This is a genomic window from Geobacter sp. DSM 9736, assembly GCF_900187405.1.
In the GTDB taxonomy this organism is placed as follows: Bacteria; Desulfobacterota; Desulfuromonadia; order Geobacterales; family Geobacteraceae; genus DSM-9736.
Map to the genome: position 1 here is coordinate 230,687 of NZ_LT896716.1, position 57,671 is coordinate 288,357.

General features: G+C 56.5%; 55 protein-coding genes, 1 tRNA gene and 2 riboswitches (2 of these 58 running past the window's edge). Of the genes, 33 read left to right on the top strand and 23 right to left on the bottom strand.

The window, feature by feature from the left end; all coding sequences use genetic code 11:
• On the bottom strand, window positions 1-1,184 hold the 5' portion of the coding sequence (locus CFB04_RS01050; RefSeq protein WP_088533538.1) for a nuclease-related domain-containing protein. 355 nt of this gene lie to the left of the window's left edge; the window shows 1,184 of its 1,539 coding nt (coding positions 1-1,184); its start codon is at window positions 1,182-1,184; its stop codon lies off the left edge, out of view.
• A gap of 214 nt (window positions 1,185-1,398) precedes the next feature.
• A riboswitch (cyclic di-GMP riboswitch) is annotated at window positions 1,399-1,474 on the top strand.
• Between the two features lie 117 nt (window positions 1,475-1,591).
• Window positions 1,592-1,667, top strand: a riboswitch (cyclic di-GMP riboswitch).
• Window positions 1,668-1,797: 130 nt separating this feature from the next.
• Between CFB04_RS01050 and CFB04_RS01055 the strand changes: the two genes are divergently transcribed.
• Window positions 1,798-2,955, top strand: a complete 1,158-nt coding sequence (locus CFB04_RS01055) for a hypothetical protein (protein ID WP_088533539.1) — start codon at window positions 1,798-1,800, stop codon at window positions 2,953-2,955.
• A 53-nt stretch (window positions 2,956-3,008) separates the two neighbouring features.
• On the opposite strand, the gene CFB04_RS01060 is transcribed toward CFB04_RS01055, so the two are convergent.
• From CFB04_RS01060 to CFB04_RS01105, 10 genes are all read right to left on the bottom strand, one after another.
• Window positions 3,009-4,184, bottom strand: a complete 1,176-nt coding sequence (locus CFB04_RS01060; RefSeq protein WP_088533540.1) for an ATP-binding protein — start codon at window positions 4,182-4,184, stop codon at window positions 3,009-3,011.
• A gap of 46 nt (window positions 4,185-4,230) precedes the next feature.
• Window positions 4,231-5,130 carry a cation diffusion facilitator family transporter gene (locus tag CFB04_RS01065; protein WP_088533541.1) on the bottom strand — a complete coding sequence of 300 codons (900 nt, stop codon included), beginning with the start codon at window positions 5,128-5,130 and terminating at the stop codon, window positions 4,231-4,233.
• A gap of 48 nt (window positions 5,131-5,178) precedes the next feature.
• The gene (gene recJ / locus CFB04_RS01070) at window positions 5,179-6,906 is read right to left on the bottom strand and encodes a single-stranded-DNA-specific exonuclease RecJ (protein WP_088533542.1); all 1,728 of its coding nucleotides are present in this window, start codon (window positions 6,904-6,906) and stop codon (window positions 5,179-5,181) included.
• Window positions 6,907-6,973: 67 nt separating this feature from the next.
• Complete coding sequence (locus CFB04_RS01075) at window positions 6,974-7,543, bottom strand: tetratricopeptide repeat protein (protein WP_088533543.1); 570 nt, start codon at window positions 7,541-7,543, stop codon at window positions 6,974-6,976.
• Window positions 7,544-7,555: 12 nt separating this feature from the next.
• Window positions 7,556-8,464, bottom strand: a complete 909-nt coding sequence (gene secF / locus CFB04_RS01080) for a protein translocase subunit SecF (RefSeq protein ID WP_088533544.1) — start codon at window positions 8,462-8,464, stop codon at window positions 7,556-7,558.
• Window positions 8,465-8,474: 10 nt separating this feature from the next.
• Window positions 8,475-10,073: a protein translocase subunit SecD gene (secD, locus tag CFB04_RS01085; protein ID WP_088533545.1), complete on the bottom strand. Its 1,599-nt coding sequence runs from the start codon at window positions 10,071-10,073 to the stop codon at window positions 8,475-8,477.
• 100 nt (window positions 10,074-10,173) lie between these two features.
• Window positions 10,174-10,494, bottom strand: a complete 321-nt coding sequence (gene yajC / locus CFB04_RS01090; protein WP_088533546.1) for a preprotein translocase subunit YajC — start codon at window positions 10,492-10,494, stop codon at window positions 10,174-10,176.
• A 134-nt stretch (window positions 10,495-10,628) separates the two neighbouring features.
• Window positions 10,629-11,756 (bottom strand): tRNA guanosine(34) transglycosylase Tgt, encoded by a 1,128-nt coding sequence (tgt, locus tag CFB04_RS01095; RefSeq protein WP_088533547.1) that lies wholly within the window; start codon window positions 11,754-11,756, stop codon window positions 10,629-10,631.
• A gap of 49 nt (window positions 11,757-11,805) precedes the next feature.
• Window positions 11,806-12,834 (bottom strand): tRNA preQ1(34) S-adenosylmethionine ribosyltransferase-isomerase QueA, encoded by a 1,029-nt coding sequence (gene queA, locus CFB04_RS01100; protein ID WP_088533548.1) that lies wholly within the window; start codon window positions 12,832-12,834, stop codon window positions 11,806-11,808.
• Between the two features lie 4 nt (window positions 12,835-12,838).
• Window positions 12,839-13,948 (bottom strand): SpoIID/LytB domain-containing protein, encoded by a 1,110-nt coding sequence (locus CFB04_RS01105; RefSeq protein WP_231934306.1) that lies wholly within the window; start codon window positions 13,946-13,948, stop codon window positions 12,839-12,841.
• Window positions 13,949-14,340: 392 nt separating this feature from the next.
• On the opposite strand from CFB04_RS01105, the gene CFB04_RS01110 reads away from it, so the two are divergent.
• The 4 genes from CFB04_RS01110 (at window position 14,341) to CFB04_RS01125 (ending at window position 18,826) form a co-directional block, all read left to right on the top strand.
• On the top strand, window positions 14,341-16,419 hold the full coding sequence (locus tag CFB04_RS01110) for an HD domain-containing phosphohydrolase (RefSeq protein WP_088533550.1): 2,079 nt from the start codon (window positions 14,341-14,343) through the stop codon (window positions 16,417-16,419).
• Window positions 16,420-16,542: 123 nt separating this feature from the next.
• Window positions 16,543-17,505 (top strand): ABC transporter ATP-binding protein, encoded by a 963-nt coding sequence (locus CFB04_RS01115; RefSeq protein ID WP_088533551.1) that lies wholly within the window; start codon window positions 16,543-16,545, stop codon window positions 17,503-17,505.
• Complete coding sequence (locus tag CFB04_RS01120) at window positions 17,502-18,473, top strand: ABC transporter ATP-binding protein (protein WP_088533552.1); 972 nt, start codon at window positions 17,502-17,504, stop codon at window positions 18,471-18,473. The genes CFB04_RS01115 and CFB04_RS01120 overlap by 4 nt, the downstream gene beginning before the upstream one ends.
• A 77-nt stretch (window positions 18,474-18,550) precedes the next feature.
• Window positions 18,551-18,826 carry a helix-turn-helix transcriptional regulator gene (locus CFB04_RS01125; protein ID WP_088533553.1) on the top strand — a complete coding sequence of 92 codons (276 nt, stop codon included), beginning with the start codon at window positions 18,551-18,553 and terminating at the stop codon, window positions 18,824-18,826.
• A 152-nt stretch (window positions 18,827-18,978) separates the two neighbouring features.
• Here the strand turns inward: CFB04_RS01125 and CFB04_RS01130 are convergent, their stop codons facing one another.
• A complete protein-coding gene (locus tag CFB04_RS01130) occupies window positions 18,979-19,968 on the bottom strand; it encodes a DUF3187 family protein (RefSeq protein ID WP_157698682.1) in 990 nt (329 codons plus the stop codon).
• A 114-nt stretch (window positions 19,969-20,082) separates the two neighbouring features.
• Here CFB04_RS01130 and CFB04_RS01135 point away from each other — a divergent pair, with 114 nt between their 5' ends.
• The 15 genes from CFB04_RS01135 (at window position 20,083) to CFB04_RS01205 (ending at window position 33,437) form a co-directional block, all read left to right on the top strand.
• A complete protein-coding gene (locus tag CFB04_RS01135) occupies window positions 20,083-20,364 on the top strand; it encodes a DUF503 domain-containing protein (RefSeq protein ID WP_088533555.1) in 282 nt (93 codons plus the stop codon).
• Window positions 20,365-20,448: 84 nt separating this feature from the next.
• Complete coding sequence (locus CFB04_RS01140; RefSeq protein WP_088536660.1) at window positions 20,449-21,027, top strand: superoxide dismutase; 579 nt, start codon at window positions 20,449-20,451, stop codon at window positions 21,025-21,027.
• Between the two features lie 50 nt (window positions 21,028-21,077).
• The gene (locus tag CFB04_RS01145; protein WP_088533556.1) at window positions 21,078-21,581 is read left to right on the top strand and encodes a type 1 glutamine amidotransferase domain-containing protein; all 504 of its coding nucleotides are present in this window, start codon (window positions 21,078-21,080) and stop codon (window positions 21,579-21,581) included.
• Between the two features lie 201 nt (window positions 21,582-21,782).
• The gene (locus tag CFB04_RS01150; RefSeq protein ID WP_088533557.1) at window positions 21,783-22,991 is read left to right on the top strand and encodes an efflux RND transporter periplasmic adaptor subunit; all 1,209 of its coding nucleotides are present in this window, start codon (window positions 21,783-21,785) and stop codon (window positions 22,989-22,991) included.
• Window positions 22,992-23,013: 22 nt separating this feature from the next.
• Window positions 23,014-23,700: an ABC transporter ATP-binding protein gene (locus tag CFB04_RS01155; RefSeq protein ID WP_088533558.1), complete on the top strand. Its 687-nt coding sequence runs from the start codon at window positions 23,014-23,016 to the stop codon at window positions 23,698-23,700.
• Window positions 23,701-23,727: 27 nt separating this feature from the next.
• Window positions 23,728-24,885, top strand: coding sequence for an ABC transporter permease (locus tag CFB04_RS01160; RefSeq protein WP_088533559.1), 1,158 nt, complete (start codon window positions 23,728-23,730; stop codon window positions 24,883-24,885).
• Entirely contained in the window at window positions 24,882-26,051 is a 1,170-nt protein-coding gene (locus tag CFB04_RS01165) for an ABC transporter permease (RefSeq protein ID WP_231934307.1), read from the top strand. The genes CFB04_RS01160 and CFB04_RS01165 overlap by 4 nt, the downstream gene beginning before the upstream one ends.
• A gap of 129 nt (window positions 26,052-26,180) precedes the next feature.
• Window positions 26,181-27,257, top strand: coding sequence for a prephenate dehydratase (pheA, locus tag CFB04_RS01170; protein WP_088533560.1), 1,077 nt, complete (start codon window positions 26,181-26,183; stop codon window positions 27,255-27,257).
• A 68-nt stretch (window positions 27,258-27,325) separates the two neighbouring features.
• Window positions 27,326-28,186: a prephenate dehydrogenase/arogenate dehydrogenase family protein gene (locus CFB04_RS01175; protein WP_088533561.1), complete on the top strand. Its 861-nt coding sequence runs from the start codon at window positions 27,326-27,328 to the stop codon at window positions 28,184-28,186.
• 43 nt (window positions 28,187-28,229) lie between these two features.
• A complete protein-coding gene (gene aroA, locus CFB04_RS01180) occupies window positions 28,230-29,516 on the top strand; it encodes a 3-phosphoshikimate 1-carboxyvinyltransferase (protein ID WP_255396956.1) in 1,287 nt (428 codons plus the stop codon).
• Window positions 29,517-29,518: 2 nt separating this feature from the next.
• Entirely contained in the window at window positions 29,519-30,211 is a 693-nt protein-coding gene (gene cmk, locus CFB04_RS01185) for a (d)CMP kinase (protein ID WP_088536662.1), read from the top strand.
• 6 nt (window positions 30,212-30,217) lie between these two features.
• Window positions 30,218-31,066, top strand: coding sequence for a 4-hydroxy-3-methylbut-2-enyl diphosphate reductase (locus CFB04_RS01190; protein ID WP_088533563.1), 849 nt, complete (start codon window positions 30,218-30,220; stop codon window positions 31,064-31,066).
• Window positions 31,067-31,135: 69 nt separating this feature from the next.
• Complete coding sequence (locus CFB04_RS01195; protein WP_088533564.1) at window positions 31,136-32,887, top strand: 30S ribosomal protein S1; 1,752 nt, start codon at window positions 31,136-31,138, stop codon at window positions 32,885-32,887.
• 66 nt (window positions 32,888-32,953) lie between these two features.
• A complete protein-coding gene (locus CFB04_RS01200) occupies window positions 32,954-33,232 on the top strand; it encodes an integration host factor subunit beta (protein WP_088533565.1) in 279 nt (92 codons plus the stop codon).
• Window positions 33,233-33,349: 117 nt separating this feature from the next.
• Window positions 33,350-33,437 (top strand) — tRNA-Leu (locus tag CFB04_RS01205).
• 34 nt (window positions 33,438-33,471) lie between these two features.
• Here CFB04_RS01205 and CFB04_RS01210 read toward each other — a convergent pair.
• A complete protein-coding gene (locus CFB04_RS01210; RefSeq protein ID WP_157698683.1) occupies window positions 33,472-33,834 on the bottom strand; it encodes a hypothetical protein in 363 nt (120 codons plus the stop codon).
• Between the two features lie 248 nt (window positions 33,835-34,082).
• On the opposite strand from CFB04_RS01210, the gene cysE reads away from it, so the two are divergent.
• Genes cysE through mtaB form a run of 5 tightly spaced genes read left to right on the top strand, consistent with a single transcriptional unit; the run spans window position 34,083 to window position 38,781 of the window.
• Window positions 34,083-34,760: a serine O-acetyltransferase gene (gene cysE / locus CFB04_RS01215; RefSeq protein WP_088533567.1), complete on the top strand. Its 678-nt coding sequence runs from the start codon at window positions 34,083-34,085 to the stop codon at window positions 34,758-34,760.
• Window positions 34,761-35,195 carry an Rrf2 family transcriptional regulator gene (locus tag CFB04_RS01220; RefSeq protein WP_088533568.1) on the top strand — a complete coding sequence of 145 codons (435 nt, stop codon included), beginning with the start codon at window positions 34,761-34,763 and terminating at the stop codon, window positions 35,193-35,195. It abuts the gene before it with no gap.
• 6 nt (window positions 35,196-35,201) lie between these two features.
• On the top strand, window positions 35,202-36,335 hold the full coding sequence (gene nifS / locus CFB04_RS01225) for a cysteine desulfurase NifS (protein WP_088533569.1): 1,134 nt from the start codon (window positions 35,202-35,204) through the stop codon (window positions 36,333-36,335).
• A 49-nt stretch (window positions 36,336-36,384) separates the two neighbouring features.
• Window positions 36,385-37,476: a tRNA 2-thiouridine(34) synthase MnmA gene (gene mnmA / locus CFB04_RS01230; protein ID WP_088533570.1), complete on the top strand. Its 1,092-nt coding sequence runs from the start codon at window positions 36,385-36,387 to the stop codon at window positions 37,474-37,476.
• Window positions 37,477-37,479: 3 nt separating this feature from the next.
• Window positions 37,480-38,781 (top strand): tRNA (N(6)-L-threonylcarbamoyladenosine(37)-C(2))-methylthiotransferase MtaB, encoded by a 1,302-nt coding sequence (gene mtaB, locus CFB04_RS01235; protein WP_088533571.1) that lies wholly within the window; start codon window positions 37,480-37,482, stop codon window positions 38,779-38,781.
• Window positions 38,782-38,810: 29 nt separating this feature from the next.
• On the opposite strand, the gene phoU is transcribed toward mtaB, so the two are convergent.
• The 7 genes from phoU to CFB04_RS01270 all read right to left on the bottom strand — a co-directional run bounded on the left by phoU (window position 38,811) and on the right by CFB04_RS01270 (window position 44,552).
• Complete coding sequence (gene phoU, locus CFB04_RS01240) at window positions 38,811-39,482, bottom strand: phosphate signaling complex protein PhoU (protein WP_088533572.1); 672 nt, start codon at window positions 39,480-39,482, stop codon at window positions 38,811-38,813.
• A gap of 81 nt (window positions 39,483-39,563) precedes the next feature.
• Window positions 39,564-40,322, bottom strand: coding sequence for a phosphate ABC transporter ATP-binding protein PstB (pstB, locus tag CFB04_RS01245; protein ID WP_088533573.1), 759 nt, complete (start codon window positions 40,320-40,322; stop codon window positions 39,564-39,566).
• Window positions 40,323-40,330: 8 nt separating this feature from the next.
• Window positions 40,331-41,167: a phosphate ABC transporter permease PstA gene (gene pstA, locus CFB04_RS01250; RefSeq protein ID WP_088533574.1), complete on the bottom strand. Its 837-nt coding sequence runs from the start codon at window positions 41,165-41,167 to the stop codon at window positions 40,331-40,333.
• Complete coding sequence (pstC, locus tag CFB04_RS01255) at window positions 41,164-42,117, bottom strand: phosphate ABC transporter permease subunit PstC (RefSeq protein ID WP_088533575.1); 954 nt, start codon at window positions 42,115-42,117, stop codon at window positions 41,164-41,166. The genes pstA and pstC overlap by 4 nt, the downstream gene beginning before the upstream one ends.
• A 73-nt stretch (window positions 42,118-42,190) precedes the next feature.
• Window positions 42,191-43,219, bottom strand: coding sequence for a phosphate ABC transporter substrate-binding protein PstS (pstS, locus tag CFB04_RS01260; protein ID WP_088533576.1), 1,029 nt, complete (start codon window positions 43,217-43,219; stop codon window positions 42,191-42,193).
• A 244-nt stretch (window positions 43,220-43,463) separates the two neighbouring features.
• Window positions 43,464-43,646: a hypothetical protein gene (locus tag CFB04_RS01265; protein WP_088533577.1), complete on the bottom strand. Its 183-nt coding sequence runs from the start codon at window positions 43,644-43,646 to the stop codon at window positions 43,464-43,466.
• 144 nt (window positions 43,647-43,790) lie between these two features.
• Window positions 43,791-44,552, bottom strand: coding sequence for a DUF4350 domain-containing protein (locus CFB04_RS01270; protein WP_088533578.1), 762 nt, complete (start codon window positions 44,550-44,552; stop codon window positions 43,791-43,793).
• Between the two features lie 269 nt (window positions 44,553-44,821).
• Between CFB04_RS01270 and CFB04_RS01275 the strand changes: the two genes are divergently transcribed.
• The 4 genes from CFB04_RS01275 (at window position 44,822) to CFB04_RS01290 (ending at window position 48,588) form a co-directional block, all read left to right on the top strand.
• Window positions 44,822-45,832 carry a hypothetical protein gene (locus CFB04_RS01275; protein WP_088533579.1) on the top strand — a complete coding sequence of 337 codons (1,011 nt, stop codon included), beginning with the start codon at window positions 44,822-44,824 and terminating at the stop codon, window positions 45,830-45,832.
• Between the two features lie 88 nt (window positions 45,833-45,920).
• On the top strand, window positions 45,921-46,781 hold the full coding sequence (locus tag CFB04_RS01280) for a cytochrome C (RefSeq protein ID WP_231934309.1): 861 nt from the start codon (window positions 45,921-45,923) through the stop codon (window positions 46,779-46,781).
• Window positions 46,782-46,907: 126 nt separating this feature from the next.
• Entirely contained in the window at window positions 46,908-47,786 is an 879-nt protein-coding gene (locus CFB04_RS01285; RefSeq protein WP_088533581.1) for an EamA family transporter, read from the top strand.
• Window positions 47,787-47,805: 19 nt separating this feature from the next.
• Entirely contained in the window at window positions 47,806-48,588 is a 783-nt protein-coding gene (locus CFB04_RS01290; protein WP_088533582.1) for a YdcF family protein, read from the top strand.
• Here the strand turns inward: CFB04_RS01290 and pnpS are convergent.
• Both pnpS and CFB04_RS01300 read right to left on the bottom strand, forming a co-directional pair.
• Window positions 48,580-50,364: a two-component system histidine kinase PnpS gene (gene pnpS / locus CFB04_RS01295; protein WP_088533583.1), complete on the bottom strand. Its 1,785-nt coding sequence runs from the start codon at window positions 50,362-50,364 to the stop codon at window positions 48,580-48,582. The two genes, CFB04_RS01290 and pnpS, sit on opposite strands and share 9 nt — an antisense overlap.
• Complete coding sequence (locus CFB04_RS01300) at window positions 50,361-51,050, bottom strand: response regulator (RefSeq protein ID WP_088533584.1); 690 nt, start codon at window positions 51,048-51,050, stop codon at window positions 50,361-50,363. Before CFB04_RS01300 ends, pnpS begins: the two co-directional genes overlap by 4 nt.
• A 428-nt stretch (window positions 51,051-51,478) precedes the next feature.
• On the opposite strand from CFB04_RS01300, the gene CFB04_RS01305 reads away from it, so the two are divergent.
• From CFB04_RS01305 to CFB04_RS01315, 3 genes are all read left to right on the top strand, one after another.
• Window positions 51,479-52,675 carry a Xaa-Pro peptidase family protein gene (locus tag CFB04_RS01305; RefSeq protein ID WP_088533585.1) on the top strand — a complete coding sequence of 399 codons (1,197 nt, stop codon included), beginning with the start codon at window positions 51,479-51,481 and terminating at the stop codon, window positions 52,673-52,675.
• Window positions 52,676-52,958: 283 nt separating this feature from the next.
• Window positions 52,959-54,311 (top strand): citrate (Si)-synthase, encoded by a 1,353-nt coding sequence (locus tag CFB04_RS01310; protein WP_088533586.1) that lies wholly within the window; start codon window positions 52,959-52,961, stop codon window positions 54,309-54,311.
• Window positions 54,312-54,409: 98 nt separating this feature from the next.
• A complete protein-coding gene (locus CFB04_RS01315; protein ID WP_088533587.1) occupies window positions 54,410-55,849 on the top strand; it encodes an IS1182 family transposase in 1,440 nt (479 codons plus the stop codon).
• A 378-nt stretch (window positions 55,850-56,227) separates the two neighbouring features.
• On the opposite strand, the gene amrA is transcribed toward CFB04_RS01315, so the two are convergent.
• The gene (amrA, locus tag CFB04_RS01320) at window positions 56,228-56,767 is read right to left on the bottom strand and encodes an AmmeMemoRadiSam system protein A (RefSeq protein WP_088533588.1); all 540 of its coding nucleotides are present in this window, start codon (window positions 56,765-56,767) and stop codon (window positions 56,228-56,230) included.
• A 180-nt stretch (window positions 56,768-56,947) separates the two neighbouring features.
• Here amrA and CFB04_RS01325 point away from each other — a divergent pair, with 180 nt between their 5' ends.
• On the top strand, window positions 56,948-57,671 hold the 5' portion of the coding sequence (locus tag CFB04_RS01325; RefSeq protein WP_088533589.1) for an aldehyde dehydrogenase family protein. 704 nt of this gene lie beyond the right edge of the window; 724 of the gene's 1,428 nt are visible here — the first part of the coding sequence; its start codon is at window positions 56,948-56,950; its stop codon lies off the right edge, out of view.

The window sequence follows — 57,671 nt, forward strand, 5'->3', positions numbered from 1 at the left end:
GCAAAATCCCCGTCAGACTCGATCACGCCGCTGTAATTCTTGGCCTCGATTACGATGAGGCACTCCTTGCTGATGACGATGCAGTCGGTGAACTGGCTGTGGCTTTTACCCGCCGAGACATTGAAGCTGTTGATGATGCGCCAGTCTCCGCGGGTGTGTTTCGGGCTGCGGAAGACATGTTCGAACAGCTTCTGCTCCAGCACGTTGACATGCGCCGTAGACGCCGGCTGCGAGGAAGGGGTGCGGCTGACGGTCTCAAGAGCTGCGATCTTGTTCCGCAGCAGGTCCATTTCCAGTTTTGTCTGGTCGAGTTCCGCGGTCAGCTTCTCCTGCTGCTCCCGCTTCGCCTCTTCAAGCTCCTTTACCATCGATGCCGTGAGCTGCTGGTATTCGATGTCGTTCTTGACCCGCTGCTCCAGCTCCTTTATGCGATCGAGGTACAACTCGAACTGCTTTGTGGTGAAGCGGTCCTGTTCCTCCAGTTGCGCGTTTTTTTCCTCAAGAAGCTTGAGGTTCGTTTCGGCATTGCTGATGAGTTCGTGTTCCCGCTGCCGGGCATTGTGCATCTGGATACGCCGCACGCGGAGCAGCAGTTCAACGATCATCCAGACAAGTATTCCACCCAAGAGACAGAAGGCCATTATTTTCCGGTACTGTTTCCAGGGCCCGATGTTCTTGAACGGAGACCTCAGCCATTCTCCGTAGTCCTCGTCGAAATTCATGGGAAGGTTCTTGAGCACGTAAAGGCGCGCGATGATCTGCACCGGGGAGGAAGCCGTTGCCGATACCGGTGTGGCTCCTTCCAGCAGGATGTACTGCGCTTTCTTCAGGTCTTTTTCCGTTGGAAATTTACGCCACTCAAGGTTCGGGCTGGAGGAGTAGAGGATCTTCTGGTCAGGGCATTCACGGCCGGTCGAAGTGCAGTCTGTTATGACGAAACCGAACATGCCGAAGTTGCTGTCGAGCACGTTCTGAAGCGCTACTATGTCGTTCATCAGCAGATAATATGAAAGACGGGTGCGCAACTGGTCGGAAAGAAAATTGAGGTCGGCGGTGTGGACCTTGAAGAGCGCTTTATTGTAGTTCTGGTCGTAATACTCCTTGGCGAGCGGCTTTGCGAGAAGGACCGCAGGGAGCAGAAAGACGATGCTGCGCAGCAATGCTGTGAGGAGGAATTTTACCACGACCTGTTCCTGGAGGAGTGAGTGCGACTGTTCGTTAATAGCGGATGCGAGGGCTCATGTCAAGGCAATGCCTGCCGTGGCATACTCCTCATCGCATCAGCCGTTTCCTGATAACGTTTGCTGCTGCTCATAGGGAACAAATAATATTTTTCCCCTTGAACAACATTCTTCACCATGATAAAGTCCAATCATTCATTAGTAAAAAGTTTCCGATACACGACAATACTAAACCATCCGCGAGGGTGGGACGGAAAGCCTAAGGGTCTCACGAAGACAGCCGGGTCGCCGAAATATCGCGAGGATATTCGGCCCCGGCTTTTTTGTACCCCGAACGTGGAGAATTCATAGATAAACAAGGTTGCGCAGGAGCGTCAATCGCCGGCAAGAGCGGCGACAGCAAGGGTGGTACACGATAATACTCAACCATTCGCGAGAATGGGGCGGAAAGCCTAAGGGTCTCACCGAGACAGCCGGGTTGCCGAAATATCACGAGGATATTCGGCCCCGGTTTTTTTTGTGCCGGGGAGGGTAAACATGTCGCTGCCGGAGACGGCAGGGACGGAAACCATGGATCCTCAGGTTCCATCGGAAAAAGAGTAAGACGGAGGTAAGAATGAAAACGAAGAATGTGGTACTCTCAATCGCGGTTCTGGGCCTTGCGGTCGCCATAAGCGGGTGCGGCAGCAGTGGAGGAGGAGTTTCCCTTTCCGGCGGAGCCGCGACTTCCGGCCAGCAGACCCCTGCTGCTGATTCCACCGCAGGTACTGCCACAGCGGCCGTCCAGGCGGGTAAAACCATCTATGATGGCAGGTGTGCGGGGTGCCACAAGCTGGGGAGCTACGATACGACCGGTTCCTACATGGATCTGATGGGTACGGGGAACAACATTGAAGCCAAATTTTCCGGCTCCCACAACGGCATCACTCTGGCCGCTACCGAATCGCGGGATGTCAGGGCTTTCATAGATGTAAATTCCGGCATTGCTCCAGCTCCCGCGGCTGATCCGACGCCCGATGCCCCAACCTCGCCGGCACCGGCTGCCGGCACCCCCCAGCCCGCAACGAGCACCAACGGAAAAAACCTCTACGACGGCAGGTGTGCCGGTTGCCACAAACTCGGGAGCTATGATGCCGCCGGGTCTCCTGAGCTTGCGGGCAAAGGAAGCGCGGTGACAACCAAGCTCGCCGCTTCCCACATGGGTATCACCCTTGCCGCCACAGATGTGGCCGACATCAGGACATTCATCGAAGCGAACTCTGCGAGCCCAGCTCCGGCCCCCGTTGTTACTACGCCGCCCGTACCGGTCCCGGTTTCTCCCCAGGAGCCGGCATCCACGCCAACACCTGCTCCGGCTGCGCCTGCCGGGAAGGCTTCGTTCGACAGCAAATGTGCAGGATGCCATTCCTTCGCGACCCTTTCCGGCAGGGGTAACCTCGTCGCATCCAAATTCCCGGTAGCGGGGGCAGCTGGGCATAACGGCATCACACTCTCGGCAACAGAGATAACCGATATCAGGTCCTACCTCGATGCCCCGGCTGCCGGCCAGCCCGCTTCTCCGTCGGCACCGGCGCCGGTTGTCCTTGATGGTCAGACGCTCTACGCAAACTACTGCGCCCTGTGCCACGGATCACTCACCAGATCGGACATCAGGGGAGAATCCGCAAGCGATACCCAGTCCGCCATCAACAGAAACAAGGGAGGGATGGGGACAGCCACGCTGAAGAGCCTTACCATCACCCAGTTGGAAGCCATCGCAAACGCGCTGAGGTAGTAGCGCTTCGCTGATGCGGGACAACAAGAAGGGGCTGCTGAGCAGCCCCTTCGTTATTTCTTCGATGTGTCACGGCTGTCCGGCATTTCGGCCAGCGCGTCGAGGAGAGCTCCCACGATGGGTTTGATCCGATCATCGCTCAGGCCGTAACCCGACAGCAGCACTTTTTCCATTACCTGCTCCCCGTAGATCTTCCGCGCTTCCGGCAGGGCCGCCAGCCTTTCTGCTATCTCCTTCTTTAGGCGTGACCGGGCAAGCCCGAGGTCGTGGCGGAAAGATTTGAGAGCCTCCCTTCGGAGGTGCTCCGCCGCCCATTGCTCCACAACCCGATATCCCTTGCTGTTTTCCACGAAAGCTCCCCAGTCGGCTGTCGTATCGTCGGCGAGTCCGTCGGCTTCCACTTCGCCGTAGATCTGCCGCAGCAGCCCCAAGGGTAGTTCTTCGTCCTGCTCAAGTCCGAAAAAGCCCGGGCGGCCTACGATTTTCCCTCCCACCCGTACTGCTACTCCGAAGCTCTTGAGTTTCTGTCTACGGTCCACGATCTTGAACCGCAAACGGACAGGGCCTGCGTCGGGAAGTTCGGCATCGAGCTGAAAGCCCGTGCCGGGAATGTCTTCCATATCGACAAGAGTGCCGTTTACATGGATATGGAAGTCGCGCTGCCTTCCGTACTCGATGGTGAGCAGTTCCTTGAGTTTCTCCGGGCTCGGGAAGGAGAGGTTCTGATTCAGGTCCGAGAGGGTGATCGTCGTGCCATGGTCGGAGGGATCGCAGGGGACGGTGTTGATGAGCAGGTCGAACTGCTCCAGGTCCATGTCTGCTGCGAGGAGGTCATGGCGTGGAATCGTGAGGTAGGTTGCGGTACCTGCCGCCCGGGTTTCCAGCTGCATGATGTCCGCTGCCATGAGACCTGCGAACTTGCCGATCCCCTTGCGCCCCTTCACCCGGCGGTTCTTCCAGGAGGTGAGGTCCCCCAGGGAGGAGCGCCGGTCACGCGCCACCGTAAGGTACTCCCGGCGCACTTCACGCTCGTCCATCCCGATGCCGTCATCCCTGATGATGATCGGGTCGCTGGTAAGCGGTTCAGGAAGCTGGATCCAGACGTTCTCCGCGTCGGCGTCCCACGCATTGTCCACCAGTTCCTTCAGCGCGTGCTCCGTCGAGCGGTACGTTTCGCCCAGCAGCATTGCCAGCCGCGGATCGATCTTGAAGTGTGCGGTCTGGATCATGGGCAGCCTCTTTCTGCACGTTCCACCGTTCTCTTCATTCTACCCCCTAAAGGCGTATCAGATCTTCATGCTGCTCTTCGTGCGGATTGATATGGATCATGACGTCACCCACGTTCGGAAATTTCTCGAATATCAGCCGCTTGACGTGGGTAGCAATGGCATGGGAGTTTTTTACCGTCATCTCAGGGTCCATGTCCAGCTTCAGGTCCACGATTACATATTGGCCGGATCTGCGTGCCTTGATCTCGTGGACATGCTCCACTCCCTCCACCCCTTCCGCGAGGAGGGTTATCGCACTGACCAGTTCCTGCGAGGGGAGGGCGTCCATAAGGTCGTGTGCCGCGGAGCGAAAGGTTACCCAGCCTATATGAAAGATGAATAACGATGTGATGCCGGCAGCTATCGGGTCCATTGCGCCGAAGCCGAAAAAGGCGGCAGTGACGCCGATCAGGGTGGCGATGGAGGTGAGCGCGTCTTTGCGGTGGTCTCTGGCGATAGCTATGATCGCCGGACTTTCGAGGCGAGCCCCCTTTCGGATCGAATAGCGGAAAAGCCACTCCTTCGTGATGATTGTCAGAAGTGCGGCGGCTACCGCAACGAATCCCGGTGTTTCATGTCCACCCAGAATGATCGACCGGGCGGAGCGGTACAGGATTCCGGCGCCGGTGCCGAAGATGATGATCGACACGATCACGGCCGAGATGCTCTCGGCTTTTCCGTGGCCGTAGGGGTGCTCCTCATCGAAGGGCTTGCGGCCTATGCGCAGCGCGACCATCGTCGAAAATATGGCGATAAAGTCGCATGCACTCTCTACGCCGTCGGCAAGGACGGCTTCCGATCTTCCAAAATAGCCGGCAAGAATCTTCCCGGTCATGAGGAGCGCGTTGACCAGGAAGCCGATACGGATGACCTGCTCGGCTTCTCCGAAGCGTTCATTGCGCTGCATCGAAACCTCCGGAAGAGAGAAGAGGGTGCCGTCCCCGAATCAACTTCATCAGAGGGCATCTCCTTCCTCGGCTGGCCGGATGTCCTTGAGGCGAAGCTGAAGGCCCTGGCGGCCGTTCCAGACGTTCTTCTGCAGGGTGAAGGCGATATCGGCGCATCCCTGCGTTCCCCATTCCCCCGCCATGTTGAATCCTATAGCCTCGAACGTGCGTCCCCCGGCCGCAACCCGCAGTTTAAGGTGCGATTCCTTGAGAATACGCCGTTCGGCGATCTTCACCCTTCGCAGTGCGAAGACCGGCTCAGGATTTCCTGCTCCGAAAGGTGCGAGATGCTCCATCTGATCCGCCAGATCAAGGGTAATGTCAGTCGGATCGAGTTCCGCATCGATGTTTATTTCCGGTGTGAGATCCTCCTCGGACAGGGAACCGGCCGCCACCTGATCGAACATCTCGACGAACGCTTCCAGGGTCGCTTCGTCGATGGTCAGCCCGGCGGCATATTTGTGCCCTCCGAACTTGACCAGGTGCTCGGAGCAAGCGTTGAGGGCGTCATGGAGGTGGAAATTCGGGATGCTTCGTCCGGAGCCGCGGCCGCTTCCTTCCTGGAGAGCGATGAGAACGGTGGGCCGGTAGAAGATGTCAACGATACGGGAGGCTACGATGCCGATAACCCCCGGATGCCATGCCTCGGAGGAGAGTACGATGCTTTTTCTTCCCGAGGCGGCTCCGTCTTGCACCATGGCAAGAGCCTGGCGAAGGATTTCCTGCTCGATGGCCTGACGTTCCGCATTGCTTCTGTCGAGATCCAGCGCTATCTGGGCAGAGCGGGCCGCATCCCGGCTAAGCAGCAGTTCCACCCCCAGGGCGGCGTCTTCCAGTCTGCCTGCGGCGTTGAGGCGAGGGGCGAGACGGAACCCGACGCCGCCGCAACTCACTGCGCCGGAAATCCCGGCTACCCTTTTCAGCGCTTCTACGCCTGGCCTCGTCGTCCGGGACAGCTGTATAAGACCATGACGGGCGAAAATACGGTTTTCATCTATGAGTGGAACTATGTCGGCAATGGTTCCGAGAGCGACGAGGTCGAGGAATTCGCGCAGGTTCGGTTCAGTAACGGAGCCGAAGAAGCCGAGCTCCCGCAGGCGGCTGCGCAGCGCGATGAGCAGGTTGAAGGCGACTCCGACCCCTGCGAGTTGCTTGAAGGGGAAACGGCAGTCCGGGTGGAGCGGGTTGACGAGAGCCAGCGCCTCGGGGAGCTTCGCCGGGGGAGTATGATGATCGGTGATGATGAGGTCGAGGCCGAGATCCTTGCAGAGAGCGGCTTCGGACACTGCGGTTATTCCGCAGTCAACGGTCACTATTATCCGGGCGCCCCGGGCGGCTACGGCCTCTATTCCATCGGCGGCAAGCCCGTATCCTTCTTCGAGGCGGTGGGGAATGTAATAGAAGCAATCGAGGCCGACGGCACGAAAGAAGCCTATGAGCAGGGCAACGGAGGTAATACCGTCCACGTCGTAATCGCCGTAGACGCACACCCTCTCTCCGCGGGCAATCGCCGTCGTCAGCCGCTCCACTGCCGCTTCCATGCCGTGAAGCAGGAAAGGGTCGTGGAGTTCCCCCAGCGCTGCGGAGAGAAAGAGGTTGGCTCTGTCGGGGTCCGAAATTCCCCTGTTCAGGAGAATTCGTCCTAGCAGGGGGGGGATTCCCGTACTGGTCAACCGGTCGATATCGGCCCGGTCGGGGTTGCGTATGTTCCAGCGTCTTGCGATCACCGGTTTCATGCCATGCCCCGTGGTATCATTGCCGGGCCGGGAACGAAAAATCCCCGGCCGGAGCCGGGGATTCTCTTCACTTCAGGCCTCCGCCGCTTTTCAGCTGCTCTATCATTCCCCTGATCTGTTGTGCCTGAGGGCTGGAGGAGTCGACGGCAAGAAACCGGTTCCAGGCGGCTATGGCCTTGTCCGGCTGGTTCAGGTCGGTCGCGTAGACGATGCCGATGTTGAAGAGGCTCTGCACATGCTTCGGATCTATCTGCGCCGCCTTCTCGAAGTTGGCGATAGCTTTGTCGTACCAGCCTACGTTCTTGTACATCACTCCCTGGTCGGTGAGTACGTTGGGGTTGTTCGGCTGAAGTTCGAGGGCTTTGCCGTAGGCGGAAATCGCCTTCTGGGGCTGGTTTGTGTCGAAATAATCGTTGCCGAGCTGGACCCATGCCTGAACGTTCTTCGGATCCTGCGCGACGATCTTTTCCGCTTCGGTTATCCGTTGCTGGACTTCGGCCGGTGAAGTGGCCGGCATGGCATTGCCCACCGGCGCGGCCGGTTCTTTGCTCTTGTTGGCGACGCCGAGCACGAGGACCGTACCGAGTATACCTACAAGCAGTGCGATGACGACGTAAAGCATATTTTCCTTGTTCACGAAATCTCCTCCTTAAGCTTTTGCTTTTGCGCCACGGTTCTCGAGTATTACCACTACCGGGCTCGCAACGAAAATTGACGAGTAGGTTGCCACGACGACTCCGACGACGAGGGCGAAGGCGAAGTCATGGATGACTTCACCGCCGAAGAGGAAAAGGGAGAAAGCCGCCAGAAATGTGGTGATGGAGGTGATGACGGTCCGTGATAGTACCTCGTTGATGCTCTTGTTGAAGATTGACGGCAGCGATTCCTTCAGGTTCTTATGGAGGTTTTCCCGGATCCTGTCGAAGACCACGACCGTGTCGGTAAGCGAGTAGCCGGCGATTGTGAGGACCGCGGTGATCAGCAGGAGATTGACCTCCTTGTCGAGGACGAAGAAGACCGCAATCATGGCCAGGACGTCATGGGTGGTAGATACAACGGCGCCTACACCGAACTTGAAGTCGAAACGCCAGGCGATGTAGATGATGATGCCGATGAGCGAGATAACGACTGCAACAAGCGTGTCCTTCCTGAGTTTATCCCCGATGGAGGGGCCGATTTCGGTGGAGCTCTCTACTACGAAGCTGTTGCCGGGCATTTCCTGCTTGAACACACCCTCTATGGTTTCCGCTACCTTCCCCGTTGCGAGGGTGGTCTTGCCGACCTTGATGAGGAGTTTGTTACCCTCCTTTATCTCCTGGAGGTTAGCTTCCTTCAGGTTGTGCTTTGCAAGGGCTTGCCGGGCCTGCTCGATGCTTACCGGCTGGGCGAATTTCAGCTGGACCGACGTGCCGCCGGAGAAGTCGATCCCCATGTTGGCGGTACCGAGTGCAATCTGGATTATCCCGATGATGCCGATGATGCTGATGATACCGGAGATGATGAAGGAGATATTCTTCATTCCTATGAAATCGATGTTGGTCTTCTTGAGCAGTTCCATTCAACCCTCCCTATATGCTCAGTCTCTTTACACCACGCGACAGGAACCAGTCGTAGATGACTCTGGTGGCGACCAGCGCGGTGAAGAGATTGATGATGATACCAAGGCTCAGCGACACCGCGAAACCCTTCACGGGCCCGGTGCCGAACTGGAAGAGGACGGCCGCGGTTATGAGTGTGGTGACATGGGAATCCATGATGGTGAGAAACGCTTTGTCATATCCGGCATCCACTCCTGCCGCCGGGGTCTTGCCGAGCCGTAGCTCCTCCCGGATACGCTCGAAGATGAGGACGTTGGAGTCGACCGACATCCCCACGAGCAGGACGATTGCCGCGATGCCCGGAAGAGTCAGCGTTGCACCCAGTGCGGCAAGGGCCCCCATCAGGTAGACGATGTTGAGGACCATGCCCGCATTGGCGATCAGGCCCGACAGCTTGTAGTAGATGGCCATGAAGACTACGACGAGAGCCACACCAACAAGTCCGGCGATGAGCCCCTTGTTGATCGAGTCCTGGCCCAGCGATGGCCCTACGGTCACATTCTGGATAATGTTGACCGGTGCCGGGAGGGAGCCTGCACGAAGCACTATGGCGAGGTCTGCGGCTTCCTTTTCGGTGAAGGAGCCGGAGATCTGGGCGCTGCCGCCGGAAATGCGCTCCCGGATGACCGGGGCGGAGTAGATGTTGTTGTCGAGAACGATGGCGAAACGTTTGCCCACGTTGGCAGCCGTGATCTGGTCGAAGAGGCGGGCGCCGGTCGAATTGAATTCTATGGCAACGTAAGGCTGGTTGAACTGGGAGTCGATCCGTACCTGTGCGTCTGTGAGAAGGTCGCCGGTAATTATCGCCTTGCGCTTGACGACCAGAGGGTTTTCGGAAACCGCGCCGGTGGTGGGATCCACCCTCTTTTCCATGAGGAGTTCATCATCCTCGGGGATCGTGCCGGGGGTGGCGCCGATGGGATTGATGCTTTCATCCACCAGCTTGAACTCCAGCCGCGCCGTCTTTCCAATCAGCTCGATGGCGCGCTTCGGGTCCTTTATGCCCGGAAGTTGAACCACGATGTGATTGATTCCTTCCCGTTGGATGACAGGTTCGGAAACTCCGAACTGGTCTATCCTGTTACGGATAGTTTCGAGCGCCTGGGCAACTGCCTTGTCCTTGCGATCCTGGGCCGTCTTTTCGTTCATCCTGAGCTGAAGGGTTATAAAGCCCCCCTGTTCTCCCTGCGGGAGCAGTTCGAGCTCCGGGTATTTCTTCTTAACCAGCTGCTGTACGGTGTCGGCGGTTCCTTTGTCGTAGAGGGTCATCTCTACCCGATCTCCTCCCGCTTTCCCGATACGCTTGAAGCGGAGGTTCTGGGCGCTGAGCGAGTCTTCAAGGTCGCCGGCGATCAGGTCGAGAGCACCTTCAACCGCCTTCTCGGTTTCAACCTCCATCACCAGGTGGGTACCACCCTGGAGGTCGAGCCCCAGATGGATTTTGTCCTTGGGGAGGAGCCCTTTCCACCAGGAGGGAAGAGGGGAAACCAGGGTAGGGACAAGATAGAGGCAGGAAATCATTAAAAACAGGAAAATCAGTGAAGCGCGCCAGGTTAGGCCCTTGGACATACGACATGCTCCTTTCGCTATGGTCGAACCGGCCTGAGCCTTCAAGCAAGCTCGTTTCGGCAAAGAGATCGATGCTCACCCGCCTGAGCGGGTGGCAGGCTCAGCTTTTTTTCACCACGCTGGCGACGTGTCCCTTGTTGAACTTGACGTTCACTCCGGTGGAGATTTCGAGCGTAACGACATCTCCTTCGAGGGAGGTCACCTTTCCGTGCATACCGCCGGCGGTGATTACCTGGTCTCCCTTCTTGAGTGAGTCGAGGAGCGCCCGGTGTTCCTTGGCTTTCTTCTGCTGGGGGCGGATGAGGAGAAAGTAGAAAATCGCGAACATCAGGACCAGCGGCACCAGGTTGAGCAGCGCAGACTGGCTGCCGCCGCCGGTGCCTCCTGGGGGTGCTGCCATTGCAAAAGCCAAACCTAACATAGTGAAGACCTCCGGACTCAAGAATTACCGGGCCATGCAGGGAGACGCCGTATGCGGGTTCTCCTCAATGGACCGGGTGTGTAGGTTGAAGTATAAAGCTGTATCACTGCACGGCAACTGCTGCCGCTAAGCACTCATGTGATGCGGTACCCGTTCTGACTCCGTTCGTAGAAATCGGCCCTGAACTGCTTGAACCGGTCTTCGGCGATAGCTTTCCGCGCTTCGGCCATCAGGTTCAGGAAGTAGTGGAGGTTATGCCACGTGTTGAGCCGTGAAGCCAGGATTTCCCGTGACCGGAAGAGGTGCCGGAGGTAAGCGCGGCTGTAATTGCGGCAAACGTAGCAGGTGCAGTCGGGGTCAACCGGCGACTGATCTTCGGCATATGCCGCTCCCTTGATGTTGAGGCGACCCCTGGAAGTGAAGAGCATTCCGTTTCTGGCATTTCTGGTCGGCATCACGCAGTCGAACATGTCGAATCCAGCATTGATCGCTTCCACAAGATCCTCCGGGGCGCCTATTCCCATGACGTAGCGAGGCTGTTCCTCGGGGAGAAACGGTGCGCACTGATTCAGCATCTCGTGCATTACCGGTTTTTCTTCCCCAACCGACAAGCCTCCGAGGGCGTAGCCGTCGAAGCCGATCTCCTGCATTTCCATGGCGCTCTGTCTCCGCAGGTCCGGATACATTCCCCCCTGGACGATTCCAAAAAGCGCCTGCCCCTCCCGCCGATGAACAGCTTTGCAGCGGCGTGCCCATCGCCCGGTAAGTTCCATGGAGCGGCGAACGTAACCGTACTCTGCCGGATAAGGAGGGCACTCGTCGAAGCACATGATGATGTCGCTCCCGAGCGACTCCTGAATGCGAATTGCGGTTTCGGGGGAGATGAAATGGGTGGAGCCGTCCAGGTGCGAGCGGAAACTTACCCCTTCTTCGGAGATCTTGCGCAGCTCCCCGAGGCTGAAGACCTGAAAACCGCCGCTATCGGTGAGGATCGGGCCCTTCCAGTTCATGAAGCCGTGGAGACCGCCGAGTCGGCCGATGAGGTCGTGGCCGGGCCGGAGGTAAAGATGGTAGGTGTTGGCGAGGATGATCTGGGCGCCGGCTTCCCGCAGTTCCTCGGGGGTCATGGCCTTCACCGTCGCCTGGGTCCCCACGGGCATGAAAATAGGGGTGTCGATGGTGCCGTGCGTGGTTGTCAAAGAGCCGAGCCGGGCGGATGTGGAGCTGTCCCGGTGAAGAACCTTGAATGTTAGTGACGACAAGATGATCCTTTACTGCGGTCGAGGGGCCGCATTGCCCCTCGATCTTTGGTTACTCGATGAACATGGCATCGCCGTAGCTGAAGAAACGGAACTGCCGCTCCACTGCCTGCGCGTATGCCTCCAGCAGAAAATCCTTGCCGGCAAAGGCGGAAACGAGCATGAGCAGCGTGGACTTCGGCAGGTGAAAGTTCGTGATAAGCGCGTCTACGATCCTGAACCGGTAGCCGGGATAGATGAATATGTCCGCTTCCGTCTCGCCTGGCACCAGCACTCCGGCCTCATCGCTTGCGTGCTCCAGCGCCCGGCACACTGTGGTCCCCAGCGCCACGACACGTCCGCCTTTTCGGCGCGTCTCCGCGACTGCATCTGCCGTAGCTATAGGAATACTGCATAATTCCCGGTGCATCCGGTGCTCCCGGATGTCGTCCACGCGCACGGGCAGAAAGGTTCCCAGCCCTACGTGGAGGGTGACGGAGGCAATCGCTATTCCGCGGGCGACCAGTTCGTTCAGAAGCTCCGGTGTCATGTGCAGCCCGGCTGTGGGGGCTGCTACAGCTCCCCTGTTCCGACCGAAGACAGTCTGGTACCGCTCCTGGTCGAGGTCAGCCGAGGAACGCCTGATGTAAGGGGGGAGCGGCATCTGCCCAGCCCGATCAAGCCATTCTTCGAATCCTTCTTCAGGGGAAAAGGCTACCCTCCAGGTTTCATCCTGCCGTTCCACTACCTGTGCCGTAACCCCGTGAGGCAACCGTATCATCTGGCCGGGGCGAGGTGATTTCGATGCCCTGAGGAGGCACTGCCACACCTCCCCTGGCCCTGCGAGCCGCCGCACGAGAAATATCTCGGTTCGGCCGCCGCTCTCCTTGCTCCCTATGAGCCGCGCGGGTATGACCCGGGTATCGTTGAGGACGAGCAGGTCACCCGGGCGCAGCAGCGAAACGATTCCCGAAAAGACGGTTTCGGTCACCGTTCCATGGCTTCTTCGAAGAACGAGCAGTCGCGCGGCGTCCCGACGGGAAAGCGGTTCCTGGGCGATCAGTTCCGGAGGCAGCTGATAATCGAAGGTATCGAGATGCACGGTGTCAGTCGGCCGTCAACCTGCTCATGCGGACTCCCGGGTAATAGTAGGAAAGTATTTCCCGGTAGTCGAATCCGTCGGCTGCGCGCTGCTTCGATCCCCATTGGCAGAGCCCTACTCCGTGGCCGTAGCCGTTACCGGAAAATGATGCGTTCTCCGCGGAGGTCCTTACCTCGAAATTGGTGCTCTTGATTATGGTGGAGCCGACAGCCATGCGAAACTTGCCGGCAGGGACGACCTGCCGTCCTCTGGAAGTCACTAGGATAACCTCGCCGAGCCTGCCGCTCCTGTTTCTGCTTCCCGACACGATTTCCTTGATTCCTGCGCCAGGGATGCCCGCAGCATTAAGCTGCGTTTCTATCCTGCTTAGTGGAAGCACCTGCTCCCACCGGGCTGAAGGAGCGGTAGTGCAGTATCTGCATTCCACCCCCTTGAGGTATGGGAGCGAGGAGCCCCAGACATTCTCCGCCGCTTCGGTATGCCCGCCGCAATTCGAGTGGTAGAAGGCCCGTATTACATTGCCGTTGTATGTAAGAATCTCACCGGCAGTCTCTTCGACACCACGTGCGGCACGGCTGTCCTCGCTGTCCGATCCGTCATATACCTGGTCCATGATGCTCGATTCCAGGTCGTAAAGCGGATTTCTGCGCGTTCCCTTCTGGTAAACGGCATAGGAGCGGGCAATCACGGCCTGAGCTTTCACTGCCTCAATAGGCCACTGAGAGGAAATCTCGCTGTTGATCAGACCTACAAGGTATTCTTCGAGCGGGAGCTCGTTCACGACCAGGATCCCCTTGGCGTCGGGGAGGCATTCGATGGTGCCCCGGTAGCGCTTACCATTCACAAGTACATAAACGGGTGCGGACGCGACAAGGGACCCTACATGGCGGCCATTCACGGACAGGCCTTCCCTGGTCCTCCTTACTTCCAGCGGGTAGGAAAGACGAAGGGGATCACCCTTTCCGTCGGTTGCCAGAATTCCCGCCCCATCCACCCGCAGAACTTCGACCCCCTTCGAGATGGCTACTCTGATCATTTCCGGTTGCAGAGCCGCACGGGCCACCAGGGAGGGGATGAATGCCAGCGCCAGAATGAGAAGTAACCATCTTTTCACACGGAGATCCTTGTCAAAACTGGACGATGAAATCATAAAAATACACGCGAAGTCAATGTATTTAATGCCGGACAGGGGGCGGAGCTTGGCAAGTGAATTGCTACAATGTCATATTCTGCCAAAGGGCGCTAGAAGAGCCGGTAGTCCGAAGAGAAACCGGATGTTCAGGATTCGGAAGTGTGTCGCTCGTTTTGTCACGGTATCCGGAAGAGCAAAACCCTTGTGTCTCGCCAACCTCCGTTATCATACATTTTACAATAAGTGAAACTTAATTCTATCAGAGGCGGGGCGGCGGCTCTGGTTTACAGGCACTATTAGTCAGGGTTAATCGTCAAAGCGCTGTACTTTGTCTGTGATATGCAGTAGGCTGCGCATTCGCATAGCGGGAGACGATGAATTCACTGAAAGTAAAAATACTTGGATTGATTACTGCCATAGCGCTTCTGATAATAGCAGCTTCGGCATACATCAATGTCCAACAGCAGAAGCATCTGACTACGGATATAATCGAGCGTGATGCACAGGTTTTGACCGAAACCATCAGAACTGCAATCGCCGATGTCATGCGCAGTGGTCATCACGCCGATGTGCGCAGTATCTTTTCACGCATCCGTTCAGAGAATCACATCCGTTCCCTGCGTATCGTGAACCAGGAAGGCGTGGTCCTCAACTCCGCCGTGGCGGGGGAGATCGGCGCCATCACTCCCAGCAGGGAGCTGAAAGAAATCCGCTCGGGCAACCACGAGCGCGTTCACAACATGGCAGGGACTCGCGTCTACCACAGCCTTACCCCCATCTACAACGGTCCCCATTGCAGTGGCTGCCATGACCCTGCACGAAAGGTTCTGGGTGTCCTAGAACTGGAAATGTCGCTGGATTACGTCAACGATTTCTTCCAGGAGGGGCGTAGGTTCATTCTCGTGACTACCTCCGTCCTGGTCCTTCTTCTCGTTGCCTGTGTTTTTCTCTTTCTTCACATCTATGTGGACAAGCCGGTGAGGCAGATGGTTCGTGCAATGACCCAGGTGGAGGAGGGAAACCTGCACGAGCAGCCGGTGATTACGAGCAGTCAGGAGATGAACCTGCTCACCACGCACTTCAACCGGATGATCGAGCGGCTTAAGAGTCTTGTGGAAACCACCGTGGAGAACGAGGTGCAACTTGCCAAGGCGGAAGATAAGCTGGCACACCATTACGAGATCCACCAGATGAACCATAAACTGGCCGAGCAGATAAAGGAGATCGAAAACCTCAATATAATTCTGGAGGAGCGTATCGAGGAGATTGAGGGAGCAAACTACAAGATAGCCGATCTGGCGGGTGAACTGGAGGACAAGAACTATAACCTGGAAAAAGCTGTGGCAAAACTTTCCACCCTCTACAAGGTTGGCCTGGGCATCAACTCGATCATTGAGCTGGACAAGCTGTTCAACCTGATCGTGCGCACTACCATGGAGACTCTGCAGGCACAGATCGGTTACATAGTCCTCTACACTCCTAAGCAGGGGGTGCTTAGAATAAAGGCGCTCCACGGCCTGAACGATGTCTCCCCGGACGCTCACCTGCTGCCGATGCAGCCTTCAGGAGTGGCGACCTGGGTGATCAACAACCGGAAGCCGCTGCTGATCACCGACATGAAGGATGCACCCGGGTTCGACCGGTTCAGCGTGCTCGGTTACGAACGGAAGACCCTGGTTGCGGCACCCCTCATTGCCAAGGACGGGATTATCGGTACCATTACTGTGGTCAACAAGGTGGATAATTCGATTTACAATAACGAAGATCTGGAACTATTGACCACGATAGCTGCACAGGCAAGCATCGCCATCACCAATGCAAAACTGTACGATGAGCAGCAGAGGACCTACATGAATACGATCCACGCCCTCGTCTCGGCCATCGAAGCAAACGACAGTTACACACGCGGTCACTCCGAGCGGGTGACCCGCTACAGCCTGAAGCTGGCCGCGAAGCTCGGCCTTTCCGAAGAGCGGATGAAGATCATCGAGCGTGCAGCTATCCTCCACGATATAGGAAAGATCGGTATTAATCTCGCCCTTCTCAACAAGCAGGGGCTCCTCACACCCGAGGAGGTGCGCGAGCTGCAGCAGCATCCCGACATAGGGATGAAAATTCTCGAGCCGATCGAATTTCTCCACGACGTTCGCCTCTGCATAGGTCAGCATCATGAAAGGTTCGACGGACATGGGTACCCGCACAGCCTGAAAGGTGACCAGCTGCTCCTCGAATCGAGGATACTTGCGATAGCCGACGCTTTCGACGCCATGACTTCCGACCGGCCGTACCGAAAGGCCCTCAGCATCGAAACCGCGGTCGAGGAGCTGAAAAAGAACAGCGGCGGGCAATTCGACCCCGACCTCGTTCGCCATTTCATCCAGACTATAGGATGCGATTCAATGCTTGCCGGTTCCCCCGGTGATTCGGCCTTTATTTCCACATCCGCCGCCTGACGCTCAATCCCCTGCTCCTTGCCCGCTTCGCCCGGACCTTGCCCGAGTTCCACAAATCGTGTATACCATCTATGGTCATGGTCATGCCGGTGAGATGTTTTTCACCGGTCCAGGAGTCTCTCGTTGCCTAACCTTCTCGACGTACAGGGCCTTTCGGTCCACTTCAGGCTGTCCCGTGGCATACTCAAAGCCGTGGACAGGATCGACCTCTCGCTGCAGAGGGGGGAAACACTCGCCCTTGTGGGGGAATCGGGGTGCGGCAAAAGCATGACTGCCTACTCGCTCATGCGCCTCGTGCCTCCTCCGGGAGAGATTTCCGCGGGGAAGATACTGTTCGACGGTACCGATCTGCTGGGCCTTACGGAGGAAGAGATGCGCAGGCTGCGTGGAGACCGCCTCGCCATGATATTCCAGGAGCCCATGACCTCTCTCAATCCGGTTTTTACAATCGGAAAGCAGATTGCCGAAGGGTTGCGGCTGCATCGCGGCGTTTCAAGAAATGAGGCGCGGCAGGAAACGCTTAAACTTCTGACCCAGGTAGGCATTCCTTCAGCGGAACGTCGCCTGGATGACTACCCACACCAGTTGAGCGGAGGGATGCGCCAGCGGGTGATGATCGCCATGGCGCTCGCCTGCCGCCCGCAGCTTCTCATTGCGGATGAACCTACCACCGCACTTGACGTAACGATCCAGGCCCAGATCCTCGAATTGCTCGATCGCCTGAAAGAAGAGAGAGGCACGGCCCTGATTCTCATCACCCACGACCTGGGCATCGTCGCGGAGCACACGGACCGGACGGTGATCATGTACGCGGGCCGGATCATGGAATCGGCTCCCACCCGGGAGTTGTTTGAAAACCCGCTTCACCCCTACACCGAGGGGCTCCTCAATTCGCTGCCGCAAGCCGCGAAGCCGGGAGAGGCGCTGCGGACCATCCCGGGCCACGTGCCAGACCTTCTCGCCGGGCTTCCCGGCTGCGGGTTCTGCGACCGCTGCACTGACAGGCAATGGCTTTGCAGGGGGGAGGAACCACCCATGAAGGAGGTCAGCCCGGGCCACATGGTCCGCTGCTGGAAATTTGCATGAACCCTCTTCTGCAGCTTAATGACCTGCGAAAACATTTTTCCGTCCATTCCACCTTCGGAGCGCCTCAAGTTCTCAGGGCGGTGGATGGTGTGACCCTCTCACTGGGGGAAGGTGAAACTGTCGGCCTTGCCGGCGAGTCCGGGTGCGGAAAATCTACCGTGGCAAAAATCGCCATGGGGCTGGTGCCGCCGACTTCGGGCTCTGTTCTGTTTGAGGGAAAACCCCTTGCTGAAATGGGAAAGCGGGAGCTGGCTTCCTTCAGGAAAAGCACCCAGATGATTTTCCAGGACCCGTTTTCATCCCTTAATCCGCGCATGAGAGTCGGAGAAATCATCGGCGAGCCCCTCGCTATCCACGGAATCGCAGCCGGAGCAGCCCGGCACGAACGGGTTGTTCAGCTCATGGATAAGGTGGGGCTCCCGGCGGAGCATTACCGGAGGTATCCCCACGAGTTTTCAGGGGGGCAGCGCCAGAGGATAGGCATCGCACGCGCCCTTGCCGTGAATCCACGCCTGCTGATTGCAGATGAGCCCGTATCGGCCCTGGACCTTTCGATCCAGGCGCAGATTATCAATCTCCTGAAGGATCTGCAGGCGGAGCTCAGGCTGTCGTACCTTTTCATAGCTCACGATCTGTCGGTTGTCCGCCACGTGAGTGACCGGATCGCGATCATGTACCTCGGCAGGATTGTCGAGACGGCAGTAACGGATCAGCTCTTCTCCCGCTACCAGCATCCCTACACGGAAGCGCTCCTCTCCGCGGTGCCTCTTGTCGGTCGGGCAGCGCCCAAAAAGAGGATCATCCTGCAGGGGGAGCTCCCTTCACCGTTGTCGCCACCTTCCGGGTGTCCCTTCCACACACGCTGTCCGTATGTACAGCCCCCCATTTGCACCGAAATTCACCCTCCACTGGAAGAGAAAAAGCCGGGACACTTCGCAGCCTGCCATTTCAGCAACGACCTCTTTTAATCATTATAGGGTTGACAGCATTAGTGTTCTTGCATATAAGGCACTTAATAAGCTTATGTTGAAAAGGGAGAGACCCTATGGAATTCGAGAAGGAAAAGTATCTGGAAGGGGAGGCAGAGGTTCTGAAAGTGCTCGGGCATCCTATCAGACTCAAAATCGTTGCAGGACTCTGTGAACGTGAATGTAACGTAAAGCATATCTGGGAGTGCCTGGGGCTTCCTCAAGCCACAGTGTCCCAGCATCTGGCGCTTTTGAAGAACAAGCGGATCATAGAAGGGAAACGCGACGGAGTGGAAGTCCACTACACTGTCATCCATCCTCTGGCCCGTCGTATCGTAAACATCATTTCCTGACAACCCACAGGTACCATGCCGACGGCAGGATATGCCACCAGCGCCTTCCACTAACACCCGGTGGAGATATTAAAAAAACCCGCTGCTTCGCCCTAACACAGTGGTTTAACTGTGGTTAACGGAGAAAGGTCGTGTGCCGTACTGCGCTCTTTTTAGAAAGAGGACCGGAGTGCGAGGTGAAAGGCGACATCGGGGGATGTGCCGACAACGAGGATATCTTCCGAGACGCCGATATCCAGGGCTGTATTGCCGGTGATCCCGAAGGTCACCCCCCCCAGCCACTGAAGGGTGGTTATCCCCAGTTCGTGGAGGGAGCTGTTCCGGTAAAAAGGTGAATGGGCGTAGAACTGTGACTTCAGGACGAACCAGTCCACCGGGCTCCACCCCAGGCCGATGGAGCCGAAACCCGCCACCTGGCGCCGCATATGGGAAAGCACATCCCCTTTAGCGGTCACTACTCCTCCTGCCGCACCGAAAAGGCTGATACGTCCTTCACCGACGTCGTAGGTGTCGGAACCGGTTATCCAGAGGGCGCAGTCGGTTCCGCCACTGCCGTGAAGCATGGCGCTGTCGCCTGTCGGGAGCTTCAGTGCGGCTCTCAGCGCAATGGAGGATCGGGAGTCTTCCGGGTCATGGTACAGCTGGTATGCTGTCGTGAGCCTGAGGTCCCCCACTCCGTCGTTGGGTTCATCTACCTGGAAGAGCCGGGTGCCATTGCGGCTGTAGGTGTAGAGCAGCCGGTCCTTCGGTATCTCGTCACGACCATTCTGGGGGATTTTGAACAGGTCGTGAAAACTGGAGACGAAACCGTCCAGGAAACCACCAGTCTCGACGATCCATGGAAGGTCGAAACCCACCTCCCATCGGGGGGCAATGCCGTAACGGACTGCGAGGGTCGCGCGATAGGTTTCGCCGTCGAGCGTGATGTCTTCCGTGTCGGTCTTGTCGATTCCATGGTTGCTTGCCAGATCGGCTGCCACTAGTACGGACATTCGTCCCCGTCCTGCCAGCGTTCCCCCCTCTATGGCCGGCAGGCCGAAAATCTGTATCAAAGGACTTTGATTGAAGGTGTGGAAGGGGGTGATTTCTACCCCCCAGGATCTGCCGGGGGTCAGCAGCGTGAGGAGGGTGATCAGCAGCATGCATGCAGCAAGGCTGCCCAGGCACGACCTATAATTATATGAAATTAATGTGTGCATTAAGAAAAGCTAGCACATTGATGGCGAAAGTAAAGGAAGCTACCCCGGAGGCCTGAAATGCACGTTTACTCAACGGTCCTTCATCTGCACCTTCCCAGCACCTCGCTCAAAGGTAAAAGGGGGATCGTCAAGAGCATACTTGCCCGTGCGCGGAACAGATTCAATGTGGCCGCGGCGGAAGTGGATCTGCAGGATGTGCCGGGCTCTGCCCTGCTCGGCTTCGTTACCGTAACCGAGAGCCGTGCCGCAGGCCGTAGAATACTGGAGCAGCTGGAAGAGTGGGTGGTGGAGGAGCGTCCGGATGTGGATCTGGTCGGAGCGGACATAGAGGAGCGATGATCCCGCTCCTCCTTGCCTTTCCGAGAATCCGTGGTAACCTTGCAAGAATTACCAATTTTTATGGAGAAGGAGGAATCGATCACCATGACTTACACAGCCAAGGACTACAGCAAGCTTATAGGGATGAGCGGTTTCAGCGAGGCTCTTTTGAAGAACCATTTTACCCTTTATCAGGGGTACGTGACCAATACCAACAAGGTTCTCGAAACACTGGACAATCTGGTGAAGGAGGACAAGACGTCCACTCCGGAGTTTGCGGAACTTAAGCGCCGGTTCGGATGGGAATTCAACGGAATGCGCCTCCATGAGCTTTACTTCGAGAACCTCGGGGGGAACGGTCAGGTCAACAGGGAAGGACGGCTCGCCAGGAAAAAGATGGAAGACTTCGGCAGCATCGAAGCCTGGGAAAAGGATTTCCGCGGGGTTGCCGCCATGCGCGGCATTGGCTGGGCGATCCTTTATCAGGACAACGTGAGCGGGCGACTCTTCAATTTCTGGATCAACGAACATGACGCGGGGCATCCATCCGGCTGCACGCCGCTGCTCATCCTGGATGTTTTCGAGCACGCATTCATGCTGGATTACCAGCTTAAGCGGCCCGACTACATCCAGGCATTCTTCTCCAATGTGGATTGGGCGGCGGTGGAGGCGCGGCTAAAATAGGACGCCCCGGAACCGGGTGAAGCTCCCTTCCCCGTTTCGCGGAGGTATCCATGAAAGCCCTTTTCATCAGTGCGGACAACTTCGAGGACCTGGAGCTGTTCGTCCCGTACTACCGTCTCCTGGAGGCGGGGATCGACGTTGATCTCGCTTCCATGAAGACCGGAGCCATCAAGGGGAAACACGGCTACGAGATCAACGTGAGCAAGACTCTCGACGAGGTGCGTCCGGAGGATTATCAGATTCTCGTCCTTCCGGGGGGAAAAGCTCCGGAGGCCATAAGGAACGTACCGAGGGCGCAGGAGATTGCCCGGCATTTCATGCAGCGGGAAAAGCCGGTCGCGGCAATATGCCACGGTCCTCAAACCCTGATAAGCGCAGGGCTGCTGAAGGGGCGGCGCGCCACCTCCTATCAGTCGGTAGCGCCCGAGATGAGGGATGCAGGGGTCAGCTACGAAGACAGTGAGGTGGTTGTGGAAGGCAAACTTGTGACGTCCCGCCAACCGGAGGACCTGCCTGCTTTTACTCGTGAGATGATGAGGATGATCGGCAGGTGAAACTGTTTTACCGGTGCCGCAGAAACGGGTGACGGCCTTTGATCGGAATCATACGTATTGGAACGGGGGACAGAGTGGACAGCCTGTCCCCCTTTTTGCGCCCTGCTTTTTGAAGAAGGAATTGATTAGCCACTTCCCACACCCCCCCCTTAGATGATATGAATCAGAAACAAGCTGGATTACGTGGAAAAGAAGGGACGCATGGCAACGGACCTCAGCAGGCTTAAAATCGAGAAGCGGGCGCCGGAGACGGGCGCGCGAGGGCGAAGAAGGTGGCGGCTGCCTGCAGCGCTTGTGGGGGGTATCGCCATCGTTGCGGCCGCCCTGGCTCTCTTCCCCCGGAGCGTCGAAATAAGTACCGCAAGCGTTTCCCAGGTCTATCCCTCCCAGTCATTCACCCTTCTCAATGCCAGTGGATACGTGGTGGCTGACCGCAAGGCTGCAGTCGCCGCCAAGATAACCGGCCGGCTCGACTGGCTCGGAGTTGAAGAGGGCACCCGTGTTCGGGAGGGGCAGGTGCTTGCCCGCCTCGAGAACCTCGATACCCGGGCGGCCAGGGATCAGGCGGCCGCGAATCTTGCCGGCGCTTCCGCTTCCGTGGAGCAGGCCCTGGCCGAGATCGGCGACGCGAAGAGCGCCTTCGAGCGGCAGAAGGAACTGGTGGGGCAGGGAATAGTCGCCAAATCCGAGTTCGATGCAGCCGAAGCCCGATACCTGAAGGCTCAAGCTGCGCTGGAGGGGGCGCGTCACCAGGTCCGCTCGGCGCAGGCAGCGCTCAGGAATGCTCAGGTAAATCTGGATTACACCTTTATAAGAGCGCCCTTCGACGCAGTGGTGCTTACCAAGAATGCGGATGTCGGGGATATAGTGACTCCCATTGGAGCCGCGGCCAACGCCAAGGCGGCCGTAGTAACTATTGCCGACATGAATTCGCTGCAGGTGGAGGCTGACGTCTCCGAGGCGAATCTGGGGAAGGTGAGGTCCGGGCAGCCCTGCGAGATACAGCTGGACGCCTTTCCCGATTCGAGGTTTCGCGGCCGGGTCCACATGATCGTTCCCACCGCTGACAGATCCAAGGCAACGGTCATGGTGAAGGTCCGTTTCCTGGATCTGGACAGCCGGATACTCCCTGAAATGAGCGCAAAAGTGGCCTTTCTGCAGCGCGAGGTGAAGCCGGAGGAGAGTTCTCCGCGGCTCGCGGTAAACCCGGCTGCCGTGACCACCCGTGACGGACGCCAGGTTATTTTTGTCGTAAAGGATGGGAGGGTGTCGGCCGTTCCGGTAACCCTGGGGGGCAGGATCGGCGACATGGTGGAGGTGCGAAGCGGGTTGAAGGCGGGGGATAAAGTGGCTCTCAAGCCTCTCGGCGAGCTGAAGGACGGAAGCAAGGTAACGACTGCGGATAAATAGCATTCAGGGAGAGAAAAAACGAGTGGGAGAATCTTCACTTCCCCTGGTGGAAATCAAGAACCTAATCAAGTCGTACCGTCGGGGGGTGCAGACCATCCCGGTCCTGCAGGATATTTCTTTCGATATCGCCGAAGGAGAATTTCTCGCACTCATGGGACCTTCCGGCTCCGGCAAGAGCACGCTTCTAAATCTCATAGCAGGGATCGATAAGCCGGATAGCGGGGAAATCCGGGTTTCGGGTACGGACATCGTCCAGCTCGACGACACAGCGCTTGCCGGCTGGCGGGCCTCAAATGTCGGTTTCATTTTTCAGTTCTACAACCTGATGCCGGTTCTTACCGCGTTTGAGAATGTCGAACTACCATTGCTTCTTACGCATCTGTCGCGGCGGGAGCGGCGGGAGCATGTCGAGCTGGTGCTGGACGTGGTGGGGCTTGCCGACCGGATGGACCATTATCCGTCACAGCTTTCGGGGGGGCAGCAGCAGCGAGTGGCGGTCGCCCGTGCCATCGTCACCGATCCCGCGATCCTGGTTGCGGATGAACCTACGGGGGACCTGGACAGGGTTTCGGCAGAGGAGATACTCCAACTGATGGATCGCCTCGTGCGGGAATTCGGCAAGACGATCATCATGGTTACTCACGACCCGCGGGCGGCCGAAAAGGCCCACCTCATCCGCCATCTGGAGAAGGGGGTGCTGGCGGAGTGAGCGGCGCTGCCGCATCCGGCGTGAATCATGTTCCTCCTCAAGCTCATCATACGAAACGCCTTCCGTCACAGGCTCCGTTCCATGCTGACGATAGTCGGAGTAGCTATAGCGATCCTGGCCTTCGGGCTCCTGCGCACCCTGGTGGGGCTCTGGTACCTGGGGGTGGAGTCCTCCTCCGCGACTCGCCTCGTCACCCGAAACGCAATTTCCCTCGTATTCTCTCTCCCTATTTCGTACAAGGACCGGATCCGCCAGGTGGAGGGGGTCAAGCAGATTTCATGGGGTAATTGGTTCGGCGGCGTCTATATCGACGAGAAGAATTTCTTTCCGAATTTCGCCATAGAGCCGAGAAGCTACCTTGAGCTCTACCCGGAGTTCATGCTTTCTCCCGACCAGCGCAGTGCGTTCATCCTCGACAGGAAGGGTGCCGTGGCGGGGCGGAAGGTGGCCGCAAAGTACGGATGGAAGGTGGGGGATCAGATAACTTTGCGCGGCACCATCTTTCCCGGCCAGTGGTCCTTCACGCTAAGGGGAATATACAGAGGCGCCCAGAAAAGCACAGACGAGACGCAGTTCTTCTTCCACTGGGATTACCTTAACGAGACACTGAGGAAGACGGAACCGCGCAGAGCGGATCAGGCCGGTTTCTACATGATCGGGGTAACTCATCCCGACCTGGCAGCACAGGTTTCCACCGATGTCGATGCCATCTTCAAGAACTCCCTGGCGGAGACCCTGACCGAAACGGAACGTGCCTTCCAGATGGGGTTCGTTTCGATGACCGAAGCGATCATGATCGCCATACGGATCGTCTCCTACGTGGTAATCGTCATCATAATGGTGGTTGCGGCCAACACAATGGCGATGACGGCACGTGAGCGGCTGTCCGAGTATGCAACCATGAAGGCCTTGGGCTTCGGAGGCGGACACATCGCAGCCACGATATTCGGGGAGTCACTGGTAATCGCCACTCTCGGCGGAATTGCCGGAATAGCCCTGACTTTTCCTGCCGCTCACTGGATCGAGACGGAACTCGCCCAGTATTTTCCCGTTTTCACCATCAAGCCCTCAACCATTTGCTTCGACATGATCGCCGCCTGGACCGTGGGTATAGTCGCAGCTGTCTTCCCGACCTGGCGCGGTGCAACCATCCGTATCGCAGAGGGCTTCCGGAGGATCGGGTGACGGGAATCCCCTACTATTACAGCTTCCGCAACCTCTGGACACGGCGCCTGACCACGGGCCTCACCGCCGCGGGCATGGCCATGGTGGTGTTCGTCTTTGCTGCGACACTCATGCTCGCGGAGGGGCTCCGGAAGACTCTGGTGGACACAGGATCTCCAGACAACGTGGTGGCGATCAGAAAATCCTCCAATTCGGAGGTGCAGAGCGGAGTGGAAAGGCCGCAGGCGTCCATAGTGGAGAGCCTTTCGGACGTTGCGGTGGGGAGTGACGGGCAGCCCCTCGTAGCCAAGGAACTTGTGGTGCTCATCAACTTACCGAAGCGCGGAACTGGCAACCCGTCAAATGTGGTGATCCGAGGTGTTTCGGCTGCGTCTTTCCGGCTTCGCCCCCAGGTGAGGCTGGTAGACGGGCGGTTGCCGCGTCCTGGTTCTGCGGAAGTCATGGCCGGAGCCAGTATTGCGCGACGTTTTCAAGGAGGGGGGATAGGCGAGACACTTCGCTTCGGCATGCGTAACTGGCAGGTGGTTGGAGTATTCGACGCCGGCAATTCCGGGTTCAATTCGGAAATCTGGGGAGATGCCGATCAGCTCATGCAGGCATTCCGCCGGCCGATCTACTCGTCGGTTATCTTCAAGATGCGGGATCCGTCCCGCTTCGACCTGATCAAGGCCGTCATAGAAGGTGACCCACGGCTCACCCTAGAGGCCAAGCGGGAGACGCAGTTCTACGCGGACCAGTCCGAAGCCATGGCCAAATTCCTGCGGATTCTCGGTATTACCCTCACTATAATTTTTTCACTAGGAGCGGTGATCGGTGCGATGATTACCATGTATGCCGCCGTGGCGAACCGCATAACGGAGATCGGCACCCTGCGTGCGCTGGGGTTCCGCAGGGGAAGCATCCTGGCGGCTTTTATTCTCGAATCCCTGCTGCTTGGTTTCATCGGGGGTGTCATTGGGGTGATCGGCGCATCCTTCATGCAGCTCATCACCATTTCCACCATGAACTGGCAGACTTTTGCGGAGCTTGCCTTCTCCTTCGCCCTGACGTTCGACATCATCTGGAAGTCCCTTCTTTTTTCAATGGTCATGGGTCTCGTCGGGGGAGTGCTCCCCGCCTTCAGGGCGGCGCGGCTGGCCATTGTCGACGCCCTTCGCGCTACATGAACAACAATATGGCATGTTGGAACCGTGCAGAGTTGGACGTAATGAAAAACTGTTTGCTTTTTTGCCCTCTTTCTTATACATTGGCTGCCTTCCGAAAGCCCCTGATCCCCTCCGTAAGGTTTTTTCAGATTGTCCACCAAGAAAACAGTCACAGAGCTCAGGCAGGAAATAGACGCCATCGATGATGCGTTTCTCGACCTGCTCAACCGCCGGGCCGAACTGGTCGTGGAGGTAGGACGGCTGAAGCGGGACGAACAGCGGGATTTTCACGTCCCGAGCCGCGAGCGGGAGATCTACGAACGGTTGACTGCGCGAAATGCGGGGCCCTTCCCCAACGAGTCGCTGCGAAGTGTGTTCCGCGAGATCATTTCGGCTTCTTTGGCTCTCGAGGAACCGATGAAGGTTGCGTTCTTCGGGCCCAAGGCTACCTTTACCCACATGGCTGCCAAGCAGGTATTCGGTCTTTCCGCCGAACTGATTCCCCAGAAATCAATACCGTCCGTCTTCGAAGAGGTTGAGAAAGGAAAGGCGCTTTACGGCGTAGTTCCGGTGGAAAATTCCACCGAGGGCATGGTGTCGCACACGCTCGACATGTTCATGGAGAGTGAGCTCAAGATCAATGCCGAAGTCATGCTGGAAATACATCACTTTCTCCTTTCCCGTACCGGCCGCTTCGAAGATGTAAAGAAGGTGTATTCCCACCCCCAGCCGATCGCCCAGTGCCGGGAGTGGCTTAGAGAGAACCTGCCAAGTGTCCCTGTGGTCGATGTTGCTTCCACTGCGGTGGCCGCGCAGATTGCCAGCGAGGATTACACGGCAGCTGCCATTGCCAGCGAAATAGCTTCGACGATGTACGATCTCAGGATTGTACGGGAGCGGATCGAGGACCAGGTAAACAACTTCACCCGCTTCCTCGTCATTGGGAAGAAGCTTGCAGAGGGAAGCGGCGACGACAAGACATCGCTCATGTTTTCGGTTAAGGACGAGGTCGGCATTCTCTACCGGATGCTGGAGCCGTTCGCCAAGCGTGGAATCAACCTTTCCAAAATAGAATCACGCCCCCTCAAGAAGAAGGCGTGGGAGTATATCTTCTACCTTGATCTCATGGGGCACATATCCGAGCCGAAAGTCGCAGAGGCGGTCCAGGAACTGAAGGACTGTTGCCAATTCGTCAAGCTACTCGGTTCCTACCCCCGCGCCAAGTAGTGCATTACACCAGGGCATCTACGGTTGGATGCGTTGCCCGACCACTTTGACCATTGATAGGAGGAACGATGCCGCTCATTCGTCGGCTGGCAGTCATCGGCGTCGGCCTCATAGGCGGCTCGCTCGCGCGCATACTGCGGGAGAAGGGTGAGGTTGAGGAGATCGTTGGCATCGGCCGCGGTGAATCCAACCTGCAACGGGGGGTGGAGCTGGGGGTGATCGACCGCTATTGTCTCGATCCGGTGGAAGGAGTAGCCGGAGCGGACATGGTTTTTCTAGCCACTCCTGTCAGCACCATTTTCCCCCTTACTGCGTCGATTGCGCCCGTTCTCGATCCCGGGTGCATAGTCACCGACGGGGGGAGCGTGAAGGAGGAGATCGTACGGCAGTGCGAGTCGGTGATGCAGTCGGGCACCTTCTTCGTCGGGGGGCATCCCATCGCAGGAACCGAACACTCAGGCGTCGAGGCTTCTTTTGCGACGCTCTATCAGGGGAAGCGGTGCATCATAACGCCTACGCCTTCGACCGATCCTTCCGCCCTTGAGAAGGTCGGCAGAATGTGGGAAATAGCAGGGAGCAGCGTCGTTCTCATGGATCCGGTGAAGCATGACCGGGTGGTGGGGGCCATTTCCCACCTTCCGCACATGGTGGCCTATGCACTTGTGAACGCAGTCGGCGGCTATGACCGGTTCGAGGAAAGCATACTCAGCTATTCCGCCGGGGGGTTCAGGGACTTCACCCGCATCGCTTCATCCGACCCGGTGATGTGGCGTGACATCGCCGTTGCCAACCGAGAGAGTATAATCGAGATGATGGACCTCTTCGCCAGGTACTTTGCTGACCTCCGCGAGATGGTAGAAAAGGGTGACGGACAGGGGCTGCAGGAATTCTTCGCCCGTTCCAAGCACCAGCGGGATGCGATTCTCTGAGCTGCTGGTCTAGCACATGGGGTCTGATTTTACAGGAGTTCACGTGGAGTATACGGTACAACCGGCGAAAGCAGTGAAAGGCGAAATGGTGGTGCCGGGGGATAAATCGATATCCCACCGCTCCATCATGCTGGGGTCCCTTGCCGAAGGTCAAACCAGGGTTACCGGCTTTCTTCGTGGCGAGGACAATCTCGCCACCCTCAACGCCTTCCGTGCAATGGGGATCGACATCACCGACGATGGTACTACGCTTCGCATCTCCGGTAAGGGACTGCGCGGGTTGAGCGAGCCGACGGATGTTCTCGACTGCGGCAACTCCGGTACGTCCATGCGGCTTATGGCCGGACTCCTGGCGGGCCAGTCATTTTTTTCCGTTCTGACTGGAGACCAGTATTTGCGCCGTCGGCCGATGAAGCGTGTAATCGAGCCGCTGGCACGGATGGGGGGGACTATTTTCGGTCGCTCCGGAGGCGACAGGGCACCGCTTGCAATCGTCGGACGGCCCCTTGCCGGTATCAGCCATCATTCCGCCGTTGCGAGCGCGCAGGTCAAGTCCGCCCTGATGCTGGCCGGGCTGTACGCAGAGGGTGAGACTACAATAACCGAGCCTCACCTCTCCCGGGACCATTCGGAGCGCATGTTCCGGTATTTCGGTGCCGACGTGGCATCTTTCACGGGAGGGGTGACGGTGCGCGGGGGGCGAGAGCTTCAGGGACGGGACATCATAGTCCCAGGGGACATATCTTCGGCGGCTTTCTTCATCGTTGCCGCCCTCATCGTTCCCGGCTCGGAGCTGCTCATTCGGGGTGTCGGCGTGAATCCGACGCGTACCGGCATACTGGACATCCTTACCGCAATGGGGGGAGACATACAGCTCCTCGACTGCCGTGACCTGTCGGGAGAGCCGGTGGCGGATATCCTGGTCAGGGCTTCTCGGTTGCGGGGTGTCGAGATAGGGGGGGATGTGGTCCCTCGTGCGATTGATGAATTTCCTGTGATCTGCGTTGCCGCCGCTCTCGCCGACGGCCAGACCACGTTGAGAGACGCTCATGAGCTGCGTGTCAAGGAGACGGACCGAATCACCGCCATGGCGAAGAACCTTTGCCGTGCGGGGGTTGCTATCGCCGAGACTCCCGACGGCATGGTGATCGAAGGCGCAGGACGAATCGACGGGTGCAGGGCGGAGAGTTTCGGTGACCACCGGATAGCCATGTCGATGCTCGTGGCCGGGCTTGCGGCAAGCGGAGAAGTCACCGTGGACGACGTTGAGTGCATCGGAACCTCTTTTCCAGATTTCATTCCTTTACTACAGAAGGTTGCCAACTCGTGAGATTGAACGGGAAAAACGGGCGGGGCCTCATCATCGCCATAGATGGTCCTTCCGGTGCGGGGAAGAGCACGGTGACAAAACTGCTCGCCGACCGGCTCGGTTACATCTTTCTCGACACCGGTGCAATGTTCAGGGCGGTTGCGCTGGCGGCCCAACGTGCAGGAATCTCCGTGGAGGATGATGATGCTCTCGCCAATCTTTGCCGCGGCATAGCCATATCCTTTGAACGCAGAGACGGCTGCTGTTGCCGCGTCATGCTCAACGACGAAGATGTTTCCTCGGCCATCAGGAGTCCGGAAATCAGTCTCCTGACCTCCAGGATCTCAGCCCGGAAAGTGGTGCGGGAGTTTCTTCTTACACTCCAGCGCGAGATGGGGAGTAAGGGAGGGGTTATTCTTGAGGGGCGGGATATCGGTACTGTGGTTTTCCCCGATGCCGACGTGAAGGTATTTCTCTCGGCCTCAGCCGAAGTACGCGGGAAAAGGCGTTTCATCGAGCTGAAGGCCAAGGGCGTGGATGTCGACCTGGAGACGACGGTGGGGGAGGTAATGCAGCGGGACGAGCAGGACGTCCGAAGGGAACATGCTCCATTGCGGCAGGCGGAAGATGCCATCGTAATCGATTCGACTGAACTTACGGTGGACGATGTGGTTGACACCATTGAAAAGATGGTAGCGGAAAAGCTCAGGGCATAGGTTCTCATGGAGATACTACTCGCAAAACAGGCAGGATTCTGCTTCGGTGTCAAACGCGCCACTCAAATGGCGTTTGAGGCGGCGGGCAAGGGAGGCAAGACCTTTACTCTCGGTCCGATCATACATTCTCCTCAGGTTGTGCAGCGGCTTGAAGAGTTGGGGGTGAAGGTTCTTCGTGAAGTAGCCGAAATCGAGAACGGCACCATCATCATCAGGTCTCATGGTGTGGCTTCGGATGATTTGGAGGAGGCTGTGCGTCGGGAGCTGGAGGTGGTGGATGCAACCTGCCCCTTCGTGAAGAAAGCACAGGACCATGTAATGGGCTTGTCCGAGGGTGGGTACGATGTGGTGGTGGTTGGAGACGCTGACCATCCCGAGGTTCAGGGAATCGTCTCCTATGCCAAGGGCAAGGTGTTCGTGGTGGGTTCCGGTGAGGAGGCTTTTCATCTGCCTCGCATGGCGAAAATAGGTATCGTCGCGCAGACGACTCAATCCATGGAGAACCTGAAGGCCGTTGTTCTGCAGTGCTTGACGAAAGGTGGGGAGTTGAGGATCTTCAACACCATATGCGATGCTACCGCTGTTCGTCAGGAAGAGGCAAAGGAGCTGGCGAAGCGGGTGGATTGCATGATTGTCATCGGCGGCTACAACAGCGCGAACACCAAGCGTCTCGCCGAGGTCTGCGCAGAGCTGCAGCCGAAGACGCATCACATAGAGACGGCGGAGCAGGTTGATCCTGAATGGTTCAGTGGTGTCAAATGCGTCGGAGTCACTGCCGGGGCCTCTACACCCAAGTGGATCATCGATGAGGTGATCGAGAGGGTTGAGCAGATCAATAGCGACAAAAAGTATTGAGTTTTTATGGAATACTGCTAGTATGGAAAGGTTTCCGAAAGGCGAAATATATCAGGGGGTACCATTGTAATGGCCGATGAGAGAAGATCAAACAGATTCAAGGACGCGCCAATCAAGCGTTTTCATGATAGCGATGAGGAGCTGGAACAGGGGCAGGGTGAGTTCGAGGAACTCTTCCACGGAAGCCTTCGCGCGTTGCAGGTAGGTGAGGTTGTCAAGGGCGTAGTCGTGCAGATCAGCCAGGATTTCGTGCTGGTGGATGTCGGGTACAAATCTGAAGGATGCATAGCCATCAATGAGTTCATAAACGAGAGCGGTGATCTCGAGGTAAAGGTCGGCGACGAAGTGCGCGTCCTCTTTGAACGTGCGGAGAACGAGCGGGGATACATCGTTCTGTCGAAGAAGAAGGCGGAAGCGCAAGCCGGCTGGGAGAAGATTGCCGAGGCTGGTGGAGAAGGGGGCATCATCGAAGGAAAGGTCATTTCCAAGGTGAAAGGCGGCCTCATGGTCGATATAGGCGTGCAGGCATTTCTTCCTGCATCTCAGGTAGATATACGGCCTGGAGGGAACCTTGACAAGTATATCGGTCTTTCAGGAAAGTTCAAGATACTGAAAATGAACCGTAAGCGTGGGAACGTAGTTCTTTCTCGCCGCGTGATCCTCGAAGAGGAGCGCAGTGTGATGAAGGATCAGACGCTGGAGAAGCTGGCCGAAGGTCAGGTTATGGAAGGGACCGTCAAGAACATTACCGAGTATGGCGCATTCGTGGATCTCGGTGGCGTCGACGGGCTTCTTCACGTTACCGACATGTCATGGGGCCGGCTCGGGCATCCTTCAGAAATGATAAAAGTAGGTGACAAGCTGAATGTCATGGTGCTGAAGTATGACCGCTCCAAAGAGAAAATTTCGCTGGGGCTCAAGCAGGCAATGCCGGATCCGTGGCTGTCTGTCGAACAGAAGTATACGGTCGGCGACCGGGTACGTGGCAGAGTGGTAAGTCTCGCTGAATACGGCGCTTTTATAGCTCTTGAGGAAGGGGTGGAGGGGCTAGTCCACGTCTCGGAAATGTCGTGGACCAGAAGAGTGCGTCACCCCTCCGAGATTCTGAAAGTAGGGGAAGAGGTGGAAGCCGCTGTTCTTGGAGTCGATATGGGCAATCGTAGGATCTCGCTCGGACTCAAGCAGACCGAAGTGAATCCTTGGACCGTTATCGGCGAGCGGTACCCCGTAGGAACGAAGATCGAGGGTCAGATCAAGAACATCACCGATTTCGGCGTATTTATCGGAATCGAAGACGGCATCGACGGCCTTGTGCATGTCTCCGACGTCTCTTGGACGAAGCGGATAAAGCATCCGGGTGAGGTATTCAGTAAAGGCCAGACGGTTCAGGCTGTCGTGCTCAACATCGACGTGGACAACGAGCGCCTGTCGCTGGGTATCAAGCAGCTTACCCCCGATCCCTGGTCCGAGATTCCCAGCCGCTACAGGCCTGGCACCCGCGTAAAAGGTAAAGTGTCGTCTGTGACCGACTTCGGAATCTTCATCGAGCTTGAGGAGGGGATCGAGGGGCTTATTCATGTCTCCGAACTCTCGCATGAAAAACTGCCTACGCCGAAAGGATTCGCAGAGGTTGGGGACGAGTTGGAAGCGGTAGTGTTGAGCGTGGATACGTCCGACAGAAAAATCGGCCTGTCCGTCAAGAGTCTGCAGAGTGCAATAGAGAAAGCTGAGCTGGCCGCCTACATGGAATCACAAGGGGAAGCGACTTCCAACCTGGGAGACCTGCTAAAAGACCTGAAGAAAAACGGCGGGGATCAATAAATAACGCAACAGAGGCCCCCAGATGGGTGGCCTCTGATCAATTTAAATGCTGCACGAGGTGGGTGAATGACGAAGAGTGAACTGGTGGAGAAGATTGTCGAACGTAATACCATGCTGACTCGCAAGGAGTCGGAGATGATCATCAATATTGTTTTTGATTCGATGAGCGAAGCTTTACAGAATGGGGACAAGGTCGAAATCCGCGGTTTTGGCAGTTTTACCGTGCGGGAGCGTTCGGCCAGGGAAGCGAGGAACCCGAAGAGCGGTGAGCTTGTCGACATCCCAGCCAAGAAAGTGCCATTCTTCAAGACCGGCAAGGAGCTCAGGGAGCGTGTTGATTCCTGAACTCCTGCTGCCTAACTTCCCGACAAGATATATATCCCCCGGTTATGGTAATACCTGCGTCATGCAGGTGTTTCCATAACTGGTGGGAGTCAGTCTGTAGGGCACGCTGAGTTCTTGGCCCGGATGGCGGAATTGGTAGACGCAAGGGACTTAAAATCCCTCGGCGCTTAGCGCTGTGCCGGTTCGACCCCGGCTCCGGGCACCATCATTCATCTTCCGTTGTCGATCAAGCTTTTCATTCAGGTGCTTCGCAGGAGAGCTGTTGCATCCTGGAGAACCTGTGCCAATTCTTCCGCCCGATCCGTTCCCAGGCGGATTCTTTTTCCATCTTTCAGTTCTATCTCCACCGTATGCCGTCCCGACACGTCGATCGACCAGACCCTAAACCTATCTTTCTTCATGACCGAGATCCGCTCGATCTCTGTCAGGCTCACATCTCTGCGAATAAGGCCAAGGCCGAAATACCAGATCAGCCGGCCCTCTGTCACTTCGATGGTAAGTACCGGAAAAAGCACTGCACACACCGCCAGCATAACCAATCCCAGCCAGGACCAGGGGCGGCCAAGAAAAATTAGGAGACTTATCCCTAGGATAACCATCAACAGGTATCCGAGCTGAGTATGGCGATAGTGCATGAGTTTACCATTATGATGAGATGTTAATTGAGAGGATATTACCGGTTCACTGATGACCGGTCAATGATTCATTTAACTTCATGCATCGTCTACTTCTCCCTCGTACCCTACTTTCTTGGTCGCCGTGTTTCGGGGAAATAGTTGACGCATTTAGTATGGTATGATATTTCTAGCATGCTCCTGTGTTCCGCCAACTTCCGATTATGAGGTAATCTATGTTTTCAGGCTTGCGCGACGATATCAAGGCCGTTTTTGACCGCGATCCTGCAGCTCGAAGTTCGCTCGAAGTCTTTTTTTGCTATCCCGGACTTCACGCCCTCTGGTTTCATCGCCTTGCCCATTGGCTGTGGGTGCATGGTTTTTACTTTCTCGGGCGTTTCACTTCACATCTGGGGCGGTTTTTTACAGGGATAGAGATTCATCCGGGCGCCAAGATTGGCAGACGTTTTTTCATCGATCACGGTATGGGAGTCGTGATCGGGGAAACAGCCGAGATCGGCGACAATGTTACACTCTATCACGGGGTGACCCTCGGCGGTGTCAGCTGGGAAAAGACAAAGCGTCATCCGACGATAGAGGACAATGTTGTGATCGGATCCGGCGCTAAGATACTCGGTCCATTTACTGTAGGCGCTGACAGCAAGGTGGGCTCCAACTCAGTGGTTGTCAAGGAAGTACCTCCTCATTCGACCGTCGTTGGCATACCTGGGCGGGTGGTGATGGCTCCTGACAAAGAGCCCGGCGGAAGGGTGGATCTGGAGCACGGAAAACTTCCAGACCCTGAGGCCAAAGCAATTTCTTGCCTTTTCGATCAGATAAGGGAGCTGGAGAAGAAATATCAAGCTCTTGCCGCTGAGCACGAAACGCTCAAAAAGAAGGTAGCCGGACTGTAAATGCGTTTATCCACGAAGGCTCAATACGCAGTCAGGGCGCTTGTAGATCTGTCTATGAATTCTGCGGGAAGGCCGGTCGCACTAAAGGATATCGCGCGTCGGGAGGATATCCCCCTCAACTATCTCGAGCAGCTTTTCAATCGGCTCAAAAAAGGGGACCTTGTCAGGAGTGTTCGCGGCCCTGGCGGGGGCTATGTCCTCGCCCGAAAGGGTGAGCGGATCCCGGTCAGCGAAATCGTGACAACGGTGGAAGAACCACTGAACCCAGTGGCATGCCTTGATGAGAGCGGATCCGGGTGCTCACGGGCTGCCCGGTGCGTAACATACGACCTCTGGAAGGAACTCGGCGATACCATCCACAAATTCCTCTCCTCGAAGACCCTGGAAGACCTGGTGCGGGAAGCGGCGGACAAAACCCCCGGAATTGAACGTTAATCTACAATGATCTACATGGACTACAATGCGACGACCCCCGTTCGTCCGGAGGTTCTTGATGCGATGTTGCCGTTTTATCGGGAACGGTTCGGCAACCCTTCGAGCATTCATCGGGCAGGAAGGGACGCGAAGAGGGCGGTAGAGGAAGCACGTGAGCGGGTTGCCCGCCTTGTGAACTGCGACCCGGCGGAAGTCGTCTTCACCTCCTCCGGAACCGAAGCGGACAACATGGCCATCAAAGGGGTCGCGGAGGCTTTGCGGGGACGCGGCAACCACATCATCACCACAACTGTCGAGCATCCTGCCGTCAGCAACGCCTGTTCTTATCTGGAGCAAGCCGGTTTCGAGGTGACGCGGGTGGATGTGGGCCGGACGGGACTAGTCGACCCGGAGGCGATCGAGGCTGCCATTACGCCCCAGACGATCCTAATCTCCGTCATGTTCGCCAACAATGAAACGGGGACTCTGATGCCGGTTGCGCAGCTGGGTGAAATCGCGAGCCGTCGCAGGATATATCTCCATTCCGATGCCGTTCAGGCTGTTGGACGTCTGCCTGTGGATGTCAGAGAGATGAATATCCAGCTCCTCTCCCTCTCCGGACATAAGCTACATGCGCCGAAAGGAACGGGAGCGCTCGTGGTGAGGAAGGGTGTAAAGGTCGTTCCCTTCATACACGGGGGCGCCCAGGAGAGAAACCGCCGTGCCGGAACCGAGAACGTGGCAGGGGCCGTGGCTTTCGGAAAAGCTTGCGAGCTCGCTTGCGATGAGATGATGCAGGAGGCCCGGCGACTTGCGCTGTTGCGGGACCGACTTGAAGAAGGCATCCTCACACGTGTGCCCGGCGCACAGATCAACGGCAGCCGCGGAAGAAGGCTCCCTAATACCCTCAGTGTATCATTCGAGGGTGTGGCCGCGGACTCCCTCCTCATGAGCCTTGATCTTGAGGGGGTCGCGGTTTCCTCCGGAGCAGCCTGCAGTTCCGGCACCCTTCGCTCCTCTGCCGTTCTTGCAGCCATGGGGATACCCCCTGAAATCGCGAGAGGCTCTATCCGGTTTTCCCTCGGTCTCTACAACTGCGATGAGGATGTGACAAGAGTGCTCGATCTGCTGCCACACCTCGTGGAGCGGCTGCGCAGCTAGCGCGCGCCATTCTTTTTCATCAGCATGAATCAGGAAGAACGGAATCAACATGAATAATGCCAGACCCAGACGCGTAGTCGTCGCCATGAGCGGCGGCGTCGATTCCTCGGTAACCGCCGCACTACTCAGGGAGCAGGGGCACGAGGTGATCGGGATCTCCATGCAGCTGTGGGATCATTCCGATTCTGCAGCGGATGAGAACTTCGGTTCCTGTTGTTCTCTGGACGACCTCCAGGATGCCCGGCGGGTGGCGGAGCAACTCGATATCCCTTTTTACGTGGTCAATTTCGAGGAGGAGTTCAGGCGGATCGTCGTCGAAGATTTCGTTGACGAATACTTCAGGGGGCGAACCCCGAACCCGTGCGTTCGTTGCAACCAGGTGGTGAAATTCGAGCTTCTTCTGGCCAAGGCCCGGGGACTCGGCGCCGACTGTCTCGCCACCGGGCACTATGCCCGCATCGCACGGGAAGATGGTAACTATAGGCTCCTCAAAGGGGTGGACCCCCAGAAGGATCAGAGCTACTTCCTCTTCGCTCTCACCCCCGAGCAGATGGCGTCGACCTTGTTCCCTCTGGGGGAGCTCACGAAACAGGAAGTCCGCAGGCTGGCGGCGCACTACGGTCTGAGAGTCGCCGAAAAGGGGGAGAGTCAGGAGATCTGTTTCATACCGGATGACGATTATGTGCGGTTTCTCGAAGAGGAGCGCGGAACTGGGCTTCTTTCGGGGAAGATCGTGGACCGGAGAGGAAACGTCCTCGGAACCCACGACGGAATCTACAGGTACACCGTCGGACAGCGCAAGGGGCTCGGAATAGCCCACGCTCATCCTCTTTATGTGGTGGGGGTCGATGCGGAGAGGTGCGAAGTGGTTGTCGGAGCGAAGGATGAACTCCTGAGCCGCGGTGTCATTGCGGAACACATGAATTGGATTGTGCCTCCGCATGCCGATCCAATGGGGGCCTCCTGCAAGATTCGCTACCGTCACCAGCCGGTACCGTGCGTTGTCCGTCCGCTGGCAGGGGGGGGAGCAGAGGTATTGTTCGGGGAGCCTCAACGTGCGGTCACTCCTGGGCAGGCCGTAGTCCTTTACGATGGTGATAGCGTTTTGGGCGGTGGCTGGATAACGGCGGGGATCGAGTAAGGTATGCAACGGGTCGCAATCACCACCCTAGGGTGCAAGACAAACCAGTTCGAATCAGCCGGTATGGGGGAAATACTCGGCAAGGAAGGATTTGTCGTCGTTCCTTTCGATGAACAGGCCGATGTCTACATCATCAATACCTGCACTGTGACCGCCCGCACTGATGCCGAGTCGCGGCGGCTCATACGCCGGGCGCAAAGGAAAACCCCGAATGCGCGAATCGTGGTGACCGGTTGCTACGCGCAGGTCGCCCCCGAGGAACTCCGCGCACTTCCCGGTGTCGATCTCATCCTTGGAAATACTGAAAAAAAAGATATCGTCTCTTTCCTGCGGGAAGCGCCTGCGGAAGGGAGGGTTCTCGTCTCGGACATAACCGGCGAAAGGCATGCTGCACCGCTGGCGCTGGAAAGCTTCGCCGAGCATACGCGTGCATTTCTCCAGGTCCAGAATGGATGCGACGCTTTCTGTTCCTACTGTATCGTACCCTATGCCAGAGGGCGCAGCAGAAGTGTTTCCACTGAAGAGGTCCTCAAAGGCATCGCTTCATTTGCTGCCTCCGGGTATCAGGAAGTGGTCCTCACCGGTATCCATCTGAGTGCTTACGGGCTTGATCTGGAGCCGCCGGCATCGCTTCATGGTTTATTGCAGGAGGTGGAGAGACGGCAGCTCGTCCCGCGGTTGCGCCTGGGTTCCCTGGAGCCCGCCGAGATAGGTGATGAGCTGATAGATCTGGTAGCGCGGTCGAAAGTAATATGCCCCCATATCCACATCCCCCTCCAGAGCGGGGCGGACGGAGTTCTTCATCGGATGAACCGGACCTACACAGCCCGATTCTTCGCCGAACTTGTCGGTCGCCTTTCTGCTGCAGTTCCTGGAATCTGTATAGGTCTAGACATGATCGCAGGATTTCCCGGTGAAACGGAGGAAGAATTCCTGGCGGGCTGGAGTCTTGTCGAATCCCTCCCCATAGCCTATCTTCACGTCTTTCCCTATTCCCTCCGCCCCGGAACTGCGGCTGCGTCCATGTCCGGCCACCTTCCACCCCGCGTAATTACCGAGCGGGCGCGCCGGCTCCGCGAGCTTTCAGAAAGAAAGAGGGATGAATATCATGCATGCTTCGTCGGGAAAACGATCCGGGTCCTGGTTCAATCCTCGGATGGCTCGGGGAATCTGAAAGGGTTATCCCGTCACTACGTCTCCGTCTCCTTTCCCGGAAATCGGGATACGTATAATCGCGAGGTGACGGTCCGCATCCTGGGTAGTTCAGGTGAGGGGCTGGTGGGAGAGCTGCAGGCGGTCCTGTAATAACTCCATGGCTGCCGCTGCGCAAGAAGCTATGCGATCGTGTGGCGGATGTCCTTCCCCTTCACCATGAAGATAACCATTTCCGCCACGTTTGTTGCGTGGTCTGCAATCCGTTCGAGGCACTTTGCAATATAGTTGATCTTGATTGCGCGGGAGATAGTTGCCGGGTCCGCCATCATGAACGTCAATAGTTCCCGCTGGATCTGATCGTTCAGGTCGTCCACCTGCTGGTCATCCCTACAAACCTTGAGCGCGAGTTCGTCGTCACCCCTGACAAACGCGTCCAGCGCTTCCTTCACCATGTCCGATGCGAGCTTAGCCATCCGGGGCAGGTCGATGTACGGCTTGAGCGGCTGCTCCATGTTCAGCTCCCGGGTCCGCTTGCAGATGTTGGCGCACTGGTCTCCGATTCTCTCCAGATCCGTCACTATCTTCAGCGCGATCGTTACGAATCTCAAATCGCGGGCCGCGGGCTGCCGACGGGCAAGAAGGTGGAGGCACTTCTCGTCTATCTCCATCTCCAGGCCATTGATTTCGTGGTCGAACTTGATGGTCCGCTCCGCTAGCTCCGTGTCCCGTTCGACGAGGGCTTTCATGGCGTTGGCGATCATCTGCTCCACCTTGCCCCCCATTTCGAGAAGCTTACCGCGTATCTCATTCAGCTCCTCGTCGAAATGCCTGCTGAAGTGCTCCCTTTCCATTTATCTTCTCCAATCGTGAATCAGGTCAAGGTTGAGGTTGAGGATAGAAGCTAACCGCAACGCGTGAGAGTGGTAAACCGCTTAGCCGAACCGCCCCGTGATATAGTCTTCAGTCCGCTTTTTTTCCGGGGCCGTGAATATTTTCCGTGTCGCGTCGCATTCGATCAGTTCCCCCAGGTAGAAGAATGCCGTTACGTCGGATACCCGTGCTGCCTGCTGCATGTTATGGGTGACGATGACGATGGTGTACTTTTCCTTCAGCTCTTCGATCAGTTCCTCGATCTTTAGGGTGGAAATCGGGTCGAGCGCCGAGGCGGGTTCATCCATCAAAATTACCTCCGGCTTGACCGCAATGGTCCTGGCTATGCACAGCCGCTGCTGTTGCCCTCCCGATAGTTCCATAGCATTGGATTTCAACCGGTCTTTCACTTCGTCCCAGAGGGCGACCCGCTGCAGGCTGGATTCGACAACTTCATCGAGCGCATTCCGCTTCACTCCACCCATGAGCTTGTACCCTGCGATGACGTTATCGTAGATCGACATTGCAGGGAAGGGGTTGGGCTTCTGGAACACCATGCCGATCCGCCGTCTGATGGAGACGGGATCGGCGCTCTTGTCGTAGATGTTGGTTCCTTCCAGCAGTATCTGCCCCGTCACCCGTGCCGCGGGCACGAGATCGTGCATCCGGTTGATGCTGCGCAGGACGGTGGATTTGCCGCACCCCGAGGGTCCGATGATAGCTGTTACGCTGTTTTCCCTGAAGGAGAGATCGACGTTTTTCACAGCATGGTTCTGACCGAAAAAGACATTCAGCTGATGCAGTTCGAGTTTTTGGTTCATTCGTTCCCCTAGCTTCTATGCTTGCTCCTGCCGAAGTATCTGGCGGAGAGGTTGATGCCGAACATAAGTGTAACGAGGACCAGCGCGCCTCCCCATGCCAGCTTGTGCCAGTCTTCATAAGGTGATATCGCGAAGTTGAAGATCTGTAGGGGGAGGGCTGCCATCGGCTGGGCGAGGCTGGTTCCCCAGAACTGGTTGCCGAGGGAGGTGAACAGAAGCGGTGCCGTCTCACCGGCAATGCGGGCGAGCGCGAGGAGTATGCCTGTCACGACTCCCGTGAGGGCGCTTCGCAGCGTGACCTTGAGGGTCGTCCGCCAGAGGGGGATCCCGAGGGCCAGGGACGCTTCCCGCAGAGAGTCCGGGACCATCTTGAGCTGCTCTTCTGTGGTTCTGAGCACGATAGGTACCATGATGAGGGAGAGGGCAGCCGCCCCTGCCCAGGCCGAAAAACCTTTCATGGGGACAACGATAAGAGCGTATGCGACCATCCCGGTAATGATCGATGGAATTCCTGAAAGAATATCGGCGGCAAAACGGATGGCGGTGGATATGCGGTTTCCTCCGTACTCAGATAGGTAGATGGCTCCGAGCACTCCTACGGGTACACCCAGAAAGGATGCAAGGCCGACCACTATGGCAGACCCGGCTATGCCGTTTGCCATCCCTCCGCCGGCCTCTCCGGTCGGCCTGGGAATTTCCGTGAAGAAGTCGAGGGTGATGCTGTCGAGGCCCATTTTCATGATGTGCGCGAAGATGAGTCCGAGAGGGATCAATACCGCCACGGTGGAAAGCATCATCAGCAAGGTCATCAGCATGCTGCCCAGTTTACGGCTTCGGAGCCTCATCGGCGGCCTCCTTCCTTTCGGGTCACACTCCATAGGAGTAGGCGGGCGAAACCGTTGATGACGATGGTCACCGTCAGCAGGATGAGGCCGATTTCCATCAGCGCGGCTGAATGAAGGGGCGAAGTAGCCTCCGCGAATTCGTTGGCGATGACGCTCGGCATCGTGTAGGCGGGAGAGAGAAGCGACAGGGAGATCTGTGGCGAGTTTCCAATCACCATGGTGACCGCCATGGTTTCACCCACCGCACGTCCGAGTCCGAGGATGACGGCGCCGACGATCCCCGACTTCCCGTACGGGAGGACCGCCATACGGATCATTTCCCACCTGGTAGCTCCCAGGGCTATTGCAGCCTCCTTCTGGGTCTGCGGCACGGCCAATAGCACCTCCTTGGTAATGGAGGTGATTATCGGCACAACCATGACCATAAGTATGAAGATGGCAGCAAGCATGCTCACACCGTAAGGTGCCCCCTCAAAGAAGGGGAGGAACCCGAGGTGCTCGATGAGCAGGGGCTGTACCGAGCGCTGCAGCCACGGAGCCATGACAAGAACTCCCCACAGGCCGTAGATGACACTCGGAATCGCGGCAAGGAGCTCAACGAGTGCTGCAATCGCGGCACCCGCCCGTTTTGGGGCTATCTCCGTGATGAAAAGTGCTGTGCCGACGCTGAGTGGAGTAGCCAGAGCCAGCGCAAGCACCGACGAGACAAGGGAACCGTACAGATAAGGAAGCGCGCCGAACTTCTCCTGGACCACGTCCCAATCGCTTCCGGTCAGAAAGCTCAGTCCGAAGGCACGCAGAGAGGGAAGGCTCTGTCGGATCATCTCGTACATCATCAGGCACAGGATTGCGATGATACTTAGGGCCAGGAGCGCGGTAATGCCCTTGAAGACGCAGTCACCACAGAACCCGGGTTCAATCTTCCATTTTCGTTGTACTTCAGATGCCAAAAGAAAGCTCCGATCGGATCATGGGAAGCGGCTGGCTGAGTTTGGGCTGCCGCTTCCCGCAGAAAAGCAGCAGTTACTGGATTGTCTTGATCGTCTTTTCTACCATTTTCGTCACATTCTGGGGTAGCGGGGCGTAGAGGAGGGGGGCTGCCATCTTCTGCCCCTTGGTCATGCTCCACCTGAGAAATTCGACCAGCTTTTTCCCCTTTACCGGGTCCTTCTGCTTCTCGTAGACGAGGAGCCACGTGAAGCCGACGATCGGGTAAGCTTCCTTTCCCGGCTGATTGACGAGGGATATCCGGTAGTCTGCAGGCATCTTTTTTGCTGCGGCGGCTGCCGCAGCGCTCGTCGTTTTGATTGAGGGCTCGATGAACGCCCCTGCCTTGTTCCTGATGGTAGCATAGGAGAGCTTGTTCTCTATGGCGTAGGCCATTTCGACGTACCCAATGGTGTAGCGGGTCGTCTTTATCTGGCCGGCTACTCCTTCATTTCCCTTGCCGCCGAGTCCCACCGGCCATTTTACCGAAGCACCCTTGCCGACCTTTTGGGCCCACTCAGGGCTCACTCCTGACAGATAATCGGTGAAGATGCTGGTGGTTCCGCTTCCGTCGGAGCGGCGAACGACGATGATCGGCTGATTGGGAAGTTGCATGCCGGGGTTGTCCCTGACGATTCTCGGGTCGTTCCACTTGGTGAGCTTACCCAGGAAAATTTCGGCGACATTCTCCGACGAGAGCTTGAGCCCCTTGCCTATCCCTGGGACATTATAGGTGACGACCACCGCCCCCATAACCGTAGGAATGTGCAGCAGCTTTCCCGGCGCCGCCTTCAGTTCCTGATCGCTAAGAAATTTGTCTGAGGCTCCGAAGTCGACGGTTTGAGCGGTTATCTGCTTGATTCCACCGCCGCTGCCGATGGACTGGTAATTGAACTTGACTGTAGGGTCGATCTTTGCGTACTCGCTGAACCATTTGGAGTAAAGCGGGTAGGGGAAGGTCGCCCCCGCTCCGTTTACCAGAGTCTCGGCGAAGGCCGTAGGCGCGATCAGAAACGACGGCAGGATAAGAACCAAACAGATGCTTAATCTCAGGTTGCTCAGCATATCTCCTCCTTGTATCTTTTTTGCTCCTTGTATCATTGAAGTGTTACAGGCGTGTTACGGAGAGGGTAAGATTGGGTTAAACATGTGCTCATATGCAAATTGTAGCAATTTTTCAGGTAGATGCATTTGGCGTGGGAGGGTGAGGTAAGCAGTTTCGGCTGGCCGCATGGAGGACGAACTGCTGCAGACTCAGCTTCGGTGGGGAAGGAGGTGCGTAGGGAAGGTATATCTGGCGGTGCTTCGGTCAGGCGTTAGAGGCGATACGCAGCTTTTTCTGTGCATCCAGGCACTCTTCGCACATTTTGCCGATTTCCTCTGTCGTAAAGCCGTTGATGACCAGTCGCTCGTTATATGTAAGCTCAATCCAGGCCCCAAACCTTTTGACCCTTTTACAGCCGGGGCAGACTATGACAGCTTTCCGTTCCATGGTAATCCCTTTCTGCAGAAAGGAAAAAAACCCATTCGGCAGTTGCCGCAGAATACAAGCAATACAAGGTGCGATTATACCACGTCGAGCGGATATGTCCTTCTGTCTATGAGCAATACTTTTTACTGATCGGTGAGGATTCGATCAATCTGCCAGCCATGCGGCGAGCCGGTCGGCCAGCAGTGCATTCTCAGCATCGAGAAACTTGTTCTGGAAAAGTGCGTCATCTCCAAATACCAAGAACTCCCCCTTTCCGCGCTTCCCCGTCACAGCGACCGCGAACCGCTGCACCGCATCACCCCCGGAAAGTGTGCTGCTGCCGTCGAGGTCAATCCATGCACGATCTCCGGTTTCGGCGATTACGGTGCAAGGGTCGCCGGTACAGGCGAGTGCCCAGGCACCGTGGAGACTGAAACCTTCGATGCCGCGGGTAAAGGAATCCTGCGAAAGGCGCTGAACCCTGAAATTCTGGGGATTCCCCTTGATTGCGTTTTCCGTCTCCCGCAGGGTTCCGTTTGAGAAATCCACGTCGAGGCGATGGAGAAGTGCTGTCAGTGGCTGGGCGATGTGAAGCATGATGGCGAGTTTCCCCCCCTTCTCGACAAACCGGACGATCGCTTCGATTTCCTTATCCGAATATTGCTTGAAAGGCCCCGAAAGCACGAGGCCCGTTGCCTCGGCAAGAGCTTCCGGGGTTATCTCATGGTGCAGGGCAGCCACTTTCGAGTTCACCCGGCGGAGACGCGCGGCGAACTCCGACAGATCGAGGGGGGACTCTCGATTCATCAGGAAGCGCTGGTCATGCCCCTCGTCAATGAGGATTGCTCCGGCTTCTGCTGCGGTCGCTGATACCGGTACGATAAGGGCGAGAGTCAGTAAGAGAGAGATCTGAATGATTGGCTTCATAGACGACTCCTTGTGATGGCAAGTATGCGACACAAACAGATAAAGACGACCTGTTTGGTCTTATATACTCTGTGCTCTGAATATGCAACTCCTATTTCTTTCTATGGCTGTTTTCCGCTTCCATGAAAGGGGCATGTGCGGGGTGTGTCCGGTTACTCTCCAGGTGGAGCAGCATATATGAAACAGGTGCGGTCGCTTTTTATAATAAATGCTTTATAATTCAGAAGCTGCCCACGCGCCTCGAATTTTACTGCATAACTTACGGAGCGATGATTTCGGTATTCCTGGCGATATCTATTATCCTATGTACTGCCGGAGCATGCAGCGCGGTGGAGTTGACCGTGGTCCCGTCAGGCGAAAGGACATTCGCTGTTACTGGTACGGGAATTGACAGACTTGCCGCCGTGGATGTCTATCTGACATACGATCCTAAATATCTGGCCGGGCCCCGGGTGGTCAAGGGAGCGCTGGCCCGGGAGGCCCTGCTGAAATGGAGCGTACGGGGCGCCGGCAGCCTGCGGATCGGCATCCTCAATCCCGGGTCGTTCGCATCTTCAGGGGAACTCGCAAGTGTATCCTTTGATAAGGTGCAGGATGTTTCTGGTGGGGTTGCCACAATGGCCGTGTCGGCCATAGATCGCCGAGGGATGCCTGTACCCGTTCGCACAAAGATTTCTGTGCCGCCCGGCCCGGCAGTTCCCACACCTTCATCCGCTTCGCGCCCCGATCCTGATAAGCGTGTCGCACTTCATTCATCGGTACTCGACCGGTTCAGGGAATTCAAGGGAGAAAGGACGCCGGGAAACTTGATGTTTCTCTTCCAGGCGCCGGCGGGGGCAGGGTACAGGCAGGAGCCACCGGTGGCAATTTCCAACGGGATCGGTAGAGTAAAACTGTTCATTTCCTCCAGGGAGAGGGAGGAGCTTGCTCCCGGCTTTGCCGTTCGCGGTGCGAGACTCTTTTCCATCGGGGTGAGGGAAGGTGGTTGGGTGATAGAGGTCGTGCCGGAGAAGGGGACGATAGAAGCCGTGCTCAGCATCATGAGGGGAGGTATGCTGTACGAAATACCGCTCGTCGTGGCCCCCCTTTACGAAAACGGAAAGAAGAAGCCTTTTGAGGAAGCCGAGCTTTTGGAGCTTCTGGTGGGAAGAGCCGGGGTGGAGCAGGCATCCTTTGACCTCAACCACGACGGAAGGCATGATTTCATCGACGACTATATCCTCATTGCCAACTATCTGTCTGGAGGGGGATCGGCGGCACAGAAAGCCGCGATATTTTAGTTTTTCGTGTTGACAATGGATTTCCGGAAGATGTATTAATTGAACCCAATTTCTGCAATGACCCTTATAAAAGACAGGAGGATGACCAGTGCTATTAAAAAGGACGAGTGCTATTCTGGGGATGCTGTCGCTGCTCTTCGCGACCACCGCATTTGCCGCCCAAGGGGGTAAGAAGGTAGCTACGGTGGAGATCCCGGTGAATCAGGAAATGTATTCCGCCACTCCCACCCCTCTCACTCCAGCCCAGTGCGCTCAGTGCCACGAGAAGGTTTTCGGAAGCCTGAAGACCGCCGGCGGCAAGCACCGTTTTGAGTGCCAGAAGTGCCACACCTCGTTCCACAGTTACAACCCGAAGAAGGGGAACTGGGACGAAATAATGCCCAAGTGCGATTCCTGTCACGCAAAGCCCCACGGGCAGGCAATCACCGACTGCAGCAACTGTCACTCCGATCCTCATGCACCCAAGAAAATGGGAATGACGACCCGGCTTGTGAATGCCTGCGGTCAGTGCCATGCAGGTCCGAAGGAACAGGTAGTCAAGTTCCCGAGCAAGCACAGCAAGCTCGCGTGCCAGAAATGCCATACCTCCCACGGATTCAAACCGGCATGTTCAGCGTGCCATAAGCCCCACTATCAGGGGCAGGAGTTCTCGACCTGCATCAAGTGCCACCCGGTGCACAAGCCGCGTGAGATTACCTACGAAAAGACGACACCTGCTGTTGCCTGCGGCGCCTGCCACGGAAAGGTCTTCGAGAAGTGGAAGAAGACACCCAGCCTCCACGGCAAGGTGAACTGCGCCAACTGCCACCATACACGGCACAAATACGTTCCGCAGTGCCAGGAGTGCCACGGGACTCCCCACAAGAAGGAAATTCTTGAGAAATTCCCGAAATGTCTCGGATGTCACCTGGATGTACATGACCTGCCGGTGAACCAGAAAAAGAAGTAACTTGGTTGTAACTGCAACTTCAGCCCCCGGTGATCCCACCGGGGGCTTTTCTTTTGGACTGCCCCCCTTGCTACAGAGGATGGATATTTTTCTGGTGAAAGGGGGAATTGCAGCTATAATGGCGCCGTGAGTTCCTTCGCTTTCTCTCTCATCCTTTTTTCAGGGCTGATGCATGCCCTCTGGAACCTGCTGGTGAAGCGGAGCCGCCACAAGACCGTTTTCATCTGGTGGATGTTTGTCTGCTCCGCACTTCTGTTCACCCTGATGCTACCCTTGCTTCCCGGCACTTTCCCTGCTCCCGATAAAACGGTGATGCTGCTTGGAGCAGGGGGAGCCTGCTGTTTTTTCCTTTATCACCTCTGCAATGGCCGCGCGTATCGCAGCGGCGATCTTTCCCTTACGTACCCCCTTTCCCAGACTTCGATGCTCTACGTGCCGTTGTGGGGAGGACTGCTTCTCGATGAACGGCTGACAGTGGCGGGAGGGAGTGGCATGCTCCTCGTTATGACGGGTGCATGTTTCATTCAATTACGGCGACTTTCGCTGGAGGAGATGCTGAGGCCGGTGAGGAATCTTTCCGACCCTTCGGTCCAGGCCGCCCTTGCGGCGGGGTTCATCTATTCTCTTGGGGCAGTCATAGACAAGTCGGGAGTGCAGCGCTATTCTCCGCTATATTTTACTTACCTGCTCGTGATCTTCATGTTAGGGCTGATGACGGTGAATCTGCTTCGCAGCCGGTACCGCGATCAGGTTCTGACCGAATGGAGGGAAAACCGGGGGCTGATCCTCCTGAGCGGGCCTGTGATGATGGGTTCCTTCCTCTCCTTTCGCTACGGTCTGAGCCTTTCGCCGATGAGCTACGCCGTTGCTGTGCGGCAGGTGAGCGTAGTGATCGGGGTCCTGATCGGGATCATGTTTCTGGGGGAAAGATGCGGCAGGATCAGGATCGCCTCGGCTTTCCTCATTGTCGTCGGGGTCTTCCTGATCCGGCTTGCCGCAGAGTGAATGTTCGGGATGAGACTCTATGGATCTGTTCTTCCTTAAAAAAGCTGTAACACCTTTCCTTTTGCCTCCCGGCTTATTCATAGTCGCGCTGCTAATGGCGGGAGCATTGATGATGCGGCGCAGGAACTATCCTGCGGGAATGTTCTGCATAGTGGCGGGTCTTTTCATGTGGGGATTTTCGACTGCTCCGGTGGCTGACAGGCTGATCGGGCCCCTGGAAGCGGCGTATGATATTCCGCGCAGCTTGAAGGGTGATGTGGTTGTGCTGCTTGGAGGAGGAATACGCGACGGGGCGCCTGATCTGACGGGGGAAGGAACTCCGGGGGAGGAGATGATGACGAGGATCGTCACGGCCTTGCGTACCCAGAGGCGGCTCAATGTGCCGGTGATAGTTTCGGGCGGAACCGTGGTACCCGGAAGAGCTCCGGAGGCGCAGATAGTAAGGCGGTTCCTTCTCGACCTCGGTGTTCCGCCGGAGAAGGTCCTGGTGGAGGACAAGAGCCGCGATACTGTGGAGAATGCGAGACTGAGCCGTGCGCTCTGTGCCCGTCACGGTTTCAAAAATCCTCTCCTCGTGACTTCGGCCTTTCACATGCGCCGTGCAAGACTTGCCTTCGTGCGGGAGGGGCTGGCGGTGACCCCGTTGCCGGCCAACTTCAGGACATGGGACAAGAAAAAGTACGTATGGCTGGATTACCTTCCGGATGCCGGAGCATTGGGGGACAGTGCTACAGCCATACGTGAGCGGCTCGGTCTGCTTGTGGCCACGTTTTATGCTGCAAAGGGTAAGCGTCTACCGTGACAGGGTCTTGCCGCCGTCTCCGCGGCGAAGCGTGAAGGAGAATGTTGTCCCTGCACCGGGACGGCTCGTGACAGATATCTCTCCGCCATGGAGTTGAACAATGTGCTTTACTATCGAGAGCCCCAGGCCGGTCCCTCCTTCGGCACGGCTGCGAGCCTCATCTACCCGGTAAAACCGCTCGAACAGACGTGGAAGGTCTTTATCAGGTATGCCGGGACCAGTATCCCGTACGGAGACCTTCACCATGCCGTCTGCAGTATCTGCGGTAACTGTTATCGAACCCTCCTCCGGAGTGTATTTCACCGCATTGTCCAGCAGGTTGATGAAAACCTGTTCGAGCCTTTTCCGTTCTGCCAGCACCGGAGGGATTTCCCCGAGGTTGCAGATGTTCACAGTTATACCCTTGCTTTCCGCCTTCCTCTCCAGCAGCCCTACGCAATGCCCAATGACGCCGGCAAGAGGGGTCGGGGAAAGAGTGAGTTCTATTTTCCCCGATTCAAGCTCCGAGAGTGCCAGAAGGTCGTTTACGAGGCTTGCAAGGCGGTCGGAATGACGGTAGATGATTCCGACGAACTTTCTGATCTCTTCAGTGCTTGAGGAGTCGTTTTCCATGACTGTTTCGGCGTAGCCTCGGATTACGGTGACGGGTGTCCTGAGTTCGTGGGAGACATTGGCGACAAAATCCTTTCTCACCTTTTCAAGCCGCTTTATGTCGGTTATGTCATGAAACACCGCCACGACTCCTTCAAGCGCTTCGTTGCCCAGCAGAGGCACCCAGTGAGTCAGGAGGCTCTTCCCCTGGGGAAGCGACAGCTCCTCGATCGTCTCTTCCCTGGTCTCGGACACGTGGCGGAAAGTATCATGGAGTGCCGGGTGACGCACGATCTCCAGAAGGGTCATTCCAAGTACCTCTTCCCCTACTCCAAAGAGTGTGCGGAACGCGGGATTGACCATCAGGATGATCCCCCTCGTATCGGTAACCAGAAGTCCCTCCCCCATTCCATGGAGTATCGCGTCGAGCCTGTTCTTCTCTGTCGAAAGCCGGTTCATCTGCGCTGATAGCTGTGCAGACATTGCATTCATAGCCGCTGCCAGCTCCCCCAGCTCGTCTTTCCCATGTACCCGCACGCGACGTTCAAAGTTACCCTGCGCCATGTCCCGGGCGATCGCCGCCATGGTTCTTAGGGACCGGGAGAGGACGCGCGAAAGTATATAGCCGAGCAGAAACGCGGCTGCGACGGACAGGGCTATCGCGATGAAGAGGCTGTGGTGCAGGCTGCTCTTCGCATGCGCCAGTGAGGTGAGCGGCAGTGCCAGGCGGATCACTCCTCTCTCGCCGCTTTTAGAACTGAACGGGGCAGCTGCGTAAAGCATCGCCACATGGAGCGTAGATGAATACCGGGTCGCCGCACCCTGCTTCCCCGCAAACGCCTCGCGGACCTCCGGCCGGTCGCCGTGATTGTCCAGTTCCTTGATATTGGAGGTGGCTATCTCTGAATCCCCCACAACAGTGCCGTCACTGGCAATTACTGTTGCTCGTGCATTGATGCTGGAGCCGATGGCCTGCGCCAGTTCCTGCCCATGCAGGCTGAGCTCCGAACCTTGTCGCGTAGCCATGAGCGCAGAAAGCCTGACCTCGTTTTTAAGGTTTTGAGAAATTTCCTGAAGCAGGTACCGGTTGATGGTCCGGTCAAGGTAAAAATAGAGAAATCCCCCCATTACAAGTATCAACAGAAGATGGGAGGCCATCAGTTTCCACTGGATGCCTATTTTCATGGTTTCTCCACCTTGTAGCCGAACCCGCGAACTGTTACTATCATGGCGCCTGCTGTTCCGAGCTTGCTGCGGAGTCGGGTTACATGGGTATCCACGGTGCGGGTATCCCCGGCATAATCATATCCCCATACCTCCATCAGCAAACGATCACGACTGTGAACCCTCCCGATACGTTCGCACAGTTTGAGCAGAAGCTTGTATTCGGTAGTAGTCAGGTCCACGTGCGCTTCGTCTACCGTGACCCTGTGCCCTTCTGGGTCGATGCAAATAGACCCTGCCCTGATCATTCCCGTTGCAGTTGAACCGATATCTTTTCCGGATCTGCGCAAAACGGCCCGCACCCGCAGCATCAGTTCCCTCACCGAAAAGGGTTTGACGATGTAATCGTCGGCGCCCACTTCGAAACCAACCACCCGGTCTATCTCTTCCCCCTTGGCGGTAACCATGATGATCGGTATCGATTTTGTCTGCTCATGTTCCTTTAGATGCCTGCATACCTCGATGCCGTTCCTGCCTGGGAGCATGAGGTCGAGCAAAATCAGGTCGGGCTTCTCAGTGAGAGCGAGGGTGCAACCTTCAATACCGTTTGCGGATGTGACGGTCCTATAGCCTCCCTCCTGGAGATGTAACACGACAAGATCGGCAAGGTCTTTTTCATCTTCTATTACGAGAATTGAGTGTGCCATTACCCCTCCTGAGAGGGGAATTGTAACTGAAATATCCGGTATTGTGGAGATGTTGATGTAAAATCTTGAAAAAACAAATACTTATAGTATTCCACAGCAGTTGTGGAAATCCATGTGGAAAAAGTCTCTAATCTTCAGCAAAGGGGTTTTAAAACAAAAGTAAATAGCAAATTGCCTAAAAAACAGGCATGGCATCCACTGGTTTGTGTTGTGTATTTAGTAATGATTCAGGGTACTTATTTCGGGACCGCGATATTATTCACAAAATCGACTTCAAGCATTTCTTTAGAACAGCATGGGGTTGTCAGAATTACAATGCAGGAAAAAGACGATGTTTTATAAAACTTGACACTCCGTCGATACTATGGTAAGTCCGTGAATCGATTTGTTTTTCTTTAAAAGCCCCGGCTAATGGTTTGGAGGATTGCGTGCGTTTTACACCTAGTAGCGAGTTGCAGGCGAGGTGCGCGGAACTGCGCCGGTATATGGCGGCTGAAGGCCTTGATGGCGTCATCATCGTCCAGAATGCGGATCTTTTCTATTTTACCGGAACTATCCAAAGTGGAAACCTGTACGTTCCGGTCCAGGGAGAGCCGCTATACATGGTTCGAAAGGACGTCATGCGGGCGCGGATGGAATCCGGATTGAAGGAGATTGTTCCATTCTCCTCAATGAAGGAGATGCCGCGAATTCTGGCGCAGTACGGATATCCTGTTCCTAAGCGGTTTGGAATGGAGCTGGATGTCCTTCCGGTGAACTTCTTCCATAAGTACCAGTCCGTCTTTCCTGGTGCTGAGATACTTGACGCTACGCCTTTGATCCGCAAAGTGCGGATGATAAAGAGTCATTACGAGATTCATATCCTTATGGATGCGGCAAACCAGGTGGATAAGGTGTATCGACGAGCCGGAGAGGTGATAAGGGAGGGAATGACGGATCTCGAACTTGCAGCGGAGTTGGAGATGACCGCACGCAAGGAAGGGCATCAGGGGCTGTTGCGGATGCGTGCGTTCAATGCCGAACTCTTCTACGCCCATATTTTCTCTGGGGCCGATACTGCTGTGCCGGCCTATGTAGATACTCCCTTGGGAGGCCTCGGGCTCACCCCGGCATTCGGGCAGGGTGCGGGATTAAAGAAGATCGAGCGGAACGAACCCATCATCGTCGATTTTGCCGGATGCTTCGACGGATACATGGTGGATCAGACCAGGATCTTCGCCATTGGAGGGATTTCGGACCGCCTTCGTCGAGCCTACGACGATATGCTCAAGGTACAGGAGCGGATGATGGACATGGCGCCGGAGCGGCCCACGTGGGGACAAATCTATGAAGAGTGTCGTGCGCTGGCTGCAGGCATGGGGTATGCCGATAGTTTTATGGGAAATAAAGGTGCCCAGGTATCTTTCATCGGGCATGGTATAGGCATTGAAATAGATGAATATCCCTTCATAGCACGGGGTTTCGAAGATATGACGCTGGAGCCGGGGATGGTTTTCGCTTTCGAGCCTAAGGTGGTATTCCCGGGTGAAGGGGCGGTGGGTATAGAGAATACATTTCATTTTACCGATAACGGTCTGAAAACCTTGACCTTCTCAAATCAGGATCTGGTAGTCCTTGATCGTTAATAATTTTTTTTTTAAATTGTATTGATTTTCATTTTGCACGGTGATATATGTTAGCAAAATTTTGTATACAGTATACCTAAAATGCCCAGGCATACGGAAATCTCCATTTGAATTAATTAAAACTTTGCAGTAATTGAGCCGGCCCTTTGGGCTGGTCCTGATACGGTCGTTGCGTTGTTGCAGTAATCAATGTGAAGGAAAGGAGGGAGTAGAAGCCTATCCAGCATGTAATGTGTTGAGATCCGCTGTAAAAACCAAAACAGACGAAAGGAGAGTAACTACCATGGCACTCAAGGACACTTTGAAGCAGAAAATTGAGGAATTCCGTCCCCGCACCACCAAACTCGTCAAGGAATACGGCAAGGTTATCATCGATACCGTAACCATTGACCAGGCGATCGGCGGTGCCCGTGATATCCGCAGTCTCGTTACCGACATATCCTATCTTGATCCTCAAGAGGGAATCCGGTTCCGTGGCAAGACCATTCCGGAAACCTTCGAAGCTCTTCCCAAGGCTCCCAATTCCGATTATCCGACCGTCGAGTCCTTCTGGTATTTCCTCCTCACCGGTGATGTCCCGACACAGGCGCAGGTAGACGAAGTCATCAAAGAGTGGAAGACCCGCCAGCAGGTACCCCAGTATGTCTTCGACGCAATCCGGGCGCTTCCGCGTGATAGCCACCCGATGGTTATGCTCTCCGTCGGTATACTCGCCTTGCAGAAGGATTCCAAGTTCTGCGCTTTCTACAACTCCGGCAAATTCAACAAGATGACCGCCTGGGAATCCGTCTACGAGGACGCCAGCGACCTCGTAGCCAGAATTCCGATCATCGCGGCCTTCATCTATAACCTGAAATACCGCAATGACAAGCAGGTCGACATCGATCCTAGCCTCGACATGGGGGCCAACTTCGCACATATGATCGGCCAGGTTGAGCAGTACAAGGATGTTGCGCGCATGTACTTCATCCTCCACTCCGACCATGAGTCGGGCAACGTTTCCGCCCATACGACTCATCTTGTTCACTCTGCGCTGTCCGATCCTTACTACGCATACTCCGCAGGCCTCAACGGCCTTGCCGGTCCGCTCCATGGCCTTGCCAACCAGGAAGTTCTCGACTGGACCATCAAGTTCCAGGAGAAATACTGCAAAGGCGTTGAGCCCACCAAGGAACTCGTTACCAAGGCACTTTGGGATACCCTCAATGCTGGCCAGGTCGTTCCGGGCTACGGCCACGCCGTTCTCCGCAAGACCGACCCGCGCTACATGTCGCAGCGTGAGTTCTGCCTCAAGACCCCGGGTCTCAAGGACGATCCGCTGTTCAAGCTCGTGGCCATGATCTTTGAGGTTGCCCCTGGCGTCCTCACCGAGCACGGCAAGGCGAAGAACCCCTGGCCGAACGTCGACGCTCAGTCCGGCGTCATCCAGTGGTACTATGGCGTCAAGGAGTGGGATTTCTACACCGTGCTCTTCGGTGTAGGCCGCGCTCTCGGCTGCATGGCCAACATCACCTGGGACCGCGGCCTCGGCTACGCTATCGAGCGTCCGAAGTCCGTGACTACCCCGATGCTGGAGAAGTGGGCTGCCGAGGGTGGCCGTGAAATTCCGGGGTTCGGTAAGCTCAAGTCCGCCTAAAAAAAAGTAGTTTGCGGTAAAAAAGGAGATGCTTCGGCATCTCCCAGACTGCTGACAAAGTCCTCGCCTCAGGCGGGGACTTTTTTTATAATGCGCGCATGTTACGAGAACACGGGAATAAGCAAACGGCGCTGGAATTTGTAAGCATCGAGGAACTGGTTCCGAGGGATCACCTTCTGCGCAAGATCGACAAAGTCATCGACTTTGAATTCATCCGAAACAGGGTAAGGGACCTGTACTGCGCAGACAATGGCCGACCGGCCATCGATCCCGTGGTTCTGTTCAAGATGCTCTTCATCGGGTATTTGTACGGCATCCGCAGCGAGCGTCAGCTGGTTCGTGATGTCCAGGTCAATGTTGCGTACCGCTGGTTTCTGCGGATGGGGCTTAGCGACAAGGTGCCGGATGCCTCAACCATCAGCCAGAACAGGCGGCGGCGGTTCTTGTCGAGCACCATCTATCAGGAGATCTTTGACGAGATCGTTTTGCAGGCGATGCGGCGCAAGATGGTCGATGGCAAGGTGCTCTACAGCGACTCGACCCACCTCAAGGCCAACGCCAACAAGCACAAGTTCAAGTTGCAGGACGTGCAGAAATCGACCAGAGACTACCTGGAGAAGCTAGATGAGGATATAGCGAAGGACCGGGAGTCACATGGGAAGAAGCCATTTGCCGCTAAGCAGCACAAGCCCGAGATCAAGGAAACAAAGGTAAGCACCACCGACCCCGACAGTGGGTACATGGTGCGCGAAGGCAAGCCCAAGGGGTTCTTCTATCTCGATCACCGCACCGTCGACGGCCGCCACAGCATCATCACCGACACCTTCGTCACCCCTGCCAACGTGCATGACAGCATACCCTATCTCGACAGGCTCGACCGCCAAACGGAGAGATTCGGTTTCAACGTAGAAGCAGTAGGACTTGATGCAGGGTACTTCACTGCGGGCATCTGCAAGGGGCTTGAAGAGCGCGACATCTATGGCGCCATCGCGTACCGACGTCCGACCCACATCAAAGGCTACTTGCGCAAGATCGACTTCAGATACGAGGCTCAAACCGACAGCTACCGCTGCCCCAATGGGAAAACCCTCCAATACAGAACAACCGATCGTGGCGGCTACCGCCACTATGCATCAGATGCTAGTGATTGCGTCGCCTGTCCATACCTCTCCCGGTGCACCAGAAGCGCCAACAGCACCAAAGTGGTAACTCGCCACATCTGGCAGGACAGCAAGGACCGAATCAACGAGCACAGGCTTACCACACAAGGCAAGCAGATATACGGCAGGCGCAAAGAGACAGTGGAGCGCAGCTTCGCGGACTCAAAGCAGCTGCACGGGCATCGGTACGCACGGATGCGAGGGTTGCAGCGTGTATTTGAGCAATGTCTTCTGTGTGCGGCGGTGCAGAACATGAAGAAGATCGCCCTAGTCGCGGATCGCAAGGGCTTTTTACGTCTGTTGAGGCACCTGTGGGAGGTAATTCGGCCTCAGGAAACGTCGTACGGTTGGCTGAGAACGATCAAAGTGGAGTGCTGAAAGGACGCTGGATATAAAATTAGATCCAAAACCGACAAACCCCACTTCCGAAAAAGCGGGGTTTGTCATTGACCTGGGAGATGCTTCGGCATCTCCTTTTTTTGTGGCTGGGAATTAAAAGAGGGCCGGGTGACATTTGGAGGCTCAGGAGTTGACGCACCCCTTGCTTGACATGGTGCTAAACAGCATTATCTTTTCAGAAAGGTGGGTATATGCCGCAGTTACAGGGGGACGTGATTTATGCTGCCTGAGATGATGTGCGGGAGAGGCAGGGGAGAGCTCAATACCGTGAGTATGTGACAAAGACAAAAGAAGCAAAGGCAACGCCCAAAATATGGGAATAGCCGCGGCTGCGAGGATGTTGGTGTACTCCCTGTCTCAGAATACTTCGGCGCTGAAGATGTGAATGCTCGCACCTTCCTGCCAGGCATCGGGAGGAAGTCCGGCTTTGAGGCATGTTTGGGCTAGGAAGGTGTCGCGGTCCCAGCGCTGCTCAACTGCTACCTGAGGGAGCAGAACGCCCCGCTGATAATTTTTTTCGATATAGAGGCCGTGAGTGCCGGCAATGATCTCATCGATGGAGGAGATCTTGTGCATGGGGGACAGTACTGATATTTCCAGGCGGAAATCGTTGAGGTCCCCCTTTTTCATGGGGTAAAACCTCGGATCCCTTGTGGCGGCTGAGATCGCCATTTCCTGCACCAGCTTGCACAACGGGTCTTCCGAAGTAAAGCTGCCGATGCAGCCACGAAGCGAGCCCCCCTGTTTTATGGTAACGAAGCACCCTCTGTGGGAGCCGAGACTGCCTGATGGGGGAGGCAGCAGTGGCAGGGTGCCGTCAGTGATGAATTGGATTATGCTGTTTCGAGCTACCTCAAGCAGTACCGATTTTTCATTATCCGATAATTTCCGTTCCACAGGAGCTCCTTAGTTGTGGTAAAAGGGTACGGTTTAATTGAAAAACAGCGGCTAATGTACTATAGTCAGTCACGGTTTGGCAACAATTAAGCCTTTCTTAGCTGTGTCGGTGGGCAGTTACAGAGACATGGATTCACCGAAAGGTTGTTAAGGAATGTTATTCTATCTTAGGAGGTCGTGATGGCGAAGCGGTATAAAGTCCTCGTGGGAGGGGAATGGATCGGGGACGACGGAAGGGGAATAGACGTTATTAATCCATTTGACGATTCCGTTGTCGGTGTAGTTCCTGAAACGACCATGGATGGGGTTGATGAGGCTATTGAGGCGGCCCGGGCCGGATTTATAGCCGTATCTCAGCTTCCTGGATACAGGCGGGCGGAGATTCTCAACCGGACCGCGGAACTGATCCTGCGCGACCAGGAAGAAATTGCGGAGATCATTGCACGTGAAGCCGGGAAATCATGGAAGTTCGCCATAACCGAAGCCAAACGCAGTGCGGAGACTTTCAGTTTCGCCGCAGTGGAGGCAAAGGCTGCTCATGGGGAAATTGTGCCGATGGATGCATCTCCCGTTTCGGCCGGCCGGTTCGGGTTTTACATACGCACGCCCATCGGGGTTATCGGCGCAATCAGCCCCTTTAATTTCCCGCTTAATCTGGTAGCTCACAAGGTCGCCCCAGCCATTGCGGCAGGAAACTCAATAGTCCTCAAGCCGGCCACCAAGACACCCCTTTCCTCCATCAAGCTCGCGGAATTGCTGACGGAGGCAGGTCTTCCACCCGGCGGCATCAACCTCGTGATCGGCAGCGGAAAGACCGTGGGGAACAAGCTTGTGGAGGACGAAAGGCTTGCGATGCTTACCTTCACCGGCAGTCCCCCGGTGGGCAGGGACATCAAATCCCGTA

Bases quoted from the DNA above. Each gene is read 5' to 3' on its own strand.
- CFB04_RS01055 (WP_088533539.1), top strand. From the start codon at position 1,798: ATGAAAACGAAGAATGTGGTACTCTCAATCGCGGTTCTGGGCCTTGCG.
- CFB04_RS01060 (WP_088533540.1), bottom strand. From the start codon at position 4,184: ATGATCCAGACCGCACACTTCAAGATCGATCCGCGGCTGGCAATGCTG.
- CFB04_RS01065 (WP_088533541.1), bottom strand. From the start codon at position 5,130: ATGCAGCGCAATGAACGCTTCGGAGAAGCCGAGCAGGTCATCCGTATC.
- recJ (WP_088533542.1), bottom strand. From the start codon at position 6,906: ATGAAACCGGTGATCGCAAGACGCTGGAACATACGCAACCCCGACCGG.
- secF (WP_088533544.1), bottom strand. From the start codon at position 8,464: ATGGAACTGCTCAAGAAGACCAACATCGATTTCATAGGAATGAAGAAT.
- secD (WP_088533545.1), bottom strand. From the start codon at position 10,073: ATGTCCAAGGGCCTAACCTGGCGCGCTTCACTGATTTTCCTGTTTTTA.
- yajC (WP_088533546.1), bottom strand. From the start codon at position 10,494: ATGTTAGGTTTGGCTTTTGCAATGGCAGCACCCCCAGGAGGCACCGGC.
- CFB04_RS01110 (WP_088533550.1), top strand. From the start codon at position 14,341: ATGAATTCACTGAAAGTAAAAATACTTGGATTGATTACTGCCATAGCG.
- CFB04_RS01120 (WP_088533552.1), top strand. From the start codon at position 17,502: ATGAACCCTCTTCTGCAGCTTAATGACCTGCGAAAACATTTTTCCGTC.
- CFB04_RS01125 (WP_088533553.1), top strand. From the start codon at position 18,551: ATGGAATTCGAGAAGGAAAAGTATCTGGAAGGGGAGGCAGAGGTTCTG.
- CFB04_RS01130 (WP_157698682.1), bottom strand. From the start codon at position 19,968: ATGCTGCTGATCACCCTCCTCACGCTGCTGACCCCCGGCAGATCCTGG.
- CFB04_RS01135 (WP_088533555.1), top strand. From the start codon at position 20,083: ATGCACGTTTACTCAACGGTCCTTCATCTGCACCTTCCCAGCACCTCG.
- CFB04_RS01140 (WP_088536660.1), top strand. From the start codon at position 20,449: ATGACTTACACAGCCAAGGACTACAGCAAGCTTATAGGGATGAGCGGT.
- CFB04_RS01145 (WP_088533556.1), top strand. From the start codon at position 21,078: ATGAAAGCCCTTTTCATCAGTGCGGACAACTTCGAGGACCTGGAGCTG.
- CFB04_RS01150 (WP_088533557.1), top strand. From the start codon at position 21,783: ATGGCAACGGACCTCAGCAGGCTTAAAATCGAGAAGCGGGCGCCGGAG.
- CFB04_RS01160 (WP_088533559.1), top strand. From the start codon at position 23,728: ATGTTCCTCCTCAAGCTCATCATACGAAACGCCTTCCGTCACAGGCTC.
- CFB04_RS01175 (WP_088533561.1), top strand. From the start codon at position 27,326: ATGCCGCTCATTCGTCGGCTGGCAGTCATCGGCGTCGGCCTCATAGGC.
- CFB04_RS01190 (WP_088533563.1), top strand. From the start codon at position 30,218: ATGGAGATACTACTCGCAAAACAGGCAGGATTCTGCTTCGGTGTCAAA.
- CFB04_RS01195 (WP_088533564.1), top strand. From the start codon at position 31,136: ATGGCCGATGAGAGAAGATCAAACAGATTCAAGGACGCGCCAATCAAG.
- CFB04_RS01200 (WP_088533565.1), top strand. From the start codon at position 32,954: ATGACGAAGAGTGAACTGGTGGAGAAGATTGTCGAACGTAATACCATG.
- cysE (WP_088533567.1), top strand. From the start codon at position 34,083: ATGTTTTCAGGCTTGCGCGACGATATCAAGGCCGTTTTTGACCGCGAT.
- CFB04_RS01220 (WP_088533568.1), top strand. From the start codon at position 34,761: ATGCGTTTATCCACGAAGGCTCAATACGCAGTCAGGGCGCTTGTAGAT.
- nifS (WP_088533569.1), top strand. From the start codon at position 35,202: ATGATCTACATGGACTACAATGCGACGACCCCCGTTCGTCCGGAGGTT.
- mnmA (WP_088533570.1), top strand. From the start codon at position 36,385: ATGAATAATGCCAGACCCAGACGCGTAGTCGTCGCCATGAGCGGCGGC.
- mtaB (WP_088533571.1), top strand. From the start codon at position 37,480: ATGCAACGGGTCGCAATCACCACCCTAGGGTGCAAGACAAACCAGTTC.
- phoU (WP_088533572.1), bottom strand. From the start codon at position 39,482: ATGGAAAGGGAGCACTTCAGCAGGCATTTCGACGAGGAGCTGAATGAG.
- pstB (WP_088533573.1), bottom strand. From the start codon at position 40,322: ATGAACCAAAAACTCGAACTGCATCAGCTGAATGTCTTTTTCGGTCAG.
- pstA (WP_088533574.1), bottom strand. From the start codon at position 41,167: ATGAGGCTCCGAAGCCGTAAACTGGGCAGCATGCTGATGACCTTGCTG.
- pstS (WP_088533576.1), bottom strand. From the start codon at position 43,219: ATGCTGAGCAACCTGAGATTAAGCATCTGTTTGGTTCTTATCCTGCCG.
- CFB04_RS01265 (WP_088533577.1), bottom strand. From the start codon at position 43,646: ATGGAACGGAAAGCTGTCATAGTCTGCCCCGGCTGTAAAAGGGTCAAA.
- CFB04_RS01270 (WP_088533578.1), bottom strand. From the start codon at position 44,552: ATGAAGCCAATCATTCAGATCTCTCTCTTACTGACTCTCGCCCTTATC.
- CFB04_RS01275 (WP_088533579.1), top strand. From the start codon at position 44,822: ATGATTTCGGTATTCCTGGCGATATCTATTATCCTATGTACTGCCGGA.
- CFB04_RS01290 (WP_088533582.1), top strand. From the start codon at position 47,806: ATGGATCTGTTCTTCCTTAAAAAAGCTGTAACACCTTTCCTTTTGCCT.
- pnpS (WP_088533583.1), bottom strand. From the start codon at position 50,364: ATGAAAATAGGCATCCAGTGGAAACTGATGGCCTCCCATCTTCTGTTG.
- CFB04_RS01300 (WP_088533584.1), bottom strand. From the start codon at position 51,050: ATGGCACACTCAATTCTCGTAATAGAAGATGAAAAAGACCTTGCCGAT.
- CFB04_RS01310 (WP_088533586.1), top strand. From the start codon at position 52,959: ATGGCACTCAAGGACACTTTGAAGCAGAAAATTGAGGAATTCCGTCCC.
- CFB04_RS01315 (WP_088533587.1), top strand. From the start codon at position 54,410: ATGTTACGAGAACACGGGAATAAGCAAACGGCGCTGGAATTTGTAAGC.